Annotated in this window: 57 protein-coding genes and 1 riboswitch (1 of these 58 only partly in view); of the genes, 39 read left to right on the top strand and 18 right to left on the bottom strand. The window is 32.6% G+C overall.

The features are described from left to right. The 5 genes in view from purF to purD are tightly spaced (at most 24 nt apart) and all read left to right on the top strand, a layout consistent with a single transcriptional unit that may run on beyond the window. Positions 1-424 carry the 3' portion of an amidophosphoribosyltransferase gene (purF, locus tag KA893_RS02820; protein WP_115347458.1) on the top strand. It extends 1,064 nt beyond the left edge of the window, so the window shows 424 of its 1,488 coding nt (coding positions 1,065-1,488); its start codon lies off the left edge, out of view; its stop codon occupies positions 422-424. Beyond that, complete coding sequence (gene purM, locus KA893_RS02815; protein ID WP_115353006.1) at positions 417-1,445, top strand: phosphoribosylformylglycinamidine cyclo-ligase; 1,029 nt, start codon at positions 417-419, stop codon at positions 1,443-1,445. The genes purF and purM overlap by 8 nt, the downstream gene beginning before the upstream one ends. 2 nt (positions 1,446-1,447) lie before the next feature. After that, positions 1,448-2,014 (top strand): phosphoribosylglycinamide formyltransferase, encoded by a 567-nt coding sequence (gene purN, locus KA893_RS02810; RefSeq protein ID WP_194375919.1) that lies wholly within the window; start codon positions 1,448-1,450, stop codon positions 2,012-2,014. A 15-nt stretch (positions 2,015-2,029) separates the two neighbouring features. Next, positions 2,030-3,508: a bifunctional phosphoribosylaminoimidazolecarboxamide formyltransferase/IMP cyclohydrolase gene (purH, locus tag KA893_RS02805; protein ID WP_115353005.1), complete on the top strand. Its 1,479-nt coding sequence runs from the start codon at positions 2,030-2,032 to the stop codon at positions 3,506-3,508. A 24-nt stretch (positions 3,509-3,532) separates the two neighbouring features. After that, on the top strand, positions 3,533-4,777 hold the full coding sequence (gene purD / locus KA893_RS02800) for a phosphoribosylamine--glycine ligase (protein WP_115353004.1): 1,245 nt from the start codon (positions 3,533-3,535) through the stop codon (positions 4,775-4,777). 91 nt (positions 4,778-4,868) lie between these two features. Here the strand turns inward: purD and KA893_RS02795 are convergent, their stop codons facing one another. The 4 genes from KA893_RS02795 to graF all read right to left on the bottom strand — a co-directional run bounded on the left by KA893_RS02795 (position 4,869) and on the right by graF (position 8,240). Then, on the bottom strand, positions 4,869-5,675 hold the full coding sequence (locus tag KA893_RS02795; RefSeq protein WP_115347454.1) for an energy-coupling factor transporter transmembrane component T family protein: 807 nt from the start codon (positions 5,673-5,675) through the stop codon (positions 4,869-4,871). Next, a complete protein-coding gene (locus KA893_RS02790) occupies positions 5,668-7,080 on the bottom strand; it encodes an ABC transporter ATP-binding protein (protein ID WP_181876287.1) in 1,413 nt (470 codons plus the stop codon). The genes KA893_RS02795 and KA893_RS02790 overlap by 8 nt, the downstream gene beginning before the upstream one ends. A gap of 12 nt (positions 7,081-7,092) precedes the next feature. Continuing rightward, positions 7,093-7,668, bottom strand: a complete 576-nt coding sequence (locus KA893_RS02785) for an ECF transporter S component (RefSeq protein ID WP_194375920.1) — start codon at positions 7,666-7,668, stop codon at positions 7,093-7,095. Positions 7,669-7,754: 86 nt separating this feature from the next. After that, positions 7,755-7,856: riboswitch (TPP riboswitch) on the bottom strand. A 249-nt stretch (positions 7,857-8,105) separates the two neighbouring features. Next, entirely contained in the window at positions 8,106-8,240 is a 135-nt protein-coding gene (gene graF, locus KA893_RS02780; protein WP_002483692.1) for a glycopeptide resistance-associated protein GraF, read from the bottom strand. A 300-nt stretch (positions 8,241-8,540) separates the two neighbouring features. On the opposite strand from graF, the gene auxA reads away from it, so the two are divergent. The 5 genes from auxA to ptsP all read left to right on the top strand — a co-directional run bounded on the left by auxA (position 8,541) and on the right by ptsP (position 14,107). After that, positions 8,541-9,842 carry a lipoteichoic acid stability factor AuxA gene (auxA, locus tag KA893_RS02775; protein WP_210125575.1) on the top strand — a complete coding sequence of 434 codons (1,302 nt, stop codon included), beginning with the start codon at positions 8,541-8,543 and terminating at the stop codon, positions 9,840-9,842. A 345-nt stretch (positions 9,843-10,187) separates the two neighbouring features. Beyond that, the gene (locus tag KA893_RS02770; protein WP_002483690.1) at positions 10,188-11,357 is read left to right on the top strand and encodes a class I SAM-dependent rRNA methyltransferase; all 1,170 of its coding nucleotides are present in this window, start codon (positions 10,188-10,190) and stop codon (positions 11,355-11,357) included. Between the two features lie 58 nt (positions 11,358-11,415). Further along, positions 11,416-11,958 carry a hypothetical protein gene (locus KA893_RS02765; RefSeq protein WP_002483689.1) on the top strand — a complete coding sequence of 181 codons (543 nt, stop codon included), beginning with the start codon at positions 11,416-11,418 and terminating at the stop codon, positions 11,956-11,958. 164 nt (positions 11,959-12,122) lie between these two features. After that, a complete protein-coding gene (locus KA893_RS02760; RefSeq protein ID WP_002483688.1) occupies positions 12,123-12,389 on the top strand; it encodes a phosphocarrier protein HPr in 267 nt (88 codons plus the stop codon). Between the two features lie 2 nt (positions 12,390-12,391). Next, entirely contained in the window at positions 12,392-14,107 is a 1,716-nt protein-coding gene (gene ptsP, locus KA893_RS02755) for a phosphoenolpyruvate--protein phosphotransferase (protein ID WP_194375922.1), read from the top strand. A gap of 301 nt (positions 14,108-14,408) precedes the next feature. Here ptsP and KA893_RS02750 read toward each other — a convergent pair whose 3' ends face one another. Further along, entirely contained in the window at positions 14,409-14,639 is a 231-nt protein-coding gene (locus KA893_RS02750) for a glutaredoxin family protein (RefSeq protein ID WP_002483686.1), read from the bottom strand. A gap of 199 nt (positions 14,640-14,838) precedes the next feature. On the opposite strand from KA893_RS02750, the gene KA893_RS02745 reads away from it, so the two are divergent. The 3 genes from KA893_RS02745 (at position 14,839) to KA893_RS02735 (ending at position 17,961) form a co-directional block, all read left to right on the top strand. Then, entirely contained in the window at positions 14,839-16,191 is a 1,353-nt protein-coding gene (locus tag KA893_RS02745; protein ID WP_069821864.1) for a cytochrome ubiquinol oxidase subunit I, read from the top strand. Further along, entirely contained in the window at positions 16,191-17,207 is a 1,017-nt protein-coding gene (locus tag KA893_RS02740) for a cytochrome d ubiquinol oxidase subunit II (RefSeq protein WP_069821865.1), read from the top strand. Before KA893_RS02745 ends, KA893_RS02740 begins: the two co-directional genes overlap by 1 nt. 94 nt (positions 17,208-17,301) lie before the next feature. Next, positions 17,302-17,961 carry a potassium channel family protein gene (locus KA893_RS02735; RefSeq protein ID WP_002483683.1) on the top strand — a complete coding sequence of 220 codons (660 nt, stop codon included), beginning with the start codon at positions 17,302-17,304 and terminating at the stop codon, positions 17,959-17,961. A 140-nt stretch (positions 17,962-18,101) separates the two neighbouring features. Here KA893_RS02735 and KA893_RS02730 read toward each other — a convergent pair whose 3' ends face one another. The 3 genes from KA893_RS02730 to KA893_RS02720 form a co-directional block, all read right to left on the bottom strand. Next, a complete protein-coding gene (locus KA893_RS02730; RefSeq protein WP_069821866.1) occupies positions 18,102-18,305 on the bottom strand; it encodes a hypothetical protein in 204 nt (67 codons plus the stop codon). Between the two features lie 374 nt (positions 18,306-18,679). After that, positions 18,680-20,542, bottom strand: coding sequence for a ribonuclease J1 (gene rnjA / locus KA893_RS02725; RefSeq protein ID WP_194375923.1), 1,863 nt, complete (start codon positions 20,540-20,542; stop codon positions 18,680-18,682). Then, positions 20,542-20,757: a DNA-dependent RNA polymerase subunit epsilon gene (locus tag KA893_RS02720; protein ID WP_002483681.1), complete on the bottom strand. Its 216-nt coding sequence runs from the start codon at positions 20,755-20,757 to the stop codon at positions 20,542-20,544. The genes rnjA and KA893_RS02720 overlap by 1 nt, the downstream gene beginning before the upstream one ends. 501 nt (positions 20,758-21,258) lie before the next feature. Here KA893_RS02720 and KA893_RS02715 point away from each other — a divergent pair. Further along, positions 21,259-21,531, top strand: coding sequence for a hypothetical protein (locus tag KA893_RS02715; protein ID WP_011303418.1), 273 nt, complete (start codon positions 21,259-21,261; stop codon positions 21,529-21,531). Between the two features lie 214 nt (positions 21,532-21,745). Here KA893_RS02715 and def read toward each other — a convergent pair whose 3' ends face one another. After that, entirely contained in the window at positions 21,746-22,297 is a 552-nt protein-coding gene (gene def, locus KA893_RS02710; RefSeq protein ID WP_011303417.1) for a peptide deformylase, read from the bottom strand. Positions 22,298-22,421: 124 nt separating this feature from the next. Here def and KA893_RS02705 point away from each other — a divergent pair, with 124 nt between their 5' ends. The 12 genes from KA893_RS02705 (at position 22,422) to auxB (ending at position 34,484) form a co-directional block, all read left to right on the top strand. Further along, positions 22,422-23,048 carry a YkyA family protein gene (locus KA893_RS02705; protein ID WP_041079062.1) on the top strand — a complete coding sequence of 209 codons (627 nt, stop codon included), beginning with the start codon at positions 22,422-22,424 and terminating at the stop codon, positions 23,046-23,048. Positions 23,049-23,314: 266 nt separating this feature from the next. Then, positions 23,315-24,427: a pyruvate dehydrogenase (acetyl-transferring) E1 component subunit alpha gene (gene pdhA, locus KA893_RS02700; RefSeq protein ID WP_002483677.1), complete on the top strand. Its 1,113-nt coding sequence runs from the start codon at positions 23,315-23,317 to the stop codon at positions 24,425-24,427. A gap of 3 nt (positions 24,428-24,430) precedes the next feature. Beyond that, a complete protein-coding gene (locus KA893_RS02695) occupies positions 24,431-25,408 on the top strand; it encodes an alpha-ketoacid dehydrogenase subunit beta (RefSeq protein ID WP_002483676.1) in 978 nt (325 codons plus the stop codon). 144 nt (positions 25,409-25,552) lie between these two features. Further along, positions 25,553-26,854: a dihydrolipoamide acetyltransferase family protein gene (locus KA893_RS02690; RefSeq protein ID WP_041079064.1), complete on the top strand. Its 1,302-nt coding sequence runs from the start codon at positions 25,553-25,555 to the stop codon at positions 26,852-26,854. A gap of 3 nt (positions 26,855-26,857) precedes the next feature. Continuing rightward, on the top strand, positions 26,858-28,264 hold the full coding sequence (gene lpdA, locus KA893_RS02685; RefSeq protein WP_002483674.1) for a dihydrolipoyl dehydrogenase: 1,407 nt from the start codon (positions 26,858-26,860) through the stop codon (positions 28,262-28,264). A 232-nt stretch (positions 28,265-28,496) separates the two neighbouring features. Beyond that, on the top strand, positions 28,497-28,775 hold the full coding sequence (locus KA893_RS02680; RefSeq protein WP_002483673.1) for a UPF0223 family protein: 279 nt from the start codon (positions 28,497-28,499) through the stop codon (positions 28,773-28,775). Between the two features lie 141 nt (positions 28,776-28,916). Further along, positions 28,917-29,456: a helix-turn-helix domain-containing protein gene (locus KA893_RS02675; RefSeq protein ID WP_069821867.1), complete on the top strand. Its 540-nt coding sequence runs from the start codon at positions 28,917-28,919 to the stop codon at positions 29,454-29,456. Between the two features lie 12 nt (positions 29,457-29,468). Continuing rightward, positions 29,469-30,563 carry an ABC transporter ATP-binding protein gene (locus tag KA893_RS02670; protein ID WP_002483671.1) on the top strand — a complete coding sequence of 365 codons (1,095 nt, stop codon included), beginning with the start codon at positions 29,469-29,471 and terminating at the stop codon, positions 30,561-30,563. Then, the gene (locus KA893_RS02665; protein WP_002483670.1) at positions 30,556-31,359 is read left to right on the top strand and encodes an ABC transporter permease; all 804 of its coding nucleotides are present in this window, start codon (positions 30,556-30,558) and stop codon (positions 31,357-31,359) included. The genes KA893_RS02670 and KA893_RS02665 overlap by 8 nt, the downstream gene beginning before the upstream one ends. 5 nt (positions 31,360-31,364) lie before the next feature. After that, positions 31,365-32,177 (top strand): ABC transporter permease, encoded by an 813-nt coding sequence (locus KA893_RS02660; RefSeq protein ID WP_002483669.1) that lies wholly within the window; start codon positions 31,365-31,367, stop codon positions 32,175-32,177. Beyond that, positions 32,174-33,247, top strand: coding sequence for an ABC transporter substrate-binding protein (locus KA893_RS02655; RefSeq protein WP_037538832.1), 1,074 nt, complete (start codon positions 32,174-32,176; stop codon positions 33,245-33,247). The genes KA893_RS02660 and KA893_RS02655 overlap by 4 nt, the downstream gene beginning before the upstream one ends. Positions 33,248-33,320: 73 nt before the next feature. After that, positions 33,321-34,484, top strand: coding sequence for a lipoteichoic acid stability factor AuxB (auxB, locus tag KA893_RS02650; RefSeq protein WP_002483667.1), 1,164 nt, complete (start codon positions 33,321-33,323; stop codon positions 34,482-34,484). Positions 34,485-34,603: 119 nt separating this feature from the next. Here auxB and KA893_RS02645 read toward each other — a convergent pair whose 3' ends face one another. Continuing rightward, positions 34,604-35,959 carry an Nramp family divalent metal transporter gene (locus tag KA893_RS02645; RefSeq protein ID WP_075339806.1) on the bottom strand — a complete coding sequence of 452 codons (1,356 nt, stop codon included), beginning with the start codon at positions 35,957-35,959 and terminating at the stop codon, positions 34,604-34,606. 200 nt (positions 35,960-36,159) lie between these two features. On the opposite strand from KA893_RS02645, the gene KA893_RS02640 reads away from it, so the two are divergent. Beyond that, positions 36,160-36,663 (top strand): DUF4064 domain-containing protein, encoded by a 504-nt coding sequence (locus KA893_RS02640; RefSeq protein ID WP_002483665.1) that lies wholly within the window; start codon positions 36,160-36,162, stop codon positions 36,661-36,663. Between the two features lie 162 nt (positions 36,664-36,825). Here the strand turns inward: KA893_RS02640 and KA893_RS02635 are convergent, their stop codons facing one another. Beyond that, positions 36,826-37,437 (bottom strand): YktB family protein, encoded by a 612-nt coding sequence (locus KA893_RS02635; RefSeq protein WP_002483664.1) that lies wholly within the window; start codon positions 37,435-37,437, stop codon positions 36,826-36,828. A gap of 263 nt (positions 37,438-37,700) precedes the next feature. Between KA893_RS02635 and KA893_RS02630 the strand changes: the two genes are divergently transcribed. Further along, complete coding sequence (locus KA893_RS02630) at positions 37,701-38,525, top strand: inositol monophosphatase family protein (RefSeq protein WP_194375924.1); 825 nt, start codon at positions 37,701-37,703, stop codon at positions 38,523-38,525. 89 nt (positions 38,526-38,614) lie between these two features. Here the strand turns inward: KA893_RS02630 and KA893_RS02625 are convergent, their stop codons facing one another. Then, positions 38,615-38,806, bottom strand: a complete 192-nt coding sequence (locus tag KA893_RS02625) for a DUF5325 family protein (RefSeq protein ID WP_037538825.1) — start codon at positions 38,804-38,806, stop codon at positions 38,615-38,617. Positions 38,807-38,907: 101 nt separating this feature from the next. Between KA893_RS02625 and typA the strand changes: the two genes are divergently transcribed. Then, positions 38,908-40,755, top strand: a complete 1,848-nt coding sequence (typA, locus tag KA893_RS02620; RefSeq protein ID WP_002483661.1) for a translational GTPase TypA — start codon at positions 38,908-38,910, stop codon at positions 40,753-40,755. Positions 40,756-41,112: 357 nt separating this feature from the next. Here typA and KA893_RS02615 read toward each other — a convergent pair whose 3' ends face one another. Then, positions 41,113-41,286 (bottom strand): DUF2197 domain-containing protein, encoded by a 174-nt coding sequence (locus KA893_RS02615; protein ID WP_011303405.1) that lies wholly within the window; start codon positions 41,284-41,286, stop codon positions 41,113-41,115. 2 nt (positions 41,287-41,288) lie between these two features. Beyond that, positions 41,289-41,771: a hypothetical protein gene (locus tag KA893_RS02610; protein WP_002483659.1), complete on the bottom strand. Its 483-nt coding sequence runs from the start codon at positions 41,769-41,771 to the stop codon at positions 41,289-41,291. Between the two features lie 334 nt (positions 41,772-42,105). Between KA893_RS02610 and KA893_RS02605 the strand changes: the two genes are divergently transcribed. From KA893_RS02605 to KA893_RS02595, 3 genes are all read left to right on the top strand, one after another. After that, positions 42,106-42,381, top strand: coding sequence for an Fpa/YlaN family protein (locus tag KA893_RS02605; RefSeq protein ID WP_069821869.1), 276 nt, complete (start codon positions 42,106-42,108; stop codon positions 42,379-42,381). 376 nt (positions 42,382-42,757) lie between these two features. Beyond that, positions 42,758-43,993 carry a cell division peptidoglycan polymerase FtsW gene (gene ftsW / locus KA893_RS02600; protein ID WP_011303404.1) on the top strand — a complete coding sequence of 412 codons (1,236 nt, stop codon included), beginning with the start codon at positions 42,758-42,760 and terminating at the stop codon, positions 43,991-43,993. 400 nt (positions 43,994-44,393) lie between these two features. After that, positions 44,394-47,849, top strand: coding sequence for a pyruvate carboxylase (locus KA893_RS02595; protein ID WP_164972027.1), 3,456 nt, complete (start codon positions 44,394-44,396; stop codon positions 47,847-47,849). Positions 47,850-47,926: 77 nt separating this feature from the next. Here KA893_RS02595 and KA893_RS02590 read toward each other — a convergent pair whose 3' ends face one another. Continuing rightward, the gene (locus KA893_RS02590; protein ID WP_011303402.1) at positions 47,927-48,835 is read right to left on the bottom strand and encodes a COX15/CtaA family protein; all 909 of its coding nucleotides are present in this window, start codon (positions 48,833-48,835) and stop codon (positions 47,927-47,929) included. A 282-nt stretch (positions 48,836-49,117) separates the two neighbouring features. Here KA893_RS02590 and cyoE point away from each other — a divergent pair, with 282 nt between their 5' ends. Together cyoE and KA893_RS02580 are read left to right on the top strand one after the other, a co-directional pair. After that, positions 49,118-50,029: a heme o synthase gene (gene cyoE, locus KA893_RS02585; RefSeq protein WP_002483654.1), complete on the top strand. Its 912-nt coding sequence runs from the start codon at positions 49,118-49,120 to the stop codon at positions 50,027-50,029. Between the two features lie 24 nt (positions 50,030-50,053). Beyond that, positions 50,054-50,515 carry a DUF420 domain-containing protein gene (locus KA893_RS02580; protein WP_011303401.1) on the top strand — a complete coding sequence of 154 codons (462 nt, stop codon included), beginning with the start codon at positions 50,054-50,056 and terminating at the stop codon, positions 50,513-50,515. Positions 50,516-50,610: 95 nt separating this feature from the next. Here the strand turns inward: KA893_RS02580 and KA893_RS02575 are convergent, their stop codons facing one another. After that, a complete protein-coding gene (locus tag KA893_RS02575; protein WP_069821871.1) occupies positions 50,611-52,869 on the bottom strand; it encodes an ATP-binding cassette domain-containing protein in 2,259 nt (752 codons plus the stop codon). A 189-nt stretch (positions 52,870-53,058) separates the two neighbouring features. On the opposite strand from KA893_RS02575, the gene KA893_RS02570 reads away from it, so the two are divergent. Then, positions 53,059-54,108, top strand: coding sequence for a CAP-associated domain-containing protein (locus KA893_RS02570; RefSeq protein WP_037538811.1), 1,050 nt, complete (start codon positions 53,059-53,061; stop codon positions 54,106-54,108). 17 nt (positions 54,109-54,125) lie between these two features. Continuing rightward, positions 54,126-54,560 (top strand): YlbF/YmcA family competence regulator, encoded by a 435-nt coding sequence (locus KA893_RS02565; RefSeq protein WP_002483650.1) that lies wholly within the window; start codon positions 54,126-54,128, stop codon positions 54,558-54,560. A 130-nt stretch (positions 54,561-54,690) separates the two neighbouring features. On the opposite strand, the gene KA893_RS02560 is transcribed toward KA893_RS02565, so the two are convergent. Next, complete coding sequence (locus KA893_RS02560) at positions 54,691-55,614, bottom strand: glycerophosphodiester phosphodiesterase family protein (RefSeq protein ID WP_069825779.1); 924 nt, start codon at positions 55,612-55,614, stop codon at positions 54,691-54,693. A 131-nt stretch (positions 55,615-55,745) separates the two neighbouring features. Here KA893_RS02560 and KA893_RS02555 point away from each other — a divergent pair, with 131 nt between their 5' ends. Further along, positions 55,746-55,997: a YlbG family protein gene (locus KA893_RS02555; protein WP_037538808.1), complete on the top strand. Its 252-nt coding sequence runs from the start codon at positions 55,746-55,748 to the stop codon at positions 55,995-55,997. Between the two features lie 110 nt (positions 55,998-56,107). Here KA893_RS02555 and KA893_RS02550 read toward each other — a convergent pair whose 3' ends face one another. After that, complete coding sequence (locus KA893_RS02550; protein WP_011303395.1) at positions 56,108-56,497, bottom strand: DUF7147 family protein; 390 nt, start codon at positions 56,495-56,497, stop codon at positions 56,108-56,110. 69 nt (positions 56,498-56,566) lie between these two features. Between KA893_RS02550 and rsmD the strand changes: the two genes are divergently transcribed. Beyond that, positions 56,567-57,109, top strand: a complete 543-nt coding sequence (gene rsmD, locus KA893_RS02545; RefSeq protein ID WP_041079088.1) for a 16S rRNA (guanine(966)-N(2))-methyltransferase RsmD — start codon at positions 56,567-56,569, stop codon at positions 57,107-57,109. 1 nt (position 57,110) lies between these two features. Next, entirely contained in the window at positions 57,111-57,596 is a 486-nt protein-coding gene (coaD, locus tag KA893_RS02540) for a pantetheine-phosphate adenylyltransferase (protein WP_002483646.1), read from the top strand. The last annotated feature ends 75 nt before the right edge of the window (positions 57,597-57,671 follow it).

Raw genomic sequence — 57,671 nt, 5'->3', positions numbered from 1 at the left:
AGTAGATGATTCGATTGTCAGAGGTACTACGAGTAAACGTATAGTACAAATGTTGAAAGACGCAGGCGCTAAGGAAGTTCATGTACGCATTGCTTCTCCTGAGTTTATGTTTCCAAGTTTTTATGGCATAGATGTTTCAACAACGGCAGAGCTTATTTCATCAAATAAATCGCCCGAGGAGATTAGTGATTATATTGGAGCAGATTCACTGGCTTATTTAACAGTCGAAGGTCTAATTGATTCTATTGGACTTGATTGCGATGCGCCTTATAGTGGACTTTGTGTTGAAAGTTTCACAGGTGATTATCCTGCAGGTTTATATGATTATGAGCAAGATTATGTAGCGCATTTAAGTGAACGTCAAAAAGCGTACTTAGCAAATCATCAACAATACTTTGATAGAGAGGGTAATTTAAATGTCTAAAGCATATCAACAAGCAGGCGTCGATATTAATGCAGGGTACGAAGCGGTAGAACGAATGACAAGTCATGTCCAAAGAACAATGCGCAAAGAAGTACTTGGTGGATTGGGTGGCTTTGGTGCTATGTTTGATTTGTCACAGTTGAATATGAAAGCACCTTTACTTGTATCAGGTACAGATGGTGTAGGTACAAAATTAAAATTAGCCATCGATAACGATAAACATGACACGATTGGTATAGATGTTGTCGCAATGTGTGTCAATGATATTTTAACTACAGGTGCAGAACCACTTTACTTTTTAGATTATATTGCAACTAATAAAGTCGTTCCTGAAGTCATTGAGCAAATTGTCAAAGGGGTAAGTGATGGCTGTGAAGAGACCAATACAGCTTTAATCGGTGGAGAAACAGCTGAAATGGGAGAAATGTATCACGAGGGTGAATATGATTTAGCAGGCTTCGCAGTAGGTGCAGTAGAAAAGGATGACTATATTGATGGCTCATCTGTTGAACCTGGACAAGCAATTATAGGTCTTGAATCTAGTGGCATACATTCCAATGGTTATAGTTTAGTTAGAAAATTAATACAACAATCAGGTATTAAATTAAGTGAACCATTCAATCAAGAACAGACATTTTTAGATGCTTTTTTGAAACCCACACGTTTATATGTAAAACCCGTGTTAGCTGTTAAATCATCTATTAAGATATATGCCATGACCCATATTACAGGGGGCGGTTTTTATGAAAATATACCTAGAGCCTTACCTGAGGGGATAACAGCCAAGATTGATGTCACGCAATTTCCTACGCCAGCTATATTTGATTGGTTACAGGAACAAGGAAACATCTCAACTGATGAAATGTATAACATTTTTAACATGGGTATTGGCTTTACTTTAGTCGTTGATAAAAACCAAGTTGAATCAACATTAGAAATACTTAAAGGTCAAAATATCAAGGCATATAAAATTGGTGAAACTGTTAAAGGCAACGAACCAATCCAATTAACGGGGGTATAAAATTGACCAAAATAGCTATATTTGCTTCTGGTTCTGGAAGTAATTTTGAAAGTATTATGTCTAAAATCAAACAAGGGGAACTACCAAATATTGAAGTAACCTCACTTTATACAGATCAAGTAAATGCATATTGTATTGAACGCGCGCGCAAATATCATTTAGATGTTCATATTAATGAATTGAAAAATTTTGATTCTAAAACGGATTATGAACGCAAAATTATAGAATGGTTAACGTCTGAAAAAGTAGAGTGGATTGTTCTAGCTGGCTATATGAAATTAATAGGTGAAAATATTTTAAGAGCTTATGATAAACGCATTTTAAATATTCACCCTTCATTATTACCAAAATATAAAGGGAAAGATGCTATAGGACAAGCGCTAGCAAGTGGCGATACAATAACTGGTTCAACAGTACATTATGTTGACAGTGGTATGGATACGGGAGAAATTATTGAACAACGTCAATGTGATATTTATCCGGACGATAATAAATCTGATCTTGAAGAAAGAATTAAAGCAATAGAGCATGAATTATATCCAGAAGTCATATCAAAAATCATTCAATAAGAGGTGCTAATTTAAATGAAGAAAGCAATATTAAGTGTGTCTAATAAAGCAGGTATTGTAACCTTTGGTCAATCATTAATAGAGCAAAATTATGAATTATATTCAACGGGCGGAACAATGCGTGAATTAGCCAATGCCGGGTTACCTGTGAAGTCGATTTCAGAGTTGACAGAGTTTGAAGAAATTATGGATGGCAGAGTTAAAACATTACATCCATCTGTACACGGCGGTATTTTAGCTGATAGAGATAAACCTGAACATTTAGAACAACTGCAAGCACAAGGTATTGATTTAATAGATATGGTAGTTGTCAATTTATATCCATTTAAAGAAACGGTTGCAAACCCTAATGTGACAGAAGAAGATGCAATTGAAAACATTGATATCGGTGGACCAACGATGCTGCGTGCTGCAGCAAAGAACTTCAAACATGTTGTTACCGTTGTACATCCTGCTGATTATAATGAAGTGATTGATAAATTGAAAAATGGCACATTAGATGAAGCTTATCGCAAATCACTTATGATTAAAGTATTTGAACATACAAATGAATATGACGCAGCGATTGTAGACTATTTTAAAGATAATAAGGAAAGTTTACGTTATGGTGAAAATCCACAACAATCAGCTTATTTTGTTAGAACATCTGATGCCAAACATACTTTAGCAGGTGCCAAACAATTACATGGCAAGCAATTAAGCTATAACAATATCAAAGATGCGGATGCAGCGTTATCATTGGTGAAACAATTTGAACAACCTGCTGCTGTTGCTGTTAAGCATATGAATCCATGTGGCGTGGGCGTTGCTGAAACAATTGATGAGGCATATAAACATGCTTTCGATGCAGATAATCAGTCTATTTTTGGTGGTATTGTTGCTTTGAATAGAACTGTAGAAAAATCATTGGCAGAAGTATTGCATGGTATCTTTTTAGAAGTTGTTATTGCACCAAAATTTACACAAGAAGCTCTAGAAGTGTTAGGTAAAAAGAAAAATATTAGGCTTTTAGAGATTGATATGACAATTGATAATAGTGAACAAGAACTTGTCTCTGTATCAGGAGGTTATCTTGTACAAGATAAAGATAATGTCAAATTAAATAGAGAAGACATGACAGTCGTTACAGAAGTTGAGCCAACAAAAGCGCAATGGGATGCTATGCTTCTTGGATGGAAAGTTGTTGCATCAGTTAAAAGTAATGCTGTTATCTTAAGTAATGCAAAACAAACAGTGGGTATTGGTGCAGGTCAAATGAATAGAGTAGGTTCTGCTCAAATTGCAATTGAAAGAGCGATTGAAATAAACGATGACGTTGCTATGGTTTCAGATGGTTTCTTCCCTATGGATGACACGGTAGAATTAGCTGCAAATTCTGGTATTAAAGCAATTATTCAACCAGGTGGTTCTATCAAAGATCAAGAATCTATTGATATGGCAAATAAACATGGTATTGCAATGGTTACAACAGGCGTAAGACATTTTAAACATTAATTAATATTGGAGGAAATGTAGCTTATGAAAGTACTCGTAATTGGTGCAGGTGGTAGAGAGCATGTATTAGCATTTAAATTAAAACAGTCTCCACTTATTAATGAAATTCATGTGATACCAGGCAATGACGCTATGAAAAATATAGCGACAGTACATACAGATATAGATGAAGCGAATCATGAAAAAATTGTAGATTTTGCTAAGACACAGAATGTTTCATGGGTAATTATTGGACCTGAACAGCCATTAACCGAAGGATTAACCGATAAATTGCAAACAGAAAATATAAAAGTATTTGGTCCAAATGAAGCTGCAGCACAAATTGAAGGTTCAAAATTATTTGCAAAACAACTCATGGAAAAGTATGACATTCCAACTGCAGCTTACAAAGAAACAAATAACAAAACAGATGCATTAGCCTATATTGACACATGTGAATTTCCAATTGTACTGAAAAAAGATGGATTAGCCGCAGGTAAAGGTGTTATTATTGCTAATAATATCGATGAAGCACGTGAAGGAATAGAAATTTTATATTCTGAAGAAAATGGCACAGTTGTATTTGAACAATTTCTTGAAGGTGAGGAATTTTCACTTATGACATTTGTTAATCAAGATTATGCTGTGCCATTTGATTGTATTGCGCAAGATCATAAACGTGCGTTTGACAATGATGAAGGTCCTAATACTGGTGGTATGGGAGCATACTGTCCGGTACCTCATATTGATAAGGGTATGATAGAACGTACAAATAAAGAAATTGCTCAGCCAATTGCACAAGCAATGGCGAAAGAGGGCTATTCATTTTTTGGTGTGCTATATATAGGCGCAATTATAACAAAAGAGGGTCCTAAGGTGATTGAGTTTAATGCAAGGTTTGGAGATCCAGAAGCGCAAGTGTTGTTGACTCGAATGGAAAGTGATTTGATGCAACACATTTTAGATTTAGAGGCGAAGCAACCGATTCAATTTAAGTGGAAAAAAGATGCGGTTGTAGGGGTTATGCTTGCGTCTAAAGGCTATCCAGGTACTTATAATAAAGGTGAGGTCGTTTCAGGGTTTACATTAGATGGAAGATACTTTGTAAGTGGTTTAAATAAAGTTGATCAACATTACGTAACTTCAGGAGGTCGTGTTATTCTCGCTTTAGGCGAAGGTAGCGACATTAGTGAAGCTAAAGCTAATGCTTATGAAGCGGTTGACCAAATTCAAAGTAATGCATTATTTTATCGTTCTGACATCAGTGACAAAGCGATAAAACAAAAATAGCAAAAAAGCGATGGAACAAACTGGTTTAGGTTTTGTTCCATCGCTTTTATTTTTTGGATAAAAATGATTTCGAAAAGTTAGTTGAACTTTTTTAATAAATACTTGTTATACGGACATCGTCGATTCCAGTTATTGGGAAATATAGTGATAAGTAATAGGCACTTATTAATATGAGTCCCATAACTATAATTAATAGAATATCTTTATACGAGAAAGGTGCATGATAATAATATGTTCGAGGCCCATCTTTGAAGCCTTTTTTTTCCATTGCTACTGAAAGCTGATGTGCCTTCCTGATGTTTTGACTTAATAACGGAATGATGAGGTGCTTGACTCTTTTTATACCTCGATAATTTTGGGCACTTATTAATTGATAACGTATTTTTAATGATTTTCTTAATTGTAAAAAAGACATAAACATTAATGGCACCATGCGTATTGCCGCCATAAAGGCATATGCTACTTTGGGTTTTACTTTTAAATGTTGCATTAAACTATAAAATACAAGAACGATTTGTGAAGTAAAAGCAATTAAGATTCCAAAAAATGAAACCGTTGTTGTACGCATTGCTAAATGTAAGCCACGATACAAACTTTCAGTTGTTATTTGGATAAACCCAAATTTGAATAGTAAGTGCGTCCCATCACCATAAAAAATCATGAATAATGCGGACACTAAACTGAAAATTATTGTAAAAGTGATAAATACTAAGGTGATTTTAAATTGCAAGCCATTGAATATTAATAATAGGGCAAGCATTAAGCACGTAATATAAAACATATAATCGAATTGATGAACAAATATGACAAAGAAGAATAATATAACAGCAATCCCTAATTTAGTAATGATATTTACATCATCGATAAAGGAATGGTGTTTTTTCCACATATCAAACATACGTATCACCTGTCTTTTCTATTAAATGGTGATGTTCGAGATGTAGTCTTCGAGTTGGGTAACGTGCAATAATTTCTGGGTCATGTGTAACCATGATAATGGTTTGTCCTTGTTTAATTCTCTGTTGAAACAGCTTAATTAGGTTAAATGTATTGTGACTATCAAGTCCAAATGTAGGTTCATCAAGTAAAATTAAATCAGAAGAAGCACTTAAAGCAATGGCAACACTTAAGCGTCGCTTTTGTCCCATAGATAATTCATAAGGGTGTTGCATTTGTACTGATGTTAAGTTAAGCGTTTTTAATAATGATTCAGTTTGCTGTTTAGCTTCATCCGTTGAATTAAATTTGTTTTTGTTTTGTATATGAATTTCGTCGTATACAGAATTTGTTATAAATTGTAATTCGGGATTTTGATACACAAGATACATAGATTTTGCTGCAGATTTAATTTTAGTGTAAATATGATGATTGATGTACATCTGACCTTCATATTTAATTAATTGCATCATTGATTCGAGCAGTGAAGTTTTACCTGAACCATTGGACCCGGTAATGGATATCCATTCTCCCGCATTGACATTTAACTTAGGAATGTTAATGAGTTGCTGCTTTCCACGTTTAATAACTGCATCTTGAATTTGGAAATTAAAATGAGATGAATCAGAATCTGAAAAATTTAGTGCTTTTGGTGCAGAATGCCAAGCTTTTGGATGCCAAACACCATATTTAGTTAATAGCGCTTCATAATCATTTAAAATTTGAGAAGGTGGGGCATCTGCAATGATGGCACCATCATAATTCATTAAAACGACACGATCGACATGTTGCCATATATGTTCGACTTTGTGTTCTACTATAAGTACAGTTTGGTCTCGCCACAATGATTGAATTTTTTGCCATAAATCAGCAGTTGACTCTACATCTAACATCGCGGTAGGTTCATCTAAAAATAGTGTCGTTGCTTGTTGTAAAATTGTCTCAGCAATCGCAAGTTTTTGTTTCATACCGCCACTTAATTCATTAATATATTGATTTTTGTCCACGTTTAATCCAACTGTCATTAGTGCTTTCTCAATACGATGATCCATTTCTTCCCGAGGAACTTGTTGATTTTCTAGTACAAATGCAAGTTCTTCATAAACTTTAGGCATACAAAATTGAGTATCTGGATCTTGGAATATGACACCACTTGAAGGATCGACTTCTAATGCATCATATTTTAACGGCAAATCTATCAAGTTTGGCACAATGCCACTAAGTACGTTTAATAAAGTACTTTTACCTGAGCCAGAAGGACCTAATAATAATACTTTTTCTTTATCTTTTATTTGAATAGACAAATTGTCGAATATTTTTTTTTGACCATTTGGATATTTCAAGCGTAAATTTTTAGTAGCTATCAACATTATTACTCCTTATAGATTGTCATAATCATTCTGGGTTGCTGGTCTGAATAATTTTGTTACACCAGTTTGGTCAAGTGCTTTAACAATATAATAAGATAAGAGACCGGCAACGATAATACCGCTAATTAATCTAAATATGATGTATAAAGCAAGATTCCAACCCGCGACTTCTCCTAGATAACCATAGGCAAAATCTAAAGGTAGTGTTGCAACTGAAGCTAAAAATCCTGCTAGCATCGCAACCATTGCTGAACGTGATTTATATCGAAAAATAGCAAATATAATTTCGCAAGCTAAACCTTGTAATAATGCATAGACCATCGTTGCAATATCAAAACGACCCATTACAATTGTTTCACCAGCACCTGCAGCAAATTCTGCAAGCAGAGCAATACCGGCTTTTGGAATTATGAGATAAGCTACGACTGCTGCCATAAACCAGGCACCATAAGTGAGTTCTTCAAAATGAAGTCCAGTTACCTGTACAGCTTTATAGACAAAATTCCAAACATTATAAATAATGGCGAAAACAACTGCGATAAGCACAGTTACAAGTATTTCGGATAGTTTTAAACCTTTTGACATCATTGTTCCTCCTAATATAAAAAACGCACAACCTTCTAGAAAGTTGCGCGTTTTTATATAGGCATACGGATACCAAAGTTACACAGTGATATCGCAATACACTTTCCTACGCTAGTTTAATCTAGATCAGGTTCAAAGGGTTTGAGGGTATACCTCATCTCAGTCACAAAACACCCCTAGTGCGAATGATTTATTTAAATTTAATTATAATGTATGACTTTTCGTCGTTTATGTCAAGGTTATGCTAGAAATTGTTGGTTAATAGAGTGATTATTTTAAGGACAAACGTTGTTAATTAAGTTTATTACACGCAATCAAATTATAAAACCATTAAAAAATAGGAGTGGACACAAACCTCATTTTGATAAGATTTGATGTCGCACTCCCATATCGGATTTACATTTATATTGAATTACTATTAATACCAAGTATCTATACTAGTCTAAAGTATCTTGAATATTTTGTTTAGTTTCTTCAGTGTTATCTTTTGCAGATTCTTTTTCTTCTTTTAATTTATCCTCTGCTTTTTTAGCTTTTTCAGCTGCTTCTTTATTTAATTCTTCTTTACTCATAATTAAAGCACTCCTTCATAGTTAAGATTATCTATATTTAGTATGTACCACAATTGAATAAAATATAAACACTTCAATATAATTACAATAGTTTGATATGAGATTAATGTTAATTAATGGATAATCTAAATAATGCATCGATAATGTACTTAATAAGTTAAATTTATAAAATTGTTTAAACATGAATTGTAAGTGGAAATTTGACTATAAGTCATTTTATATCATACTATGGACTTATTTATTAGATAATTAAAGACAAGAACTAAATGTTCATATATAATAACTTTTGAGGTGAATGGTATGTCTTTTTTGAAGAAACACGCTGAGATATTATATAGTTATGTTATAGGCATCGTTTCGCTTTTCACAGGTCTTATCATTTTAATTAATTTACCATTAATTAATAAATTAAATGGTAAAGGTAAAATTGATTTGCACATTCATAATGTATGGGATTTTATAAATGCATTTTTTGGTGAAATAATTAGAGTAATGAGTAATTACATAGGTAATTTCCCGATAATTAGTGCCATCATTATTGCTTTATTTGGTATTGGTGTCATTATGATTGGCTTTACTTTATATAGAACGACAAGATATGACTATGATATTTCAGTATTCTTTTTAGTTATTGGTATTCTTTTTTTCATCATAACACTGATATTGATGACTCAAGTTTATAGCTTTTTTGCTATTATTTTCGTAATACCATTTGCAATTCATATTGGTTATATCGTTTATAAGGACGAGTTAAATACAGAACATAGAAAATATCATTATTTATGGATTATTTTCAGTTATGGGATAAGTTACTTAATAACGCAAATTGTTTTATACGGAAGAATTGAAAGCGATGAAATCATTCCTATTGATATTTTGAGTGTTAACACATTCTTTATTATCATGTGGTTACTTGGACAAATGTCTATTTGGAACTTCTTATTTTTAAGAAGATCACTTCCTTTAACAAAACAAGAACTTGGGGAAGAAGAACCAGAATTATCAAGAACTAACAAAGGATCAGTAACAAATCAAACGAAAGAAACATGGAAGACACTACAAGATAAAACAACAGAATTTACACATAAAACGCGCAGAAGTGTTGATATTCAAAAAGCTAGAGATAAAAAAGATAAATTTATTGCTAAATGGAAAGAAATTATCGATATTCAAGAGGATGATATTCCAAATTGGATGAAAAAACCTAAATGGATTAAACCTGCATATGTAGAGTTGTTCTGTGGAGCAATCTTATTATTCTTTACTTTAATTGAATTTAACAATAGGAATTCACTTTTTGTTTCAGGTAATTGGGAAATTTCCCAAACACAATATGTGATAGAATGGATTACGCTATTCTTTTTAATGATTATTATCATTATTTATATATTGACAACATTAACGAATTTCTTAAAAGATAGGTTCTATTATCTGCAAATGTTTATGGTCAGTTTATTATTCTTTAAATTACTGACTGAGTTTATGAACATTATGGTTCACGGATTATTATTATCCATCTTTATCACACCAATTTTAATCATTATGCTATTGGCTATATTTGTAGCATTTGTTATGAAGTTACGTGAACCAACTAAATATTAATTACTTTAATAGAAACAAGGAAGAAGTCTGGGACATGGCATTGTCTCAGGCTTTTTTTATTTGAAAGTAAAGGTGAAACATAACTTCTAAATAGAATTTCTTTCACATTTTATGTGGATTAGTCGCACTTATTCATGAGCATCGGCTGATGTCATTCACTATATTTGATAAGGTGAGGCGACCCAATCTTTATTGAAAAATTAAATTTCTATAAAAATACTTATGAAGTTTCAGATATAATATTTTGGTGAATTGTAGATAATTGATGTTACGATGTTAATGAGATGATAAAATGAATAAGTAAATAATAAATATAAATAAAAGTAGAAAGGCTGACATAAATTTATGAAAATTGCCACGTTAAATAGAGGAAAAGAAACGAAATATTTAAATGAATACCCATTAGTAGATGAAGAAGATATTTATGCACACGATCATTTAAAAGAGGGAGACCTATTTTATTTAATGAACGATAGAGATCAATATATAGCTACTGCTTATGTTGGTAGACAGCATAAAGGCGTTGGCTGGGTATTGAGCTATGACAAAGATGAAGTCATTAACACACAATTTTTTGAAACATTATTTAAAAATGCCAAAGCTGAACGTGAATATTTCTATAATATTGATGGGACGAATGCTTTTCGTGTTTTTAATGGTGAAGGCGATGGTATAGGTGGTTTAACCATAGATAACTATGATGGTCATTTCTTAATCCAATGGTATTCAAAAGGCATTTATAAATTCCGTTATAATGTGTTATCAGCGTTAGAAAATGTATTCGAATATACGTCTATATTTGAAAAAATGAGATTTAAAGACGCAGAAATTCAAGGTGGATTTGTTGATGGTGAAGCACCTGAGTTTCCAATTATTATTGAAGAAAATTTCAAATTCTATAATGTAGATTTAAATGATGGACCTATGACAGGCATATTTTTAGATCAAAAAGAAGTACGAAAAAAATTAAAAGATCATTATGCTGAAGATAAAGAAATATTAAATGTATTTAGTTATACGGGTGCATTTTCTGTTATAGCTGCCGAAAACGCAACAATGACAACAAGCGTAGATTTAGCAAACCGATCACGTGCACTTACAGAAGAAAATTTTGGCTTGAATGGTATTGATCCTAAGTCACAATATATTTATGTAATGGACACTTTTGATTATTTTAATTATGCGCGTCGTCATGACTTGTTTTACGATACGATTGTTATTGATCCACCAAGTTTTGCTAGAAACAAGAAAAAAACTTTTTCGGTATTAAAAGATTACGATAAATTAATTAAAGGTGCACTTGAAATATTAGGGCCTGACGGTACATTACTGTTATGCACAAATAATAGTACGTTTTCTTTGAAATCATTCAAAAATGTAATCAATCAAACATTAACAGAAGAAGAAGTAGATTATGAAATTGTAGATGTAATGGGCTTGCCAAAAGATTTCAAAACACATCCACACTATAAACCTTCTAAATATTTAAAAGCTGTTTTTGTAAAAATAAAGTAAAATTATGAAAAAAGGGTATTCTTTTTAATACGAAGTAATTTACTAAGGAGTGAATAAAATGGGTTTTAAAAATAAAATCACAAATAATGTTACACAAAAAGTTGGTAATAAAGTATTAAAAATTGAAGATATCAAACAAAAAAGTAATATACCTACCACAAATATAGAAATTGAAGAACGACGTAAACGTGCACAGGCACTAGTTAGAAAAAAATCTGTTTTATCATCAAGTATCAGTATTGTGCCAATACCTGGTTTAGATTTTGGTGTCGATATTAAATTGATGAGAGATATTATTGAAGATGTTAATAAAATTTATGGCTTAGATCATAAACAAGTGAATAACATGGGCGACGATATGAAAGAGCGTGTCTTAGCTGCCGCGGCGATTCAGGGTAGTCAATTTATCGGTAAAAAAATATCGAATGCGATATTAAAAGTTGTCGTTAGAGATGTTGCAAAACGTGTAGCTGCGAAACAAACGAAATGGTTCCCGGTTGTGGGGCAGGCTATTTCAGCATCAATTAGTTATTACTTTATGAAAAAAATTGGAGATGAACATATTCAAAAATGTGAAAAAGTTGTGAAAGAACTTGTTTAAAACTATAGCGTTTTCACAAATTAGCTAAAATTCTCTGAATATTGTCATGTCGTGGGTGCAACGAATTGAATTTATAATAATAATTTGGTAATGTTATTATATAAAACTATGCTAGGTTTTATAATAAACTAACGATTCTAACTATACGAAGGAGAAATCATTTTATGGAACAAAAATCATATGTAATTATCGACGAAACAGGTATTCACGCTCGTCCAGCGACAATGCTTGTTCAAACTGCCTCAAAATTTGATTCTGATATTCAATTAGAATATAACGGTAAAAAAGTTAACTTGAAATCAATCATGGGTGTTATGAGTTTAGGTGTAGGTAAAGATGCTGAAATTACAATCTACGCTGATGGTAGCGATGAAAAAGATGCAATTGAAGCAATCACTGACATTTTATCTAAAGAAGGATTAACTAAATAATTATGTCTAATTATATAAATGGTATAGCTGCATCTGACGGTGTAGCTATAGCTAAAGCATACTTATTAGTTGAACCAGATTTATCATTTGATAGCGAAAAAGTGTTAGATGTAGATGCTGAGATTGCAAAGTTCAATAATGCTATTCAAACATCCAAAGTTGAATTAACTAAAATTAGAAATAATGCTGAACAAAATTTAGGTGCTGATAAAGCAGCAATTTTTGATGCGCATTTACTTGTTTTAGATGATCCTGAATTAATTCAACCAATCGAAGAAAAAATTAAGAATGAACAAGTTAACGCACCAACTGCATTATCTGATGTAACTGGACAATTCATTACTATTTTTGAATCAATGGATAATGAATATATGAAAGAACGTGCTGCCGATATCCGCGATGTTTCAAAACGTGTGTTAGCACATGTTTTAGGTGTAGAATTACCAAATCCTAGTATGATTGATGAAAGCGTTGTTATAATCGGTAACGATTTAACACCTTCAGATACTGCTCAATTAAATAAAGAATTTGTACAAGGATTTGTAACTAATATAGGTGGTAGAACTTCACATTCAGCAATTATGAGTCGCTCATTAGAAATTGCTGCAGTTGTAGGTACTAAATCTATTACTCAAGAAGTTAAACAAGGTGACATGATTATTGTTGACGGTTTAACAGGTGAAGTCATCATTGATCCTACTGAAGATGAAGTCATTGCTTATCAAAACAAGCGTGAACGTTTCTTTGAAGACAAGCAAGAATTACAAAAATTACGCGATGAAGAGACAACTACAATTGATGGTAGACACGCTGAACTTGCTGCCAATATCGGTACACCGAATGATTTAAAAGGTGTAATTGAAAATGGTGCAGAGGGCATTGGATTATACCGTACTGAATTTTTATATATGGGTAGAGACGAAATGCCAACTGAAGATGAGCAGTTCGAAGCTTATAAAAAAGTATTAGAAACGATGGAAGATAAACGCGTTGTTGTACGTACTTTAGATATTGGTGGAGATAAAGAACTACCTTATCTGAATTTACCTGAAGAAATGAATCCTTTCTTAGGTTACCGTGCTATCCGTTTATGCTTAGATCAACCTGATATTTTCAGACCGCAGTTGCGTGCATTATTACGTGCATCTGCTTTTGGTAAATTGAATATCATGTTCCCTATGGTAGCTACAATCCAAGAGTTCCGTGATGCTAAAGCATTGTTACTTGAAGAAAAAGATAACTTAACAAATGAAGGCATTGAAGTTTCTGATGATATCGAACTTGGTATTATGGTAGAAATTCCTTCTACTGCTGCTTTAGCAGATGTATTTGCTAAAGAAGTTGATTTCTTCAGTATAGGAACGAATGATTTAATTCAATATACAATGGCTGCTGATAGAATGTCAGAACGTGTTTCTTACTTGTATCAACCATATAATCCTTCAATATTACGTTTAGTAAAACAAGTAATAGAAGCTTCTCATAAAGAAGGTAAATGGACTGGTATGTGTGGAGAAATGGCTGGCGATGAAATTGCAATTCCATTGTTATTAGGCTTAGGATTAGATGAGTTCTCAATGAGTGCTACCTCAGTACTTAAAGCACGTCGTCAAATCAAAGGTTTAAGTCAAAATGAAATGGAAGAATTAGCTCAAAGAGCAATTGATTGTGCTACTTCTGAAGAAGTTCAAGATTTAGTAAATCAATACGCTAAATAAAATGAGTACTTATTAAAAAATAAAGATATGTCTTGGATATAAACATCTGAGATTAACTAAAAACGCCGATTTCTATTGTAATTAAATAGAAATTGGCGTTTTTTATGTTTGGAAAGTGAATTTAAAGGCTGGAGGGTTTGCATAGAGTGTTTAATATTAATAAATTTTATTTAGAAATGGCTAAAGAAACACGAATGATTAATTTTTAATTTTGTAAAAAGTTACAAAATACGTTACTTTATAATTAGTAGTTAATTAACTTTACAACATAATTAAATTGTTAACTTTGAGAATGCATCGCTTATTTAATATTTAATGTGCTATTTATTTTATCCATGTCAATTTGGTGCATTGGTTCACCATTTAATAAAATAAAAGGTGTTGCAAATGCATCATAATCAATCATTTCATTTCTATATTGTGTATTACTGATATTTTTTTCACGATATGCGACATCATTGTCAGCTAAGTAGTTTTTAATGAAAGTACAAGGTGGACAATCATTTTGTGTGTATATGATAATCTCGTTCATAATCGGTTTATCCTTTCTTTATTCAATTTACTATAATATAAGAGACTTTAGAATATATTTCAAGTCTTTTAAATTGTATGAAATTAGACATTAATTTGTCACTTTATTTTGAGAGAAATAAATTTAAAAAATATGTACACCGGTTTATAATGGAAAGACGTTGTGATTTTTGTCACAAATAAATAAAAAAGGTGATATTATGGATTCAGTTGAATTAGCACGGTTTTTAACTGCGATGACACTCGCAGTGCATATAATTTTTGCAACAATTGGTGTGGGGATGCCAGTCATGTTCGCTATTGCCGAATTTATTGGTATTAAGAAAAATAATCCACTATACACAACATTAGCCAAAAGATGGTCCAAAGGTTATACGATAACAGTAGCTGTAGGTGTCGTGACAGGTACAATTATAGGTCTACAGTTGTCATTACTATGGCCAACATTTATGCAAATGGGTGGACATGTTATAGCATTACCATTATTTATGGAAACATTTGCTTTCTTCTTTGAAGCGATATTCTTGAGTATATATCTATATACATGGGATCGTTTTAAAGGAAAATGGACGCATTTTTTAATTAGTATACCAGTTATCCTTGGTGGATCATTCTCGGCGTTCTTTATTACTGCCGTTAACTCATTTATGAATACACCTGCTGGATTTGAAATGAAAAATGGCAAAATGGTTAATGTAGAACCATTAGCAGCAATGTTTAATGATTCGTTTTTAATTAGATCATTCCATGTGGTTGCAACTGCACTTATGACAATGGCGTTTGTATTAGCGGCTATCGCTGCTTTCAAATTACTCAAAAATAAATTTAAAAAAGATACAGAATATCATAAAAAAGCACTAAAACTAACTATGATCTTAGGTGTTGTTTTTACATTAGGATCTATGTTAGCAGGTGACTTATCTGCTAAGTTCTTACATCAAGAGCAACCAGAGAAATTAGCAGCTTATGAATGGCACTTTGATACGGAATCACATGCAGATTTAGTTTTATTTGGTTCCTTAGATGAAAAAACGCAAGAAGTAAATGGCGCAATTAAAATTCCTGGTCTCCTTAGCTTTTTAGCTGATAATAATACTAATACAGAAGTTAAAGGTCTGGATGAATTTCCAAAAGATTTACAACCACCAATGATTGTACATTATTACTTTGATCTCATGGTTTCGATGGGGGTATTTTGTTTAGTCGTTTCCGGTGCATATGTACTTACACTTATATTTAAAAAACTGCGGAAATTTACACATTCAAAACCTATGTTATATGGTGCACTATTGACTGGTCCAGCGGCTATGCTAGCAATCGAGTTTGGTTGGTTCTTAACAGAGCAAGGTCGTCAGCCATGGATTGTTCGTGGTTATCTTAAAGTAGCAGATGCTGCGACACAAGCAGGAGGATTAACCCTAGTTACAATTCTATTCGGCTTGTTATACCTTGTGTTAATAGTTACCTCTGCTTATGTATTAATTCGTATGTTTAAAGAGAAACCAGCTTATAAAGAAGTTGAAGCACTAGCTTCAGAAAGAGGTGATGCATAATGATATTCGCATATATTGGCATTTCCGTACTTTGGATTTTCTTATTCTGTTACATCATTATTGCATCCATAGATTTTGGTGCAGGTTTCTTTACATTACATGCCAAAATTACAAAGCAGGATAAGAAAATAAATCATTTAATAGCACGTTATTTAAACCCAGTTTGGGAAGTGACAAATGTTTTCTTTGTATTCTTCTTTGTTGGTATGGTAGGTTTTTTCCCTGACACTGCAATGTATTTTGGAACAGTGTTACTATTGCCAGCCTCTATCGCTTTAATATTACTGTCTATTAGAGGTGCATTTTATGCCTTTGAAAATTATGGCCCAGATAGTAAATTAGTTTGGTTAGCAATGTATGGTATCGCTGGTTTATTAATACCAGCATCACTTGCTACGACATTAACGATTTCAGAAGGTGGATATATCACTGGAACAGAAAATAATTTGGATTTAAATTGGACAGAGTTATTATTAAGTCCATACTCTTGGTCAGTCGTATTCTTAGCGATTATCTCAGTTCTGTATATATCTTCAGGGTTCTTAACATATTATGCTTCGAAAGCAAAAGATAAACCAGCGTATAACTTATTAAGATATTGGTTCTTAATTTGGGGCCCACCAATGATAGCAATTTCATTATTTGTATTTTTATCATTGCGTTTACAAAATGAAGCACACTTCATCAATGCAGTATCTAATTATTGGTGGATATTCTTGTTAAGCTTTATTTGTTTTATTGGTGCAATGGTCTTAACATTAATTAAAAAAGGACATGGTTACGCATTTATATTAGTCATTTTACAAATGGGATTTGCATTTTTCGGATATGGTGCAAGTAAATTACCATATTTACTTTATCCGTTCATTCGTATAAATGAACACGTAGTAAATAGTAGTATGGCAATTGCGTTAATCATTGCCTTTATTTTAGGTTTACTTTTACTGATTCCATCGTTAATATTAATATTAAGATTATTTGTTTTCGACAAAAAATATGTGGAAGGCAAAAAATAGAAGATTTTCAAATGTGGTTATGATTGTTCTAAATAATACTTATGTGGTGTTGTTTAGAATGGTCATGCCACGATTTTTAAATTGGAGGACACACATGGATAAAGAGTATGTTGTAATTGGTTTAGGCCGATTTGGCGGTAGTATTGTAAGAGAATTAAATGCGCTTGATATGGATGTAATGGCAATTGATATGAATGAAGCACGTGTGAATGAATATAGTGATATTGCAACACATGCTGTAGTTGCTGACACTACAGACGAGGCAGTTATGAAGAGTCTGGGCATGAGAAATTTTGATCATGTGATCGTTGCAATTGGTGAAAATATTCAATCGAGTACCTTAACAACATTAATCTTAAAAGAATTAGGTGTGAAAAAAGTTACAGCCAAGGCTCAAAATGATTATCACGCTAAAATTTTAAATAAAATTGGTGCTGACACGGTAGTACACCCAGAAAGAGATATGGGGAGAAGAATCGCACATAATGTAGCGAGTGCCAGTGTTCTTGATTATTTAGAACTTGCAGATGAGCATTCTATAGTAGAAATTAAAGCGAGTGAAAAAATGGCTGGTCAAACTATAATTCAATTAGATATTCGTGCGCAATTTGGAATAAGTATCATAGCGATTAAAAGAGGTAGAGACATTTTAGTATCTCCAGATCCTAATATTAGTATTGAAATAGGAGATATTTTAATCATGATTGGACACGATAATGATTTAAATCGTTTTGAGAAAAAAGTAGTAAGATAACTTATTTAAAAATGAGGCAGTAATATTAATAATTTTGATTAAAAATAAACGTCAATTTCTATTGAGATAGTATAGAAATTGACGTTTTTTTGCATTTATGAAAGGTGGTAAATTAGCGAGAAACTATCTTATTTTGTTAATCACAATTTGTTGTTAAAGTTATTGTTACTATTGTACTTTTTTACATTAGTAATTAAAACATATAACCCAATGGTTAACATCAGTATTGGAAGAACTATTATTAAATATATAGATAATGCACCAAATAAATTAGTAATCATCGCTAGTATCAGAATGATGAGCATAATTAAGATGACTAAATTCAGACTCAAAGTTTTCGACATGATAATCCTCCTATATACATAAAGTGATTCATATACTCAATTTTATATAATTATGATTATTAAAGGTAGTAGAGAAGAAATAACAACTGATAAATTACATATGGTATGACAATAGATGTTAAAATGGCCCAAATAATTAATACGATAAGTATATAACTTATCTTTGTAAATCAAATACTTCTCTTTAAATTAATGTCACATCACAGCTAATATATCATAGCATAAATGCTGTTCGTATATTATAAGTTGTATTAATGCTTGTTTTTACAGTTGTGTTGAATAATAAAATGAGTAAATATAAAGCAGCCTAATCCTTAATGAGGATTAGGCCGCTTACTGTGACAATGAAGATTTAAGTCCATTCCCGTACTTTTTTAAGATTCTGAATTTTGGTTTTGATTCGATTGATTTGGTTTTTCAACGGATTGATAGGCTTTATTTGAGCCATTTTTATTACTTGATTTTTCTACATTTTGTTGATTTTTTGATGGTGATTTTGTGTTGTTTTTCTTCGGTTTCGTATTTTTGTTACTTGGTTTTTTAGTGGATGTTTGATTATTATCTTCATTCACTTTCATGATAACTGGTAATATCATTGGTTTACGTGCAGTTTTTTCAAATAAATAGGGTTGTAATGTTTCGATAATTGAAGATTTGATTTGGTGCCATTGAATATCTTGATTCTGATTCAACTTACCAATTACATCCGTTTTGATTCTACGTTGTGCATCATAAATCAATTGACCAGATTCACGCATATATACGAAACCTCGTGAAATAATATCTGGTCCTGAAAGAAGTTTATTCGTTTTAAAGTCAATGCTTACTACTACTATGACTAAACCTTCTTCAGATAAAAGCTTTCTATCACGAATAACGACGTTACCAATATCACCAATACCACTACCATCAACTAAAACATTGCCAGAAGGAATTCTGCCGGCTTTTCTAGCTGAATCATGTGTTAATGCTAAAACATCACCAATATCAAAGATAAAGACATTGTCAGGATCAACACCACATTCGATACCTGATTGACCGTGTGCTTTTAGCATACGATACTCACCATGAATTGGTAAGAAAAATTTAGGACGTAGTAGGCGAAGCATTAATTGTTGATCGCCTTTAGAACCATGACCAGAAGTATGAATGTTAGATACTTTATTATGAATAACCTCGGCACCTGCACGGTAAAGGGAATTAATCGTACGATTAATACTCTTTGTATTTCCTGGAATAGGTGAAGAGCTAAATACGACTGTATCTTCTGGAATAATTTTGATTTGTTTATGTGTACCATTGGCAATTCTTGATAAAGCTGCCATTGGCTCACCTTGTGAACCAGTACATAAAATTAATAATTCATGTTTTGGAACAGTGTTTATTTTGTTAGGTTCCACAAATGTTTCTGGTGGTGCTTTGATGTAACCTAATTCCATACCAATTTTAATATTGTTTTCCATTGAACGACCGAATGTAACGATTTTACGATTATGTTTAATTGCAGCTTCAACAGCTTGTTGAACTCTGTAAATGTTTGAAGCAAATGTCGCGAAAATAATACGTCCACTGCAATTGCGGAAGATTTTTTCAACATTTTGTCCAACTTCACGTTCACTTAAAGTGAAATCTGGAACGAGTGAATTTGTTGAATCTGAAAGTAAACAAAGTACGCCTTCTTCACCAAGCTTTGCCATTTTTGCAATGTTTGCTGGTTCTCCAACTGGTGTGAAGTCAAATTTGAAATCTCCAGTATGCACAATATTACCTTCTGGTGTATTTACGATAACACCATAGGCTTCTGGAATACTGTGTGTTGTTAGATAGAAAGATACTTCAAAATGCTTCGATTTAATAACGCTACTTTCATCAATTTCAATTAATTCTGTAGTTCTTAATAAATGATGTTCTTCTAATTTGTTTCTAATCAAACCTAAAGCTAATGGACCGCCATATATAGGTACATTAATTTGCTTTAATAGGTAGGGCACACCACCTATATGGTCTTCATGTCCGTGAGTAATAAACAGACCTACAATTTTATCTTGGTTTTGTTCTAGGTATGTGATATCAGGAATAACATAATCGATACCTAATAAATTATCGTCAGGAAATTTAATACCTGCATCAATAATAACGATTTCATCCTGATACTCAACAGCGTAGGTATTTTTACCGATTTCACCTAAACCACCAAGTGCGTATACCGCAACTTCATTTTTGTGGATTTGTTTCATTATTCAGCTTGCTCCACGTTGAAGTGATCAGATTGTTTTTCATATTCTAAATGTGCGCCCTCTAATTTAGTAATAAATTCAATATTAAAATTACGATCCTTCAAATATCTTCTAACTTGTTCTTCAGTTTGTGCTTCAACATAAATAGTTTGTGTGTGTTCACGTACGATTACTTCTTCTTTATTATGTTGATAAAATACTTTAAATACTGCCATTTTATATATTTCCTCCTAAAAATCATGTGTTGATTTTATAATTATTTTTATTGTAATACCCTAGCACTTTGTATATATGAAAAAGATGAGACTACTTTTATAAAACGAGCTCTGTTTTTCATAAAAAGTGTTATTACTACCATCTATAATTAGAACATACTAGTATTGTCTGGTAAGTTTTTAGGGTGATCTTCAGTTCGTTCGAATAGAAAAACACAAATACTTTAATTTGTATGTTTTCAGTTATTTCTCATTTTACATGATGTAGTGGAATAAATAAAGCAGTTTTATCACAAGAGAAAACTATTTAATAGTACAAGTTACTTCTTATTTAAATTACATATTAAAAATTACTGAAATTAAATACAGAAAATTTTGAAAAAACAACATAAAAACTTGAGTAGTATATAAAAATTAATTAAGATAAAGAAGTATCTTAAAGGGAAAGTTAAGTACAATATATTAAGTATGATACATAAGTAAATATTTGAGGTGGACCATTTGAACAATGTAAAGAGAATAGTAGAAGATGTAAAAAAAGAAAAAGTGCGTACGGATAAAATATTTAAGGATATCACTTTTGAAGTACGTGCTGAGCAAGTTATCATGTTTTTTAATTATAATGAAATTATTGATACAGTGAATGAGGATCAAAATTATGTTAAACATAACCACGATCCAGAGTTTATTGATATTCAGCAATTAACTGAATTAAAGGCTGAGTTTAAAGAGCTAGATATTCCATTTCATGAGCGAAGAGATGATTTCATGTAATTCATAGATATAACAATGAAAGAATATGATATTGTTGATAATTTATTTGTAAAATGTTTGATAACCAAGTTAAATACGATGTTAAGTATACATTGCCAAAGTTAAAAAGTTTAAAAATAAAAAGAGCTAATCCGACTGCGGATTAGCTCTTTTAGTTTGAGCATGGTTATTTATGAACCAAACTCTTGTTTATAATATGTTTTAATCAAATAGATTAAACTTCTACAGCATCATTATGTGGCTGAAGTGGATTATTTGGATCTATATGATCATAGAACATGATGCCGTTGATATGGTCAATTTCATGTTGAACCACAACAGCAGGGTAACCTTTCAAGCGCAATTTAACTTCTTTTCCATCGATATCTGTAGCTTTAACAGTAATTCTATTTTTACGATGAACTAATCCTGGAATGTTTTCATCTACGCTTAGGCAACCTTCACCTGTAGGAAGATACGCTTCTTGAATACTGTGGCTCATGATTTTTGGATTAACTAACATCAAATCATATGACTTGCCATTTCCGTCATCAGGGAGATAAACGGCAATCATTTTTTTTGAAATATTAATTTGTGGCGCGGCAAGACCCACGCCTGAGCGCAAACCATATTTAGTAGCAATTTCATCATCTTGACTATTAATTAAAAATTCACGCATAGCCAATAACGTATTACGATCTTCTTCAGAAAGCGGTAAAGTAACATCTTTTGCTTTTTCACGAAGAGTAGGATGTCCATCACGGATAATATCTTTCATAGTTAACATTTGTTCATACACCTTCCTTAATATAAAATATACCAAAGTTTCATAGATAAAATACAGTAGTTAGATTTGATTTGTTATAAAATATTATATAACATTACAAGCACATAAAGGAGGATTTTTCAAAATGAAATTAAAATATGGCATCGGTGCAGTCATTGCTTCTACAGTATTAGTTGCAGGTTGTACAACAGATAAAGGTGAAATCAAAGATTACAACGAACAAGTTCAAAAAGCTTTTGATGAAGAAAAGCCTGTATCATCTGTAGGGAAGAAATTAAATAGTTTAGAACAAGACAAACAAAAATTAGTGAAAAAAATCAACGGTAAAGACCAACAAGAAGTACAAGAAACTTCTAAAAAAGTTGTAGATAATGTAGAACAAAGAGAAAAAGAATTCGGAAAAGAAGAAAAAGCCATAAATAATTCTGAAGAAAAATTCAAAATAGCGGAAAAACATTTAGATAATATTAGCGACAAAGCGAAGAAAAAAGAAGTTAAACAACTAAATGATGCACTTAAAGAAAAATATAAGGCACATGATGAATATGCAAAAGCCTATAAGAATATCATGAATAAAGAAAAAGATATGTTTGAATATACTGCTGGCGATCAAGTAGAACAATCTCAAATTGATAAAAAATCTGAGGCAGTATCAAAATCATATAAAGATATGAATAAAGCCTTCAAAAAGTATTCAGATACAATGAATAAAGTGAATAAAGAAAAAGAAGATGTAGATAGCCTAGCTTAATTCAAAAAAGCGAGTCATTTGAAATTATAATATGGAAGATATAGTATAAGTATTGGTTGCGCTTACATTCAAATGGAAATGCTCAACGATAGACATACAATGACTGGTAATACAGTTGTAATAATTTCATTAGTACAGTTGCGGAACTGTACCTGTTTTAACTACTACAGAACTTTTTCAAATTGTTTAACAGCGAAACAGTTTTGTGGTACAATGTTTAAGAATAAAATGAATTTCTATTATACGGGAAAGGTTTGGTGAATTGAATGGCTCCGAAATTAAAAGCCCAATTCGATGCAGAGAAAGTATTGAATGATACTCAATCTCAATTTGAAATGATTCAAATTTTGGATGAAGATGGTAACGTCGTTAACGAAGATTTATTACCAGATTTGTCAGACGAGCAGTTAGTTGAATTAATGGAGAGAATGGTTTGGACACGTATCCTTGATCAACGTTCTATTTCATTAAATAGACAAGGTAGATTAGGTTTCTACGCTCCAACAGCAGGACAAGAAGCTTCACAATTAGCTTCTCAATACGCTTTAGAACAAGAAGATTTTATTTTACCAGGTTACCGTGATGTACCACAATTAATCTGGCAAGGATTACCTTTAACTGAAGCTTTCTTATTCTCAAGAGGTCACTTTAAAGGTAACAGAATGCCTGAAGGCGTTAATGCGTTAAGCCCACAAATTATTATTGGCGCACAGTATGTACAAACTGCTGGTGTAGCATTAGGTATTAAAAAACGTGGTAAGCAAGCTGTAGCAATTACTTATACTGGTGATGGTGGTTCTTCACAAGGTGATTTCTACGAAGGTATTAACTTTGCTTCTGCTTATAAAGCACCTGCAATTTTTGTAATCCAAAATAACAACTATGCTATCTCTACACCTCGTAGTAAACAAACAGCGGCAACTACTTTAGCTCAAAAAGCAATTGCTTGTGGTATCCCAGGTTTACAAGTTGATGGTATGGATGCATTAGCTGTATACCAAGCGACAAAAGAAGCGCGTGACCGTGCTGTTAATGGTGATGGTCCAACATTAATTGAAACAATTACTTACCGTTATGGTCCTCATACTATGGCTGGTGACGATCCAACTAAATACAGAACTTCAGATGAAGATTCTGAATGGGAGAAAAAGGATCCATTAGTTCGTTATAGAAAATTCCTTGAAGCTAAAGGTCTATGGACTGAAGAAAAAGAAAACGAAGTAATCGAACGTGCGAAAACTGATATTAAAGCTGCTATCAAAGAAGCAGATAATACAGAAAAACAAACTGTTATTGACTTGATGGAAAATATGTACGAAGAAATGCCTCAAAATTTAGCAGAGCAATATGAAATTTATAAAGAGAAGGAGTCGAAGTAACCGATGGCACAAATGACAATGGTACAAGCGATTAACAACGCGCTTAAAACCGAATTACAAAACGATGAAAATGTTTTACTTTTCGGTGAAGACGTCGGTGTTAACGGTGGTGTTTTCCGTGTAACTGAAGGTTTACAAAAAGAATTCGGTGAAGATCGTGTATTCGATACACCTTTAGCGGAATCTGGTATTGGTGGTTTAGCTTTAGGTTTAACTACTCAAGGATACCGTCCAGTTATGGAAATACAATTCTTAGGATTCGTATTTGAAGTATTCGACTCTGTAGCAGGACAATTAGCGCGTACGCGTTTCCGTTCTGGTAACTCTAAACAAGCACCAGTAACAATTCGTGCTCCATTTGGTGGCGGTGTACATACACCTGAATTACACGCTGATAACTTAGAAGGTATCTTAGCGCAATCACCTGGTCTAAGTGTTGTAATTCCTTCTAATCCTTACGATGCTAAAGGTTTATTAATTTCTGCAATCAGAAGTAACGACCCAGTTGTTTACTTAGAGCATATGAAATTATATCGTTCATTCCGTGACGAAGTACCTGAAGAAGAGTATACAATCGAAATTGGTAAAGCGAACGTTAAACAAGAAGGTAATGATATTACACTAATTGCTTATGGTGCGATGGTACAAGAATCATTAAAAGCAGCAGAAGAATTAGAAAAAGAAGGTTATTCAGTAGAAGTCATTGACTTACGTACTGTACAACCAATCGACATTGAAACACTTGTTGCTTCAGTTGAAAAAACTGGACGTGCTGTAGTAGTTCAAGAAGCGCAACGTCAAGCTGGTGTTGGTGCAGCAGTTGCTTCTGAATTAGCAGAACGTGCAATTCTTTCATTAGATGCTCCAATCGCTCGTGTTGCAGCAGCAGACACGGTTTATCCGTTTACGCAAGCTGAAAATGTTTGGTTACCAAACAAAAACGATATTGTTGAAAAAGCAAAAGCAACATTAGAATTTTAATAATCACTGATAAGAAGTAGCGTATACGATAAGGCGATATACCTACTTCATTCAGGTTTATATATAAACATGAGATTTGAGTTGTTTAGCGCATTCTCAATTTCTAATTTTTGACTTAATATGAATTTTTAGGAGGATAATAACGTGGCATTTGAATTTAAATTACCCGACATTGGTGAAGGTATCCACGAAGGTGAAATTGTAAAGTGGTTTGTTAAAGCTGGAGATACAATTGAAGAAGATGATGTATTAGCTGAAGTTCAAAACGACAAATCAGTTGTTGAAATTCCATCACCTGTTTCAGGTACTATCGAAGAAGTACTAGTAGATGAAGGTACTGTAGCAGTTGTTGGTGATACAATTGTTAAAATTGATGCACCTGATGCAGAAGAGATGCAATTTAAAGGTAGCGAAAGTGACGAGGCTTCAAGCGAGTCAACAGAAGCTCCTGTTGAAGAAAGCACTAAAGAAGAAGCATCAGCACCTGCTCAATCTTCAAATGATGAAGAAGTAGATGAAAGTAAACGTGTTAAAGCAATGCCGTCAGTTCGTAAATACGCACGTGAAAATGGCGTTAACATTAAAGCTGTTTCAGGTTCAGGTAAAAACGGACGTACGACTAAAGAAGACATTGATGCTTACTTAAATGGTGGACAAGCAACAGCTTCAAATGAAAGTGCAGCAGCAACTAGCGAAGAAACTACAAGTTCTGCACAATCAGCAGCAGTTTCTACAGAAGGGGAATACCCAGAAACTACTGAAAAAATACCTGCAATGCGTAAAGCAATTGCTAAAGCAATGGTTAACTCAAAACATACTGCACCTCACGTAACATTGATGGATGAAATTGATGTGCAAGAATTATGGGATCACCGTAAAAAATTCAAAGAAGTTGCAGCTGAACAAGGTACTAAATTAACTTTCTTACCTTACGTTGTCAAAGCACTTGTGTCTGCACTTAAAAAATACCCAGCACTTAATACTTCATTTAATGAAGAAGCTGGTGAAATCGTGCATAAACATTACTGGAATATCGGTATTGCAGCTGACACTGACAGAGGTTTACTCGTACCAGTAGTTAAAAATGCTGATCGCAAATCTATGTTTGCAATTTCAGACGAAATTAATGAACTTGCTGTCAAAGCACGTGATGGTAAATTATCAGCTGATGAAATGAAAGGTGCTACTTGTACAATTAGTAACATCGGTTCAGCAGGTGGACAATGGTTCACACCAGTTATCAATCACCCAGAAGTTGCTATCTTAGGTATTGGTCGTATTGCGCAAAAACCTATCGTAAAAGATGGAGAAATTGTTGCGGCACCAGTATTATCATTATCACTAAGCTTTGACCATAGACAAATTGATGGTGCAACTGGTCAAAACGCTATGAATCATATTAAACGTTTATTAAATAATCCAGAATTATTATTAATGGAGGGGTAAAACATGGTAGTTGGAGATTTCCCAATTGAAACAGATACTATTGTAATCGGAGCAGGACCTGGGGGCTATGTTGCAGCAATACGTGCAGCACAGTTAGGTCAAAAAGTAACAATCGTAGAAAAAGGCGAACTTGGTGGCGTATGTCTTAATGTAGGATGTATTCCTTCAAAAGCGTTATTACACGCTTCGCATCGTTATGATGAAACTAAAAACTCTGAAAATTTAGGTGTTATTGCTGAAAGTGTTTCACTTAAATTTGATAAAGTTCAAGAATTCAAACAATCAGTTGTTAAAAAATTAACTGGTGGTGTTGAAGGACTATTAAAAGGTAATAAAGTTGAAATCGTAAAAGGCGAAGCTTACTTTGTTGATAATAATAGCCTACGTGTTATGGACGAGAAAAGTGCTCAAACTTACAACTTCAAACACGCGATTATTGCAACTGGTTCTAGACCAATTGAAATCCCTAACTTCAAGTTTGGTGACCGTGTAATTGATTCAACTGGCGCTTTAAATTTACAAGATGTACCTGGTAAATTAGTTGTCGTTGGTGGCGGTTATATTGGTTCTGAATTAGGTACTGCATTTGCTAACTTTGGTTCTGAAGTAACTATTTTAGAAGGTGCTAAAGATATCTTAGGCGGTTTCGAAAAACAAATGACGCAACCTGTTAAAAAAGGTATGAAAGAAAAAGGCGTTGAAATTGTTACTGAAGCAATGGCGAAATCAGCTGAAGAAACAGACAATGGTGTTAAAGTGACTTATGAAGTAAAAGGTGAAGAACAAACAATCGACGCTGATTACGTATTAGTTACTGTTGGACGTCGTCCAAACACTGACGAATTAGGCTTAGAAGAATTAGGTCTTAAATTCGCAGATCGCGGTTTATTAGAAGTAGATAAACAAAGCCGTACATCAGTTGAAAACATCTTTGCAATTGGCGATATCGTACCAGGTTTACCACTTGCACATAAAGCAAGTTATGAAGCTAAAGTAGCTGCAGAAGTTATTGCTGGAGAAGCATCAGAAGTAGACTACATTGGTATGCCTGCTGTATGTTTCACTGAACCAGAATTAGCGACAGTTGGTTATACAGAAGCTCAAGCTAAAGAAGAAGGTTTAGCAGTTACTGCTTCTAAATTCCCTTATGCAGCTAATGGTCGTGCGTTATCATTAGATGATACAACTGGATTTGTTAAATTGTTAACACTTAAAGAAGATAATACATTAGTAGGTGCTCAAGTAGTAGGTACTGGGGCTTCTGATATTATTTCTGAATTAGGTTTAGCAATTGAATCAGGTATGAATGCTGAAGATTTAGCATTAACTATTCATGCTCACCCAACATTAGGTGAAATGTCTATGGAAGCTGCTGAAAAAGCATTAGGATTACCTATCCACACTATGTAATTATAAGTAATTTCATATAAATTTAATTGGGACTGGGACATCGATGAATGTCTCAGTCTCATTTGCTTTTATAGATATAGATAACAATATCGAGTAGTTAATAAAATAATAGAATAGTATGATTACAGGTTTATAAAGTAAAATCTTTTACTGTTACATTTTATTTATACATAAAGCATAGCAAACATAAATTGAGGTTTATCATAATTTGAATGAAAGGGTGTTAAAATCTATGGAGTACCAATATCCCATTGATTTAGATTGGTCAAATGATGAAATGATGCAAGTTGTTTCTTTCTTTAATGCAGTAGAATCCTATTATGAATCAAGTGTAGAAGGAGAAAAATTGTTAGATCGCTACAAACAATTTAAAAAAATCGTTCCAGGTAAAGCCGAGGAAAAACAAATTTTTAAAGAATTTGAAAATAGTAGTGGCTATAGCAGTTATCATGCAGTGAAAGCAGTTCAATCATCACCAGATCAAAAATTATTTTCAGCAAAAAGTAAATAAGTATTGTCTTCATCGTTATATTTTGATATTTTTATTAAGCATTAAACAAAATGTTTGATAAATATAAACAGCATATAACGATTTTTTAATTTTACATAATAGCATTAGATTCAATTTTGAAAATTACAAAAAGGTGACAATATGGAAATTGGAAAGAAAATTAAAAATTTAAGAAATATAAAAAAGTTAACGCAAGAAGAATTGGCAGAAAGAACAGATCTTTCAAAAGGTTATATTTCACAAATTGAAAGTCAATATGCATCACCAAGTATGGAAACATTTTTGAATATATTAGAAGTACTTGGCACAAATCCGAGTGATTTTTTCAAAGAACCTAAATCTGAAAAAGTATTATATAAAAAAGCAACACAAATCACATATGATGAATATGATAAAGGTTATATTTTGAACTGGCCAGTCAGCCAATCAAACGAATTTGATATGGAACCATTGATATTAACTTTAAGAGCGAATGCATCATATAAAAATTTTGGACCATCTGAATCTGATACCTTCATATATTGCTTAAAAGGTGAAGTAGTACTCATGTTGGGTAATCAAAATTATTATGCAACAACTGGTGACGCGCTTTATTTTAAAGCGAAACAAATACATAGACTAGAAAATCGAACAGCAGATGAAGTACAAGTAATGATTGTTGTTACAGCTTCATATCTATAGGAGGACACGCGTATGGAACCATTATTATCATTTAAATCTGTAAGTAAGCAGTATGATGATATGCAGATATTAGACAAAATAGATATAGATATTGAATCAGGATATTTTTATACATTATTAGGGCCATCAGGTTGTGGTAAGACAACGATATTAAAATTAATTGCAGGTTTTGAAGAAGCTGATAATGGTGAAATTATTTATCAAGGTAAATCAATTAATCATTTATCAGCGAATAAAAGAAAAGTTAATACTGTGTTCCAAGATTATGCGTTATTCCCTCACTTAAATGTCTATGACAATATCGCTTTTGGGCTAAAATTAAAAAAATTAGCTAAATCAGAAATCAAACGAAAAGTACATGAAGCATTGAAGTTAGTGAAACTGGAAGGTTATGAATCAAGAACGATAGAGGGCATTAGTGGTGGACAAAAACAACGTATTGCAATAGCAAGAGCAATTGTCAATGAGCCTGAAATTTTATTGTTAGATGAATCTCTATCTGCTTTGGATTTAAAATTAAGAACTGAAATGCAGTATGAACTTAGAGAAATACAATCTCGATTAGGCATTACATTTATTTTTGTTACACATGATCAAGAAGAAGCATTAGCGCTTAGTGATTATATATTTGTGATGAAAGATGGTAAAATCCAACAATTTGGTACGCCAATTGATATTTATGATGAACCAGTCAATCGTTTTGTTGCTGATTTTATCGGTGAATCAAATATCGTAGAAGGTAAGATGGTTAAAGATTACTTAGTGAATATCTATGGGCAAGATTTTGAATGTGTAGATATGGGTATACCTGAGCAAAAGAAAGTTGAAATTGTGATTCGTCCTGAAGATATTTCATTGATAGATGCAAAAAATGGACTGTTTGAAGTTACTGTAGATTCTATGTTATTTCGAGGCGTGCATTATGAAATAAATTGTATTGATAGAAAAGGCTATGAATGGATGATTCATTCAACTAAAAAAGCAGAAGTAGGTAGTAAAGTAGGTTTATACTTCGATCCTGAAGCAATTCATATTATGGTTCCTGGTGAGACAGAAGAAGAATTTGATAAACGAATTGAAAGTTACGAGGAACAAGACAATGCGTAAACTGAATCGATTTCTCTTTATCCCATATGTATTATGGATGATATTATTTATTATTGTACCTGTGTTATTACTTGTTTATTTTTCACTATTTGATATTCAGGGTCATTTCAGTTTTGAAAATTATAAACAAATATTTTCGTGGAAATACTTTAGCATGATTTGGGATTCAGTTATTTTTGCAGCTGTCATTACTATCATTACATTGTTCATTAGTTATCCAGCTGCTTATTTTATACGAAATTCAAAATATCAAAATTTATGGTTAATGATACTCATTATTCCAACTTGGATTAATTTACTTCTAAAGACCTATGCATTTATAGGGTTATTGAGTCATGATGGTGTTATCAATCAAATGTTAAATTTATTACATTTACCTAAAATGGATTTATTATTTACTGTACCTGCATTTATACTTGTTGCCAGTTATATTTATATACCATTTATGATTTTACCCATTTTCAATAGTATGAAAGACATCCCTAATAACATTTTACAAGCCTCTAGTGATTTAGGTGCTAGTCCGTTTACGACTTTCCGAAAAATCATCTTACCACTTACAAAACAAGGTGTGTTAACAGGGGTTCAAGTGACATTTATTCCAGCATTATCGTTATTTATGATAACAAGGTTAATTGCTGGAAATAAAGTGATTAACATAGGAACTGCGATAGAGGAACAATTTCTAGTGATTCAAAACTACGGCATGGGTTCCACTATAGCATTATGTTTGATTCTCTTTATGGCGTTAGTGTTAATCATTACGAATACTAAATCTACAAATGGAAAAGGGTGAGTCATATGAAATGGTACGGTAAATTATACCTTGGTATATTAATTGCAATATTGTATATTCCAATTTTATTTTTAATGGTATATTCATTTAATTCTGCTGGGAATATGATTCATTTTGAGCATTTCACTTTGGAACATTATCAATCCTTGTTTAGTAATGATCGTCTAATGTCAGTTATATTTAATACGATTGCTGTTGCCTTGTTAGCGGCGGCTTTTGCTACTGTGATCGGTACAATGGGAGCAATTGGTTTATACCATTTGAGAAATAAAAAATTAAAAGTTTCATTGTTGACGCTCAATAATGTATTAATGGTATCTTCTGATGTAGTGATTGGTGCTTCGTTTTTGATTATGTTTACAGTCATTGGCCATTTTACTGGTTTAGGTTTAGGATTTTTAACGGTGCTCATTTCCCACATTGCATTTTGTATACCAATTGTTGTGATTATTGTATTGCCTAAATTATATGAAATGAATGATCATACATTAAATGCAGCACGTGATCTTGGAGCGACTGAATTGCAAGTATTAAACAAAGTCATGTTACCTCATTTAATGCCCGCAGTTATTGGTGGTTTTTTTATGGCGCTTACCTATTCACTTGATGACTTCACAGTAAGTTTCTTTGTTACTGGTAATGGTTTTAGTGTACTATCTGTAGAAGTATACGCCATGGCAAGAAAAGGAATAAGTATGGAAATTAATGCGATTTCTACTATATTATTCTTAGTTATCATGCTGGGTATATTAGCTTATTATTTAATTCAGAACACGCTAAAACACAAAAAACATAGCAAAAGAGGTGTGCAACAATGAAACGATTTTTACAATTAATTATAATTTCAATTGTTGTTGGCGTGATTTGTTTACTTATAAGTCAAAAGTTCACATCTAAAGACCATTCTGCGAGTGGTGAAAAAATATATGTCTATAACTGGGGAGAGTATATCGATCCTAGTTTGATAAAAAAATTCCAAAAAGAAACGGGTATTGAAGTAGTTTATGAAACATTTGATTCTAATGAAGCAATGGAAGCAAAAATACGGAATGGTGGCACAAATTATGATGTTGCTTTTCCAAGTGAATATACTGTTCAAAAATTAAAAAAAGAGAATTTGTTATTGCCGCTAAATCATGAGAAAATACCAAATATGAAGAATTTAGATTCAGATTATATGAATATGTCATTTGATCAAGGTAATCGATACTCTGTTCCTTATTTCTTTGGCACAGTAGGAATTCTTTATAATAAAAAAGCTTATCCGAATGATCATTTCGATTCTTGGAAGCAACTATATGATAAAAAGTATAACAATGATGTACTCTTGGTTGATGGTGCTAGAGAAGTCATAGGTTTAGCCTTGAATAAATTAGGCTACAGTTTAAATGATACAAATTCACAACATTTAGCAGAAGCTGAAAAAACATTATCACACCTAGGACCCAATGTTAAAGGTGTTGTAGGTGATGAAATAACGATGATGTTAGAGCAACATGAAGCAAATGTTGCGGTTGTATGGAGTGGCGTAGCAGCACCTATGGTACAAGGTAGTGATGAATTTAACTATGTTGTACCGAAAGAAGGATCTAATCTTTGGTTCGATAATATGGTGATGCCTAAGACAGCACAAAATAAAGCGGGCGCCTATAAATTTATGAACTTTCTATTAGACGAAGAAATTAGCAAGCAAAATACTGAATGGGTTGGTTATGCGACACCTAATAAAGCAGCAAGAGAGAAATTACCAGATGAAGTTAAAAATGATAAACGTTTTTATCCTACACAGCAAGACCAAAAAAGACTGGAAGTTTATAAAGATTTAGGTAAAGAAACATTAAGCGAATATAATGAGCGATTTTTAAATTTTAAAATCTCCTTGAAATAAGGCGTAGTTAGTAGTTATTTTGCCATTAATTCGCTATAATAGTTTGACAAGCAATATAAGGAGTTGTAAAAATATGTCAGGAGAGCAATATACTCAAGTTAGACGACCAGTGAGTCGACTAGCAGAAAAAGTATTAGGTTGGTTAAGTTGGGTATTCTTATTACTACTAACCGTAATTACGATGTTTATTGCACTAGTATCTTTTAGTAGTGAAACATCAATACAAAATTTAGAAACAACGCTAAATGGTAATGACTTTGTTCAACAAATTCTAGCAAATAATAGTTTGAATACGACACAATTTGTTATTTGGCTACAAAATGGTGTATGGGCAGTCATTGTATACTTTATCGTATGTTTACTGTTATCATTCTTAGCACTGATATCTATGAATATTAGAATCTTATCAGGGTTCTTATTTTTATTGGCTACGGTTATAACATTACCGCTCGTATTATTATTTGTACCACTTATCATACCAATTCTATTTTTAATCGTTGCAATCATGATGTTTGCTCGAAAAGACAAAGTAGAAACAGTACCTGCATATTATACAGAAGGTTATAGAGGTCATTATTCTGATTATGATCAACCGTCAGAACCAGAACCACAACCACAATCTCAATATTATGAGAAACAACAAACTGCTGATGTTGAACAACCTACTAATGATGATTCGTTAAGAAGAGGGGGCTATTCATCTGAAGTTGCTAATAAAGTAAATGGTAAAAATGATGCGACTGAAGAGGAACCTCAAGTTCTATCAAGACAAGCAAAATACAACTATAAGCAGAAAAAACAAAATGAGACGCAAGCAGATGCGCAAAATGTGGAAGATGATTTTGGTAATGTGAGTGATGTGTATGATGAATCTGGTGAATACGTATCTAAGCATAACCAAGAAGATGAAGCAGCTGCAGCACAACGCAGACAAGAAGAACATGAAGCGGAGCAACGTCGTCAACAAGCTGAGTATGAAGAACAACAACGTCGACAACAAGCTGAGGCCGAAGAAGCGGCGCGATTAAAACAAGAAAAAGCTGAAGAAAAAATGCGTGTTAAGCAAGAGAAGAAAGAACGTAAGAAGCGCGAAAAAGAAAGACGCAAACAACAGCCGAGCGCAGTTAGTCTACGCAGACAAAATTTTGAAGAACGCAAAAAGATGACGTCTCATGAAACTGAAACACCTAATGATTCAGTTCAAGAAACTGAAAAAGATCAACAAGATAAATCGTAATAAGAGACGATGCTTAATAAAAAAGATGAGCGAGGACATAAAGTGTACCTCGCTCATCTTTTTTATGTTTATCTTTTACATAAAATATTCATTTTAGTTATATACAATAATGCTATATATTATAACTCTTGGAATGTTTGAATAATTAGGTAAATATTTAGAATGCTAAGTATAATGATTAAACACCATGATATGATATTGACCCATAATTTATTTTTAAATTGTCCCATCAAACGTTTGTCATTCGTTGATAATTGAAGTGGAATGAGTGAAAATGGTAAAGCTAAACTTAAAAATACTTGTGAAAATACTAATAATTGTTCCATTTTTGCTTCATTACTATTAAAGACGATTAAACAGATAATGATAGGTAATATCGCAATTAAACGTGTAATCAATCTTCGTAACCAATTTGGTATTTTTAAATTTATAAAACCTTCCATGACGATTTGACCTGCCATTGTTCCAGTTATTGTAGAATTTTGACCTGACGCAAGCAGTGCGATTGCAAATAAAGTACTCATAATTGCACCTAACGACGCACCTAATAATGGTTGATTCTGTAATGCATTATATAAATCATAGAATCCACCTAATTGCTCTGTATTTACACCAAAGAAAAGCGCTGCGCCTAATAATAGTAATAAACAATTCACGATGAATGCAATTGATAATTGTATATTTGAGTCCATTGTTGCATATTTGATTGCGTGTGCTTTTGATTGTGTGCTATTGCGATCATACATACGTGATTGAACGATTGATGAATGTAAATATAAGTTGTGCGGCATAATTGTCGCTCCGATAATACCTAATGCAATAAAGAGTGCACCATTATCTGTAATAATTGTTGAACTCGGAACAAAACCATTTAATACTTCAGTAACGTGAGGTGATGCAATAAATACCTCGAAAACAAAAATAACAAGTACTGTGAATATAAGTGTTCCCACAATGGCTTCGATTTTTCTAAAACCAAAGCGCATAATAAATAGTAATAAGAAAACATCAAATACTGTGATTAACGCGCCTACAAGAAGCGGAATACCAAATAATAAATCTAAGGCAATGGCACTACCTATAACTTCTGCTATATCTGTCGCGATAATTGCTAACTCAGCAATGATCCAAAATACAAATGCAACGGGTTTATTTAAATAGTGTTTAGTAGCCTGAGCTAAGTCCATACCTGTTGCTATTCCTAACCTTACTGTCATACTTTGTAATAACATTGCTGACAGACTAGAAAGTAAAATCACGAATAGCAAAATGTATCCAAACTGCGCGCCACCTTGCATAGAAGTAATCCAATTACCTGGGTCCATATAGCCAACAGCGACTAATAAACCTGGCCCTAAAAATGAAAATAATTTTTGGCTAAATTTGCCATGAGTATTGATGGAAACCGTATTATTAATTTCATCTAAACTCTTATTATGGGTTTGAACATGATTTTTCAATACCCCCACCTCCATATTCATTTATTAACACTTTATAGATTACTCCAAAATAATTATTAGGTCAACCTAAAAAATACATAGAGAATAAATTTCTTGGCTACATTAAAATTTGAATAGGGGCTATTGATTAATTAGTTTGATCATTATACGAGATGATTTTTAATTAAATGCAATTTTGATATGATAGAGGAAAGTATAATCTAAGGAGGAAGTCGATGAATAGGAAACCTGAACGTATCATGGCGTGGATTGCAAATGGTCTTAGTATACTGTTTCTATTATTAATGGTTCTAGTCTTTTCATTTATGAATGTACCAGAATTTAAAGAGGCATTTCATCAAATGAATCAGCAACAAGGACTAGAAATGTCGATGGAAACATTTAAAACATCTATTATGTTTCAAGGCGTTTTATTAATTATTTCTACGATACTTGGTATATTGGGAACTTTTATTATCAAAGGAAATCGTGTGTTGGCTGCTTGTGTTTTTATAATTGCAGCAATCACTAGTATATTTTCCGGGAATTTTGTTGCGCTCATTTTGTGGTTTATTGTTGGTATCATGTTATTCGTCAAAAAGGATAAGCGCTTTGATCATCACAAAGGTATTGTTTCAAACGATAACGCTAATGATACGCATAATGCCAATCGAACTGAGGACATGGATCCAGATCGTGAAATGAAACAGAAGAAAGATAATGATCCTTATATTTATTAAGTATCATTAAGCAACATACAAAATATCATGATTTAAATCTGTGTTAATAAATAGCGTGATAACGCAAAAAAACAACTGACCTATACGATTCTAATGTCACCTTCATAAATGAGTTATATAACTCATTTATGAAGGTACGACAATGTATGAGGTCAGTTGTTTTTATTTATAAAATTTTAACAGTTGTTCAAACGTTTCTTCTAAGAAAGATAGGAAAGCTTTATCATTTTTAAGGTGTTCTGAATTTGGTGACAAAGTGCGAGCAACGAAAAATTCACCTTTTTTCACTTCTTTAACGCGCTTAAACGCTTTGAATAAATCTTCGTCAGTCATATTGTGGATATACGTTTTTTCTTGACTCATATGGTCTAAACTCACGCTATAATCTGAAGGTAAATTTCTCAATGCATCGAATTGATCTACAAAAGCTTGTACTTGTTGCGCTTTATCCTTGGCTTCATGCATCACACCATACATAACGAACAATTGATTTTCAAAAAGGCCTATTTGAAAATGTGGTTGCATTTTATAACCACGATTATTTGTTGCAAAAGCGACCCAAGTATCTTTGGGTGGATTGACACTTCTACGTGCATGTTTAGCAACATGTGGATAGAAAATTTCGCCAGTAGCAGTTTCCAAGTATTGTGCGAAGTAGTCACCCAAATGATTTAATTGTGGTCTAACGCGTTCGTTGAGTGCTTCCATTCTTGCATCAAGACCATCAACAGTGAATGCTTTAAAATTCTTAGGTTTAAATGTATATTTAGTCATTTGGTCCTCCTATAATCATTCTATACGTTTGTATTGTAGCATAATATAAACATTGAAACATTTGCTTTGCTCTATACCCTTATGATACTGAATAAGTGATATCTAGTGCGTGTATACAACGAGTAAAAAGGGTAATTATAATAGATAAATCATACTTAGATGAAATTTAATGCTTGATTATTGAAGTATTTAATAAATTGTTGGCTAATATCTTTTTAAGTATTAACTAATGTATAATAAATAGTGAACAAGGAGCTGATACAATGACTGTTTATGAATTTGCAAAAGGCCTTATATTAGAAGCAGGAATCAATGTAAAAAAAATAATGAAACAAGACATTAAGATTGAGACAAAATCAAATCCTAATGATCTAGTGACGAATGTGGATAAAGCTACGGAGAAATATCTTTTTGATAACATCAAGCAAACATACCCGAATCATTTAGTTATAGGTGAAGAAGGACATGGACATGAGCTGAAAGACGAGGCAGGGGTAGTTTGGGTTATCGATCCAATTGATGGTACGTTGAATTTTGTACATCAGCAAGAAAATTTTGCAATTTCAATCGGTATCTATAATGATGGGAAACCATATGCTGGCTTTGTTTATGACGTTATGAACGATGTATTATATCATGCTAAAACGGGTGAAGGCGCATATGAAAACGGTAATTTGTTACCAGCAATTTCTTCCACACAACTAAAAACGAGTATTATTGGTATTAATCCCAATTGGCTAACTAAACCACGCTTAGGTGAAATGTTTAAACCCATCGTAAATGAAGCAAGGAGCGCGCGTGCCTATGGTTCTGCAGCGTTAGAAATCATACACGTGGCAACTGGTAAATTAGGTGCATATATGACACCTAGATTACAACCATGGGATTTTGCAGGTGGTTTGATTATCTTAAATGAAGTGGGGGGCGTCGGCACAGACTTATTAGGAGAACCCTTATCCATATATGAACCGAGTTCGATTATAATGGCAAATAAGGATTTACATTCAGAGTTAATAGATAACCATTTCAAAAAAAATTATGAAATAGTTCAATTATTACAGCAAAAATTAAAAGCTAAAAATGATTAGCTAAATCGATTTTTAAAAATAAAAAAGCGTCTCACTCCTACTTAGAAGAGTGAGACGTATTTATGAATATATGTTAAATCAACATGAAATTATAGCCAATCATTTTCACGATATTTCTTTTTCAACGTGAAACCGTAACCAAATGTTGCAATGAATAATATAAATGTTAAAATCATGAATGGAACATTTGTAGCAGCTAAACTGAAGCTAAATAAAAGTAAAAATACTATAGCAACCACAGCGAGTACCCAAAATATTGCTTTTGATTTTTTTTGTTGCATCCCTACCACACCTTTATAGTTTTCTTTAACCAATTATATGATATAATAAAAAAGTTGCAAAGAAAAGTGGGAATTTACTCGAGAAAGGAAATTGTATAAAAATGACTAAAATAAGAGAAGATGTTCGTAATATAGCTATCATTGCTCACGTTGACCATGGTAAAACGACACTTGTAGACGAATTGTTAAAACAATCAGGAATTTTCCGTGAGAATGAGCACGTAGACGAAAGAGCAATGGATTCAAATGATATTGAAAGAGAACGTGGTATCACTATCCTTGCGAAAAATACAGCAGTAAATTACAAAGATAATCGAATTAATATATTAGATACACCAGGACATGCTGACTTCGGTGGAGAAGTAGAACGTATCATGAAAATGGTTGATGGTGTTGTCTTAGTAGTAGATGCATATGAAGGTACAATGCCTCAAACACGCTTTGTTTTGAAAAAAGCATTAGAACAAAACTTGAAACCAGTTGTAGTTGTAAATAAAATTGACAAACCAGAAGCTAGACCTGAAGGTGTAGTTGATGAAGTTTTAGACTTATTTATTGAATTAGAAGCAAACGATGAACAACTTGATTTCCCAGTTGTATATGCTTCAGCAGTGAATGGTACTGCAAGTTTAGATCCAGAAAAACAAGATGAAAACATGCAATCATTGTATGAAACAATCATTGATTATGTACCAGCTCCTGTAGATAATAGAGATGAGCCACTTCAATTCCAAACAGCACTATTAGACTATAGTGACTATTTAGGACGTATTGGTGTTGGTCGTGTATTTAGAGGAACAATGCGTGTCGGTGACAATGTATCATTGATTAAATTAGACGGATCAATTAAAAACTTCCGTGTAACAAAAATCTTTGGTTTCTTCGGTTTGAAACGTGAAGAAGTTAATGAAGCATATGCCGGGGACCTAATTGCTGTATCAGGAATGGAAGATATTAACGTTGGTGAAACAGTAACGCCAACTGATAACCAAGAGGCATTACCAGTATTAAGAATTGATGAACCAACACTAGAAATGACTTTCAGAGTAAACAATTCTCCATTCGCAGGTCGTGAAGGTGATTACGTGACTTCACGTCAAATTCAAGAACGTTTAGATCAACAATTAGAAACAGACGTTTCTTTAAAAGTTACACAAACTGAATCTCCAGATAAATGGATTGTTGCAGGTCGTGGTGAATTACACTTATCTATATTAATTGAAAATATGAGACGTGAAGGTTTCGAATTACAAGTTTCTAAACCACAAGTTATCTTAAGAGAAATTGATGGCGTACAATGTGAGCCATTTGAACGTGTACAATGTGAAGTACCACAAGAATATACAGGTGCTGTGATTGAATCATTAGGACAACGTAAAGGTGAAATGTTAGACATGGTCACTACAGACAATGGCTTAACACGTATTATCTTTATGGTACCAGCGCGCGGATTAATCGGTTATACTACTGAATTTATGTCTCAAACACGTGGTTATGGTATTATTAACCATACATTTGAAGAATTTAAACCACGTGTTAAAGGCCGTATCGGTGGTAGAAGAAATGGCGCATTAGTATCATTAGATCAAGGTAAAGCAAGTTCATATGCACTTATGGGCTTAGAAGACCGTGGTGTAAACTTTATGGAACCAGGTACTGAAGTTTATGAAGGTATGGTTGTTGGTGAACATAACCGTGAAAATGACTTAACAGTTAATGTAACGAAAGAGAAAAACCAAACTAACGTACGTTCTTCTAATAAAGACCAAACAGTTACAATGAAACGTCCAAGAACGTTAACACTTGAAGAAGCTTTACAATTTATTAATGACGATGAACTTGTAGAAGCTACGCCAGAAAACATCCGTATTAGAAAAACAGTATTAGAGAAAAATGCACGTGAAAAAGAAGCGAAACGTATTAAACAATTAATGCAAGAAGATGAATAATAAAACGTTTTTTTTCTAAAACATTTTAATTTAAATATAAGAGGACTCATTCGTATTAAGGATGAGTCTTCTTTATATTTAAAATATTAATATTTTAACCATCTCAGGCTTGTAAGATAGACGAGCTTATAGTCTCACACGCTTACTATTGCTCTGGGCGTCAGCAAGTTATGTTATGATTCAAAATACGCATATTAATATTCAAAAAATAAAGGCACCTCATTTTAAAATTACCATTAAATAATTTAAAAATGAGGTGCCTTATTAATTAGAGACATTTATGTCACGGATGCTTTATTGGGTTGTTAGTATATTATTATCATATTTTAAGAAACGTTTTATTACATATTTAACTGTTTAACGATGATTATACGTTGTATCTTGATTACGTTGTTTTGGTGTATCAAGTCTACTTTTACATTCATCACACATAAACGTATGCATTGGATCGTTACGTAATCTTTTGGCTTCTAATGTATTTTGATCTATGAACACTTCCGTATCACAAATGATACATTTCACTTTCTTCATAACTAGATCACCTCTATACCAGTAACATATTGAAACTGATAAGAATATCCTTCTTCAGGAATATAAACAAAGCTATCAACAGAATAATCCTCATATAATCTTTTACCATCTTTGGCGAATTGGAAAAAGAGGTAAGGTAACAAGTCGATTGGTATTTCAATTGACTCATTATCATTAAACAAACGTATTGTGGTTGCATTATCATGAGGTTCAGCATTTTTGAAAAATGGTGTCATATTGATAACAAAAGATTTTTCTAATACTGCGCGTCTTTTATATTTAATTTCTGAATTTAGAGTTGGCGGATTCGTTTGACCTTCTAGAATGGCCCTATTCCATTCGCGATTATCGTCAAAATTGATTGGCTTTGTGCCGTCAAAAACGCCTTGTTCTAAATCTTCAATTTGTACTTTTCTGTCATCAAAAATCCAAGTCGTACTATCTAGCGTAATTGGAAATTTAACTTCACCCTTAATTTGAATCATAATCCCACTCCTATTGGCATAAATTACAAATATCTATAATCATTTTATTGAAAAAATTTTAGTGATAAAAATGACTTTTTTGTGAACAAAACACTTATCTATGTTACATTTAATTCAAGTTTAGCAGAGCTAAAAAATAAAAATCATTAAACCGTTTTCAAGTAATGGCCTGTATAAAGGCACATTGATTATAAATAAGAGTAAATTAAATTATCGTTACTATTAATATTATCACAAATTAGACAGTAACGTATATTCTTGAATTCACTTGCTTTTTACTATTTAGTAAGATACACTCTTCTTATAAAGTTACAATTGATAGGGGGAGTATGTCTTGGAAAAAAATCAAAAAATTAACAATGCGGCATATGACCAATTGAATAAAGATGCTGATAGGATTCTCCAACTTATTAAAGTACAAATGGATAATCTTACATTACCTCAATGCCCATTATATGAAGAAGTACTTGATACACAAATGTTTGGATTACAAAAAGAAGTGGATTTTGCTGTACAACTTGGTTTAGTTGACAGAGAAGTGGGCAAAGAATTAATGCTTCGTTTAGAAAAAGAACTTTCTAAATTGCATGATGCATTTACTAATGTTTAATTTGGTTACAGTAGGTAGATTTATTTCTGGAAACATAAGATTCCAAAATTGATATATAAACTTATATAGGAATTTATTATTTAAAACTACATAAGTATTGTGAAAGTGGCTGGGACATCAATCATTTGTTGATCATTTCTTAGCCACTTTTGTCGTGCTTTAAAAAAATAACTCAACAATAAAATAAAATAATGATTATTAGTGTTATATTTGCTCGAGAAATTGTTACAATGTTTGATATAATGTTAAAAGTAAAATTTATTTTTATCAAACGATTACCGTAAAAGGATTACGGATGATTCAAATCACTTTTATTAAATACAGTTATCGAATTAACAAATAGAATATTAAAAATTAGAATTGGATGATATGTCATATGAATAACATAAAACGGTTTTTTCGATATATAAGTAAAAATGCCAAATATATCGATTATCCACTCGTAGTTACATATTTATTATTATGTCTAATTGGTTTGGTTATGGTATATAGTGCAAGTATGGTTGCTGCTACAAAAGGATCGTTGACAGGTGGCATATCCGTACCAGGTACGTACTTTTATACAAGACAATTAATGTACGTGATAATGAGTTTAGTTATAGTATTTTTCATGGCATTCTTCATGAATGTTAAATTATTAGAAACAATTAGATTTCAAAAATGGATGATGATTGGCATCATTATTTTACTTGCTGCAACACTAGTTGTTGGTAGTAATATCAATGGTTCAAAAAGTTGGATTAATTTAGGTTTTATGAATTTACAAGCTTCTGAATTGTTGAAAATTGCAATCATCTTATATATTCCTTATATGATTGAAAAGAAACGACCAAAAGTATTTAAACAGCCAAAATTAATGACTTCACCAATTATTTTAGCAGGATTGTGTATCGCATTAGTGCTGTTACAGCGCGATGTCGGACAAACATTATTGATCATGATTATATTCGTTTCAATACTTTTCTATGCTGGTATTGGTGTCCAAAAATCCATTAAATACGGTCTGTTAATTATAGTAGGTGTCGTTATTATTGGCTCGCTCTTCTTAATTATTGGTTTAGTACCAGATTACTTAACAGCAAGATTTAGTACGTTAACAAATCCATTTAGCCAAGAATCAGGTACGGGGTATCATATTTCTAATTCCCTAATTGCCATCGGAAATGGTGGCTTGCTAGGTAGAGGCCTAGGCAATAGTATCATGAAATTAGGTTATTTGCCTGAACCACATACAGATTTTATTTTTTCTATTATATGTGAAGAATTAGGTTTAGTAGGTGGCCTTGTAGTCATTTGTTTACTATTCTTTATCGTCTATAGAGCCTTTGAGTTAGCTAATAAGACAAATTCTTATTTTTATAAACTCGTATGTGTTGGTGTAGCTAGTTATATAGGAAGTCAAACTTTCGTTAATTTAGGTGGTATTTCAGGTACAATTCCTTTAACAGGGGTGCCATTACCATTTATCAGTTTTGGTGGTTCATCTATGATTAGTTTAAGTATCGCTTTAGGTTTATTACTTATTACCGGTAAACAAATAAGAATAGAAGCTTATAGAAAAAAACAAGCGAATAAGAAAAAGACTCATATTGGAATGACTAGACGGTATTAATAAAAAACTAAATTCAATGTTTAATAATCAGTAAAAGGATTTAAAGGCAAACATTTTAACTTTTAATAGTTGAAATGTTTGTCTATTTTTTTACAATTTAAACCTAATTTTGAAATACTTTTTACAGATAGATATAATGATAATAAAAAGTTATCAATAGTAATAACTTTTTATTAATGTTAATACGTGATATAATTTTCTTCTAAGCTTGTTATAGTAAGGCTTTCGATTTATTCGGAAGAAGTACATTTAAATTATAAAAATTTTAAAATTTAACATCTTATAAATAGTTTCAAGATAAAACTTAATAATTTATTACTGTATACATTGTTCGTATTTTGCTATAATGAAAATCATATCTAACTTTTTAGAAAATTCAAAATTTAAGGGGGACCATGATGTGAAACAAATAAACAAGCTTTTGGTAGCCAATCGTGGTGAAATAGCAATAAGAATTTTTAGGGCAGCGACAGAATTAGATATTAAAACAGTTGCAATTTATTCAAATGAAGATAAAGGATCTTTACATAGATATAAAGCAGATGAATCTTATTTAGTAGGCAAAGATTTAGGACCTGCTGAATCTTATTTAGATATAGAAAGAATCATTGATGTTGCTAAGCGTGCAGATGTAGATGCGATACATCCTGGTTATGGCTTTTTAAGTGAAAATGAAACATTTGCTCGTAGATGTCAAGAAGAAGGAATTAAATTTATTGGTCCACGTGTTGAACATTTAGACATGTTTGGCGATAAAGTTAAGGCAAGAACAACAGCAATTAATGCGGATTTAAGAGTCATTCCAGGTACGGATGGTCCTATTGATAATCAAGAGGATGCGATTGCATTTGCTAATGAAGCAGGTTACCCATTGATGATTAAAGCGACAAGTGGTGGCGGCGGTAAAGGTATGCGTATCGTACAATCGGAAGATGAATTAGAAGACGCATTCCATCGAGCTAAATCTGAAGCGGAAAAATCATTTGGTAATAGTGAAGTATATATTGAAAAATATATAGACAATCCGAAACATATTGAAGTACAAGTTATCGGTGATGAACATGGTAATATCGTACATTTATATGAACGTGATTGTTCTGTACAAAGACGACACCAAAAGGTAGTAGAAGTGGCACCTTCAGTTGCATTGTCAGATGATTTAAGGGAACGTATCTGTGAAGCAGCAATCCAATTAATGGAAAATATTGAATATGTCAATGCGGGTACGGTGGAATTCCTTGTATCGGGCGAAGAATTCTACTTCATTGAAGTTAATCCGCGTGTTCAAGTGGAACATACGATTACTGAGATGATTACAGGTGTTGATATCGTTAAAACACAAATACTTGTTGCTGATGGTGAAAATCTATTTGACGAAGAAATAAGTATGCCAAGTCAAGCAGATATTAAAACATTAGGATATGCGATTCAATGTCGTATTACTACTGAAGATCCAACAAATGATTTTATGCCAGATACTGGACGTATCATAGCTTATCGTTCAAGCGGTGGTTTTGGAGTGAGATTAGATGCTGGTGATGGGTTCCAAGGTGCAGAAATTTCACCTTATTATGATTCGTTATTGGTAAAATTATCTACACACGCTATGTCTTACAAACAAGCAAATGAAAAAATGGATCGTTCATTACAAGAAATGCGAATCCGTGGTGTGAAAACCAATGTTCCGTTTTTAATTAATGTTATGAGAAATGAGCAATTTAAAACAGGTGATTATACTACTAAATTCATTGAGCAGACACCTGAGTTATTTGATATTGAACCGACATTAGATAGAGGTACAAAAACGTTAGAATATATTGGTAATGTTTCGATTAATGGATTTCCAAATGTAGAAAAACGACCTAAACCGATCTATGAAACATCGCCAATTCCACAAATCCCTAGAAAAGAAATAGCAAAATTAGAGGGAACGAAACAAATACTGGATACTAAAGGACCTAAGGCAGTAGCAGAATGGTTAAAAGAGCAAGACGATGTATTAATCACCGACACTACATTTAGAGATGCGCATCAGTCATTATTAGCTACACGTGTGAGAACAAAAGACATGATGAATATTGCTTCTAAAACAGCTCAAGTAATGAAAGACAGCTTTTCATTAGAGATGTGGGGCGGTGCAACTTTTGATGTTGCGTATAATTTCTTGAAAGAAAATCCATGGGAACGCTTAGAAAGATTAAGAAAAGAAATTCCAAATGTTTTATTCCAAATGTTATTACGCGCCTCAAATGCTGTTGGATATAAAAATTATCCAGACAATGTTATAAAAAAATTCGTTAAAGAAAGTTCAGAAGCTGGCATAGACGTGTTCCGTATCTTTGACTCTTTAAATTGGGTTGATCAAATGAAAGTGGCCAATGAAGCTGTACAAGAAGCGGGTAAAATTTCGGAAGGGACGATTTGTTATACAGGAGACATATTAAATCCAAATCGTTCGGATATTTACACTTTACAATACTATGTTGATATGGCGAAAACACTTGAACGTGAAGGATTCCATATATTAGCGATTAAAGATATGGCGGGATTATTGAAACCTAAAGCTGCCAATGAACTAATTGGAGAATTGAAAGCTGCGGTTGATTTACCAATTCACTTACACACACATGACACAAGTGGAAATGGTTTATTAGTGTATAAACAAGCTATAGATGCAGGTGTAGACGTCATTGATACTGCAGTAGCTTCTATGAGTGGTTTAACAAGCCAACCAAGTGGCAACTCTTTATATTATGCATTAAATGGATTTGATAGAAATATGCGTGCAGATGTAGATGGTATGGAAGAGTTATCACACTATTGGGGTACAGTACGTCAATATTACAGTGATTTTGAAAGTGATATTAAATCACCTAATACTGAAATTTATAAACACGAAATGCCTGGTGGTCAATATTCGAACCTAAGCCAACAAGCTAAAAGTTTAGGATTAGGCAATCGATTTAATGAAGTAAAAGAAATGTATAGACGTGTGAACTTCTTATTTGGTGATATTGTTAAAGTAACGCCGTCATCTAAAGTTGTAGGTGACATGGCATTGTACATGGTACAAAATGATTTAGATGAAGATACTATTATAAAAGATGGCTATAAATTGGATTTCCCTGAATCAGTTGTGTCATTCTTTAAAGGTGATATTGGACAGCCAGTTAATGGTTTCAATAAAACGTTACAAAAAGTTATTCTCAAAGGGCAATCTGCCATTACAGATCGACCAGGGGAACATTTAGATCCTGTTGATTTTGAAGCAGTAAGAAAAGAATTAGAAGAAAAACAAGAGAGAGAAGTAACAGAACAAGACATCATAAGTTATGTGCTATATCCTAAAGTTTACGAACAATTTATAGCAACACAAGAACAATTTGGAAATGTGTCTCTTTTAGATACGCCAACATTCTTCTTTGGTATGCGTTCAAATGAAACGGTTGAGATTGAAATTGATACAGGTAAACGTTTAATCATTACACTTAAGACAATTACGGAACCAGATGAAAAAGGTATACGTACAATCTTTTATGATATGAATGGTCAAGCGCGACGTATCTTTATTCAAGATGAAAATGTTAAGGCGAATGAAAGTGTTAAGCCAAAAGCAGATAAATTAAACCCAAATCATATTGGTGCACAAATGCCAGGTTCAGTTACGGAAGTGAAGATTGCTGAAGGAGAATCTGTAACGAGTGGTCAAGCGTTATTGATTACTGAAGCTATGAAGATGGAAACAACGATTCAAGCACCGTTTGATGGCGTTGTTAAAAAAGTTACAGTACAAAGTGGTGAAGCAATTGAAACAGGCGACTTATTGATTGAAATTGAAAAAGAACCTGTTGATTAGTTTAAAAATAAAAAGCAAGCTCAGTTTTCTTAAAAACTGAGCTTGCTTTTTATGTGATTATATACCCAAAACGTTAATTATCCGCCACTTCGAATTGTACGTAACATTAATATGATAAAGTATGCGATTAATCCGAAGAGTAATGTAATAAACAATGCATGTAACAATGCGATGAATAAATTAACTTCAGTAATAATGGATAATGCGCCTGTTGTTACTTGTAAGATAACTAAAATAAATGCCGCTGTATAACCGTAACGAATTGTACGATTTTCTCTATAATTGTTTACGGCGTGGATAAATGTAATTAAAATCCAAATAAAGGCAATGAGTGCCATACCTCTATGTGTTAAATTTACCCAATCCTGAACATTATGTGGCATTAAATCATTAAACGGTAATGGCCATTGACCATACGCTAAACTTGCTTCTTTATGTCTTACTAAAGCACCTGTATATATCGTCATATAAACAATGAGTGCCATAATCCATGTATAAATTCTCAATGGTTTTCTAATAAACAATTCATCAGCTTCATATTTACGGTCAACTTCATATATAATTAAAGTTAATACAAATACAGATGAAAAGGAAATTAAAGAGATACCAAAGTGAAGTGCTAATACATATGCATTTTGTTGCCACATTACTGCTGCCGCACCAACTAAAGCCTGAATTAGTAAGAAACCAACACTAATACAAGATAATGGTTTAACTTCTTTGATATAACCAATATGTTTCCAAGCAACAATAACCAACCATAAAACGACAATTAATGATAAGCCAGATACTGCACGATGACTTAATTCAATTAATGTTTGAATTGGTAAATTTTGAGGTAAGAACGCGCCATGACAAAGTGGCCAGTCAGATCCACAACCATCTGCTGAACCTGTTTTTGTTACTAACGCGCCACCAAGTTGAACAAAAGCCATTATGACTGTTGCTAACACAGATAACCATTTAAGGTTTTTTTTGCTAAACAAGAATAAACCCCCCACTTTAAAAATATAATAATGAAAATATTTAATTACGCCCAGTAGTGCTAAAAGCAACTTAGGTATACATAATGATACATCTCATTCATATATTTTTATATGTTCATAAATCTTAAATTTTATTATAACAATAAATAGCAAATAAAATGTGTCACAAAAATGACTTTTTGCTAATGTCGATAAAGTGTCACAAATATCTTTACATTAATGTAGTCAATCGAACAAAATTAATATATCATTGTATTATATGAAAAAAATAGGAGGGAAATTATGAACAAAGAACAAACTTTGGCGCATAATTCTAGCCGTGTAACTTTTAAAGAGTTACAGCAAATCATCAAAATGGGCTTGGTTCAAGGGAATTTAATTCCTGCATTTGCTGGATCATGGTTAGCGATTGTGTTGGCAAATCATTCCTTCCTCTCGTCAATACCACAAATCTTAATGATGTTAGTGGGCTCTACGTTAATTATGGGGGGCGCATGTGCTTTAAATAATTACTACGATCAAGATATTGACAGTATCATGCCAAGTAAACAACAGAGACCTACAGTTAATGAAAGAATTTCAAATAGAAATTTATTAATTCTCAGCTTTGGAATGATGCTCATAGGGGAAGCATTACTATTTGCACTCAATATACCTTCAGGCGTTATTGGTCTATTGGGCATTGTTGGTTATGTATCATTTTATTCAATTTGGTCTAAAAGACATACGGTTTGGAATACAGTCATAGGCAGTTTTCCAGGAGCAGTTCCACCGCTAATTGGTTGGACAGCGATAGAAGGAAATATAAGCTTAGTAGCCGTTGCACTATTCTTAGTTATCTTCTGTTGGCAACCGATTCATTTTTATGCTTTAGCAATTAAACGTAAGGATGAATATTCATTAGCAAATATACCAATGTTACCATCAGTTAAAGGATTTAATCGTACGAGAGTAAGTATGTTTTTCTGGTTAGTTGTCTTGTTACCACTACCATTCTTATTAAGTAGCTTAGGTGTTACATTTATTGTGTTAGCTACTTTATTAAATTTAGGATGGCTGTACTTAGGATTAACAAGCTTCAAAAAAGATACAGATCAAACAAAATGGGCAACAAAAATGTTTATATATTCACTAAACTATTTAGTCGTTTTCTTCGTACTCGTTGTTGTCATCTCGCTCATTCAAATGTTTTAATAACTTATGATAAGGATGTATTATATGAACTTACCAATTTTACCCACAATCAGTACAAGCTTTATTGTAATTAGTGCAATCCTTATTGCAATAGGTTGGCGTCAAATATGGAAAAGAAAAATTGAAAGTCATAAAAAGGTAATGTTGGCTGCAGCATTTTTTGCACTAGCATTCTTTATCATTTATGCTTCAAGAACAATTTTTATAGGTAATACTGCATTTGGTGGTCCAGATTCTATCAAAATTTATTATACAATTTTCTTGATTTTCCACATTAATTTGGCAACAATCGGGGGCATTTTAGGACTTGTACAAATCATTACCGCCTTTAAAGATAAATTTAAGGTACATAGATTTGTTGGACCTATAGCATCGATTGTCTGGTTCTGTACAGCTATTACAGGTGTAGCTGTATACCTATTGCTTTACGTATTATATCCAGGTGGCGAGACAACATCGCTACTTAAAGCAACGTTTGGATTATAATAATCATAAATAAAGCGTTAGTTTTTTAAAAGGCATATAAGAGGAGTCATCTCAATGAGATGACTCCTCTTTGTTTTGAATAGCTAACAAGACAATTAGCGTTCTGTATATCTTTTTAAGTGCTTGGCTGTAAGCGACGCATTTATTTGAAGTAAACCTTGAGGTTCCCCTTGATAAAGTAATTGGCCTCCTTTTTCACCTGCAAATGGTCCGATATCAATAATCCAATCAGCATAAGTCATCATCGTTAAATTATGTTCTATAATAACAACTGTATTGTGTTCATCGATGAGTCGTTTAAAGCAATCTATTAATATGGGGATATCATCTTCATGTAAACCAGTCGTTGGTTCATCAAAAACAAAGATATGTTGGTGGACAGTCTTTGTTAAGTATTTACTTAATTTGACTCTTTGTACTTCGCCACCAGACAATGTATCAAGTGTTTGTCCCAATGTCATATAGTTTAAACCAGTTGATTTTAAAGCTTGGAGTGGTTGAGCGATATCCTTATTTTTATTGAAAAAGGTGATTGCTTCATCAACCGTTAATGCTAAAATATCAGCAATATTATACCCCTCCACTTTAGCATCTAACACTTCTGGTTTGTATCGTTTACCATGACAAACATCACATGTTTGTGTGAAATCTGGCATAAAGGCTAGCTCTGTTTTGATAATGCCTCTACCGTGGCATTCAGGACAAGCACCTGCAGAATTATAGCTAAACAACGATTTCTTTAAACCGGTTGCTTCACAAAAATATGAGCGCACATCATCAAATATATTTAAATAAGTCAATAAATTGGAGCGACTCGAAGCATGCGCTGGTTTTTGGTCTATAAAAATGGTATCTGCTAGCGCTTCTAAACCTGCATGGATTAACGAACTTTTACCAGAACCCGCAACACCAGTTACGACAGTCATAGCTTGTTCAGGCAGTGTCACAGTCATATTCTTAATATTGTTACGAGAAACATTCTTTAAATTTATGAAATTTGAAGCGCTTAAATTCGGTGATTTTAATTGGTGCGTTCTGCGTAAAGCATCACCAGTATGTGTTGTTGAATTGAGTAACTCATGATAACTACCTGTAAAAGTAATGTCACCACCATATTTGCCAGCTAAAGGACCTAAATCAATAATATGATCGGCTATTTTTATAACATCTGGGTCATGTTCGACTACTAAAACTGTATTCCCTTTATTTTTCAAGGACAGAATAATTTCATTAATACGCTGAATATCTTCTGGATGAAGTCCAATACTCGGCTCATCAATAATATATACTAAATCACTCAACGCACTGTTTAAATGTCTAATGAGTTTAATTCTTTGTGATTCTCCACCTGATAAAGAGGTGGTTTCTCTAGATAAAGTTAAATAATTTAAGCCGATATAACTCAATGATTCTAACTGCTGTTGCAATGGTTCAATAATGACATTTGCTTTTGGTGAATCAATTTTTTTGATGAATTTTAAAGCATCATCAATTGATAAATTTGTAAAATCAGCAATATCTAAGTTATTGATTTTACACTTTAAAACTGAAGTGCTCAGTCTTTTTCCGTGACAAGTAGGGCATTTTTTAGAAGTAACCACTCTATCAATCGCTTCTTTAAATTTATTTTTTTCAAAGTTGTCATTCAATAAAAATGAACGTCTAAATCTATGGATGAGACCTTCAAATTTTGCAGTCTTAGGCCAGTTTTCTGGTGGGTGTTTAATTTTCATTGGCTTAGCGTACAAGAAGGTATCTAGTTCTTCTTTGGTAAAATGTTTTAATTTTTTATCGTTGTCAAACAAACCAGAATATAAATAGCGTTTTCCTCGCCAACTATCTGGTCTGAAAGAAGGGAAACGTATCGCATCTTCATTGAGCGATTTATTAAAATCTAATAATTCATGTAAATCAATGTCCTCAACGTAACCAAGCCCTGAACAAGTTTCACACATACCTTTAGGATTATTAAATGAAAAGATATCTGAGTAACCAACAAACGGTTTGCCAATTCGTGACCAAAGTAATCTCACAGATGCATAGATGTCCGAGATTGTACCGACTGTAGAGCGAGAATTTCCACCTAATCTTTTTTGATTTATAATCATTGCCACTGGTAAATGTTCGATTAAGTCGACCTTTGGTTTTGAAAATTGAGCTAGTTGATGTTGTATGTATGTTGAGTAAGTTTCGTTTAAAAGCCGTTCTGATTCTGCGGCAATTGTATTAAGCACTAAAGAAGATTTTCCTGAACCCGAACGCCCAGTAAAAACAGTTATTTGATGTTTAGGTATATCAACAGAAATATTTTTTAAATTATTTTGCTTTGCGCCATGTATGCGTATCATTGACATGCATTTTCACCTCTTATTTCATAGTATACCCAAAGTTGAGTTGTGTATTACCTTAATTTGTAATAGAGCGTAATATGTTGAAAATCTGTCGTATTTTACAATATACTTCTAATATTACGACGGCATGCCTTGTTTGTGATATATTGAAACATGTACAATAAATGAAAGAGAAGTATAGGTGGGTGAGCGATGAAAAAATTAATAATTAAAATTATTGGTGTACTGTTATTAATATGTTTCTTGATTTACCTTTTTTACTCACCACGTTTAAAGTTTGATGTTTTGGAGAATCCTAATAAAGATTCAACGAAGACTACTCAAAATGAAAATATTAATAAAAATGAGGAATCAGTTGAAAATCCGATGCCAAAAGAAGGTATCGGTACGTGGGTAGGTCAAAACCTAAAAAAACTTACAAATACATATGGGCAAGCTGAACGGGTTTATTCATATAAAGGTGATTTTAAAAATTATATATTTAAAGAGCATAATCAATATTATCTTGTTACAACAAAGCATAATATTATTAAATCTGTGTACGCAACTGGTAAAGATGCAAAAGTTGATCCATTAAAGATTTCCGATAATGCATCACATGTTTTTGAGAAATACAGTATTAATCCTGAACCAACGATTAAAGTTGATGGTAAAGAATATGAACTTGAATTATCTGATTTAGATATGAAGACGCAAACACTTATAAAGTTTAAAAATATTTATGCACAAATTTATATTGACCAACAATCAAATGAAATTGTAGCTGTTAGATATTTAGATAGCGAAGCCTTAGCAGCCTTTAAACCATATCAAATGTTAAGTTCTCAAGAAGATAAAGAAGTTCAAAGTGAGCATGATGATTTGCCCTATGAGCAAAATTCAAATCAATTGATGACATTATATGAAATTACAAATGAAATGAGAAAGTTAAAGGATGCCAAGCCACTTAAAATTAACAATGATATAGCTCATATTGCATCATTTAACTTGTATGAAGCTACGGGGACTGATAGTGTTGAATTTACAGAAGATGCTTTAAAACAACAGTTGAATGAACAAAAAATATCATTTGTCTCCACGAGTCAAAACGTAGGATATGATTTTAATGAAGTACCTACGTTGATTCATAGTTGGTTAAATTCGGATATCCATAGATCAAGGATGTTAAATTCAAAATATAATGAAATGGGTGGCGAAGTAACAAATGGTTATTACACACTTATTTTCGTAGAGGATAAATAGAAAGGAGATGGACGACGATGATTACAGAAGAAACTTTAACAGTGCTAGATGAAATAGAAATGCTCAGTGATAAAATATTACAATCTCGATTATATAAAGCATACAAGACAGCTGAACAGACATTAGCCAATGATGATGAAGCGCATCTACTTTATCAAGCTTTCTTAAAATCTAAAGAAAAATATGATGAAATTATGCGGTTTGGTAAATATCATCCAGATTATCAAAGTGTCATGTTAGAAACACGTAAACGTAAACGTGCATATGAAATGCTTGATGTAGTGATGGATTATAAACAAAAAGAAGTTGCTTTGCAGGAATTGATAGATCAAGTTATTGTGAAAATTGCTTACGCAGTTTCTGAGAATGTGAAGATTGAAGCGGGCAATCCATTTTTCCAAAAAGAATCAGGTGGTTGTGCCACTGGCGGTTCATGTGGTTGTTCATTATAAAAGATAGATTGGAAATTTTAAGAGAATAGTAAAGGAGGCAGAGCGCTAACAGGACTCTGCCTCCTTTTTTGTGAATTTAATCAGATATTGAAATCATTGTAAATAGCACTTGTCGTTTATTTTATAATATTTATTTGGGATACGTATTTTTAAATCTTTCTGCTAAATCAGGTCGATCAGTGACTAAGGTATGTGCACCATAAAAGATTAAATCATTCATCATATCTAAATTGTTAACACCATAGTAGCCTGGAACAATATTTCGTTCGTTTAACCATTGTATAAACTTGGGCGATGTTAGCTTAATCCCGTTAAAAGAAACAGGCATTTGAAACGTATTCGCACGAGGTTGGAAAGTATTGCCAAGACCTGTGAAGAATTTCAATACGCCTTCAGCTACTTCATTTTGACTTGCACCAATCGCCACAGTACCATGGCTAATTATATTAAATCTTTCAATTTGTTGACTGTGAAAACTTGTCACTAAAACGCGTTTTTGTGCATGGTGTGCAACGATGACTTCATAAATGATTTCTGGCGCTAATTCACCTTCTTTGCTTTTGGGCTCATCTTTTAAATCCACATTAATTAATTGATTTGGATAATGTTTTAATAATTCATCAAATGATAATATTTTGGCATCTTCATGTCCACGATAAACTTTAGTACCATTAATATCGGTGAATCGATAACCTGCATCTAGTTGTTTTAATTCTGCTAAAGTATGTTCAGATACTTTACCTGATCCATTTGTAGTACGATCAACAGTAGCATCATGAAATACTACAAGTTTATGGTCTTTCGTAAGTCTGACATCTGTTTCAAAACCATCTATATCATGTGCGACTGCATTATCAAAAGCAAGCTTAGTTTGCTCTGGTCTGACAGCCATACCACCTCGATGTGCAAAAATATATGGTGCAGTTCTAGAAAAGAAAGGTGGTATACTTTGATTATGCGGTTGTGTTTTATATTTATTAATAAAAATTAAACTTCCTACCAAACCGACTGTGCCTAAAAATCCAGCTTTAATTATGTTATTAATTTTTGTCACGAGCCTTCCTCCTCAAATTTGGGTATATAGAGTAATATAGCAAAAGTTCATGCTACATCAAAATAATTATTATTTATAAAATGGAAAAGCCATGATATTATATAATAGCTAATAAATGGAGTGATGAATAAATGAATATTGTACCAAGAACAAGTATAATTATATATCTAAAACATATGAAGCATGAAAGACAAGTACGTAAATTCGGGCATATTGTCAGTACTAATAGACAAGAGAGATTTGTTGTCATGTACATTAATGAAGACGAAGCGGATCAAATTGTTGATAAATTAATGAGATTAAAATACGTGAAGCATGTTGAAGGTTCACCTTATAAATATTTGAAGAAAGTTTATGAGAAAGAACAGCATGAAGTTTTATAATATGAACTTAACGATACTGCTGCATACTGACTGAAGCAGTTGCTATATCAGCGTTAACAATAGGGAAGCCACAATAGTATATGCAATAGCTATAGTGGCTTTTTGTTATATTATTGCAAAGGTGGAATCCATCTTTGTAAGCGCAAGACACTTGTTAAATAATTAAAATATAATTCAGTGTCGTGAAATCGTTCGGCGGGCTGGACGTCAACAGCTTTTATATTGACGTGATATTTTTCAGCCTGGTTATTTATCAGTTCAAATTTTTTATTGGAATCAGGGTAAGGGTATTTCACTGCGTTAAGCATAATATACATTGCTTGGAAATGTTGTTCACTGGTTGGTTGCATGATGATAGCGACAGATGAACGTGCGTGTGCACAATTTGGAGAATGAAAATAAACGATATGTGCTATACGTTGGTGGTTATATTCTATTAATGTATTAAATTCGAATAAATCTGTAAGGCCTTCTCCGAGCTTTATAAATGATTGTTTCAAAATACGATGCCTCCTTATCTGCAGTATGCATTATATAAAATATATTTTGAGAATGGAAGTGTAAATCATATGAGAGTAATTTCTGGAATACATAAGAGTAAGGCGCTTGAGAGTTTAGAAGGACGCAATACTAGACCGACAATGGATAAAGTAAAAGAAGGTATATTTAATAGTTTACACGAAGTTTCTGGCATTGGTCTTGATTTATTTGCTGGTAGTGGAGCACTTGGAATTGAAGCATTATCTCGAGGCATTGACCAAATGATATTTGTTGATCAAAATTTTAAAGCTGTAAAAGTCATTAAAGCAAATTTAAAAAACCTTAATATTGATACACAAGCAGAAGTATATAAAAACAATGCTGATCGTGCTTTAAAGGCCTTAGCCAAACGAGAAATACAATTTGATGTAATATTTTTAGATCCTCCTTATGAAAAAGGGTTAATTGATGAAGCATTGGAAGGTATTGCAAAGTTTAATTTATTAAAAGAAAATGGTATTATCGTTTGTGAGTTTAAACATCATGAAAAAATCAAAACGGAGCCATTCCATGAGATAAAACGTTATCATTATGGTTTGACAGACACTTTGTTATTAAAAAAAGGAGATTAATATGTCTACAACTAAAGCAGTCATTCCAGGAAGTTTCGATCCGATTACATATGGTCATATCGATATTATAGATAGAAGTGCGGATCGCTTTGATGAACTACATATTTGTGTATTGAAAAATAGTGGTAAGTCAGGCACATTTTCAATAGAAGAACGTATCGCGCTGATTGAAGAATCAGTGAAACATTTGAATAACGTAACAGTTCATCATTTCAATGGTTTATTAGTCAATTTTTGTGACAAAATTGGAGCAGAAACGATTATAAGAGGATTAAGAGCTGTGAGTGATTTTGAATATGAATTAAGACTTACATCAATGAATAAAAAATTAAACAGCAATGTAGAGACAATGTATATGATGACGAGTACAAATTATTCATTCATCAGTTCTAGCGTTGTGAAAGAAGTTGCAGCATATAAAGCAAACGTTTCAGACTTTGTACCTGTACATGTTGAAAAAGCGTTAAACGAAAAGTTTAAAAAATGATAAAGAACCACTTACCAACTTGTTGGTTAGTGGTTCTTATGCAATTGCAAGGCAATTGTAAACCAAAGTAGCTTA

Source organism: Staphylococcus sp. GDY8P126P, from assembly GCF_017891965.1.
Classification (GTDB): Bacteria; Bacillota; Bacilli; order Staphylococcales; family Staphylococcaceae; genus Staphylococcus; species Staphylococcus saprophyticus.
This window is presented reverse-complemented; position numbering and strand designations above follow the sequence as displayed.

What these genes read in the sequence shown, in the direction of transcription:
- purM (WP_115353006.1), top strand. Translation starts at nt 417, where the DNA reads ATGTCTAAAGCATATCAACAAGCAGGCGTCGATATTAATGCAGGGTAC.
- purH (WP_115353005.1), top strand. Translation starts at nt 2,030, where the DNA reads ATGAAGAAAGCAATATTAAGTGTGTCTAATAAAGCAGGTATTGTAACC.
- purD (WP_115353004.1), top strand. Translation starts at nt 3,533, where the DNA reads ATGAAAGTACTCGTAATTGGTGCAGGTGGTAGAGAGCATGTATTAGCA.
- KA893_RS02795 (WP_115347454.1), bottom strand. Translation starts at nt 5,675, where the DNA reads ATGTTTGATATGTGGAAAAAACACCATTCCTTTATCGATGATGTAAAT.
- KA893_RS02785 (WP_194375920.1), bottom strand. Translation starts at nt 7,668, where the DNA reads ATGTCAAAAGGTTTAAAACTATCCGAAATACTTGTAACTGTGCTTATC.
- graF (WP_002483692.1), bottom strand. Translation starts at nt 8,240, where the DNA reads ATGAGTAAAGAAGAATTAAATAAAGAAGCAGCTGAAAAAGCTAAAAAA.
- auxA (WP_210125575.1), top strand. Translation starts at nt 8,541, where the DNA reads ATGTCTTTTTTGAAGAAACACGCTGAGATATTATATAGTTATGTTATA.
- KA893_RS02770 (WP_002483690.1), top strand. Translation starts at nt 10,188, where the DNA reads ATGAAAATTGCCACGTTAAATAGAGGAAAAGAAACGAAATATTTAAAT.
- KA893_RS02765 (WP_002483689.1), top strand. Translation starts at nt 11,416, where the DNA reads ATGGGTTTTAAAAATAAAATCACAAATAATGTTACACAAAAAGTTGGT.
- KA893_RS02760 (WP_002483688.1), top strand. Translation starts at nt 12,123, where the DNA reads ATGGAACAAAAATCATATGTAATTATCGACGAAACAGGTATTCACGCT.
- ptsP (WP_194375922.1), top strand. Translation starts at nt 12,392, where the DNA reads ATGTCTAATTATATAAATGGTATAGCTGCATCTGACGGTGTAGCTATA.
- KA893_RS02750 (WP_002483686.1), bottom strand. Translation starts at nt 14,639, where the DNA reads ATGAACGAGATTATCATATACACACAAAATGATTGTCCACCTTGTACT.
- KA893_RS02745 (WP_069821864.1), top strand. Translation starts at nt 14,839, where the DNA reads ATGGATTCAGTTGAATTAGCACGGTTTTTAACTGCGATGACACTCGCA.
- KA893_RS02740 (WP_069821865.1), top strand. Translation starts at nt 16,191, where the DNA reads ATGATATTCGCATATATTGGCATTTCCGTACTTTGGATTTTCTTATTC.
- KA893_RS02735 (WP_002483683.1), top strand. Translation starts at nt 17,302, where the DNA reads ATGGATAAAGAGTATGTTGTAATTGGTTTAGGCCGATTTGGCGGTAGT.
- KA893_RS02730 (WP_069821866.1), bottom strand. Translation starts at nt 18,305, where the DNA reads ATGTCGAAAACTTTGAGTCTGAATTTAGTCATCTTAATTATGCTCATC.
- rnjA (WP_194375923.1), bottom strand. Translation starts at nt 20,542, where the DNA reads ATGAAACAAATCCACAAAAATGAAGTTGCGGTATACGCACTTGGTGGT.
- KA893_RS02720 (WP_002483681.1), bottom strand. Translation starts at nt 20,757, where the DNA reads ATGGCAGTATTTAAAGTATTTTATCAACATAATAAAGAAGAAGTAATC.
- def (WP_011303417.1), bottom strand. Translation starts at nt 22,297, where the DNA reads ATGTTAACTATGAAAGATATTATCCGTGATGGACATCCTACTCTTCGT.
- KA893_RS02705 (WP_041079062.1), top strand. Translation starts at nt 22,422, where the DNA reads ATGAAATTAAAATATGGCATCGGTGCAGTCATTGCTTCTACAGTATTA.
- pdhA (WP_002483677.1), top strand. Translation starts at nt 23,315, where the DNA reads ATGGCTCCGAAATTAAAAGCCCAATTCGATGCAGAGAAAGTATTGAAT.
- KA893_RS02695 (WP_002483676.1), top strand. Translation starts at nt 24,431, where the DNA reads ATGGCACAAATGACAATGGTACAAGCGATTAACAACGCGCTTAAAACC.
- lpdA (WP_002483674.1), top strand. Translation starts at nt 26,858, where the DNA reads ATGGTAGTTGGAGATTTCCCAATTGAAACAGATACTATTGTAATCGGA.
- KA893_RS02680 (WP_002483673.1), top strand. Translation starts at nt 28,497, where the DNA reads ATGGAGTACCAATATCCCATTGATTTAGATTGGTCAAATGATGAAATG.
- KA893_RS02675 (WP_069821867.1), top strand. Translation starts at nt 28,917, where the DNA reads ATGGAAATTGGAAAGAAAATTAAAAATTTAAGAAATATAAAAAAGTTA.
- KA893_RS02670 (WP_002483671.1), top strand. Translation starts at nt 29,469, where the DNA reads ATGGAACCATTATTATCATTTAAATCTGTAAGTAAGCAGTATGATGAT.
- KA893_RS02665 (WP_002483670.1), top strand. Translation starts at nt 30,556, where the DNA reads ATGCGTAAACTGAATCGATTTCTCTTTATCCCATATGTATTATGGATG.
- KA893_RS02660 (WP_002483669.1), top strand. Translation starts at nt 31,365, where the DNA reads ATGAAATGGTACGGTAAATTATACCTTGGTATATTAATTGCAATATTG.
- KA893_RS02655 (WP_037538832.1), top strand. Translation starts at nt 32,174, where the DNA reads ATGAAACGATTTTTACAATTAATTATAATTTCAATTGTTGTTGGCGTG.
- auxB (WP_002483667.1), top strand. Translation starts at nt 33,321, where the DNA reads ATGTCAGGAGAGCAATATACTCAAGTTAGACGACCAGTGAGTCGACTA.
- KA893_RS02645 (WP_075339806.1), bottom strand. Translation starts at nt 35,959, where the DNA reads ATGGAGGTGGGGGTATTGAAAAATCATGTTCAAACCCATAATAAGAGT.
- KA893_RS02640 (WP_002483665.1), top strand. Translation starts at nt 36,160, where the DNA reads ATGAATAGGAAACCTGAACGTATCATGGCGTGGATTGCAAATGGTCTT.
- KA893_RS02635 (WP_002483664.1), bottom strand. Translation starts at nt 37,437, where the DNA reads ATGACTAAATATACATTTAAACCTAAGAATTTTAAAGCATTCACTGTT.
- KA893_RS02630 (WP_194375924.1), top strand. Translation starts at nt 37,701, where the DNA reads ATGACTGTTTATGAATTTGCAAAAGGCCTTATATTAGAAGCAGGAATC.
- KA893_RS02625 (WP_037538825.1), bottom strand. Translation starts at nt 38,806, where the DNA reads ATGCAACAAAAAAAATCAAAAGCAATATTTTGGGTACTCGCTGTGGTT.
- typA (WP_002483661.1), top strand. Translation starts at nt 38,908, where the DNA reads ATGACTAAAATAAGAGAAGATGTTCGTAATATAGCTATCATTGCTCAC.
- KA893_RS02615 (WP_011303405.1), bottom strand. Translation starts at nt 41,286, where the DNA reads ATGAAGAAAGTGAAATGTATCATTTGTGATACGGAAGTGTTCATAGAT.
- KA893_RS02610 (WP_002483659.1), bottom strand. Translation starts at nt 41,771, where the DNA reads ATGATTCAAATTAAGGGTGAAGTTAAATTTCCAATTACGCTAGATAGT.
- ftsW (WP_011303404.1), top strand. Translation starts at nt 42,758, where the DNA reads ATGAATAACATAAAACGGTTTTTTCGATATATAAGTAAAAATGCCAAA.
- cyoE (WP_002483654.1), top strand. Translation starts at nt 49,118, where the DNA reads ATGAACAAAGAACAAACTTTGGCGCATAATTCTAGCCGTGTAACTTTT.
- KA893_RS02580 (WP_011303401.1), top strand. Translation starts at nt 50,054, where the DNA reads ATGAACTTACCAATTTTACCCACAATCAGTACAAGCTTTATTGTAATT.
- KA893_RS02575 (WP_069821871.1), bottom strand. Translation starts at nt 52,869, where the DNA reads ATGTCAATGATACGCATACATGGCGCAAAGCAAAATAATTTAAAAAAT.
- KA893_RS02570 (WP_037538811.1), top strand. Translation starts at nt 53,059, where the DNA reads ATGAAAAAATTAATAATTAAAATTATTGGTGTACTGTTATTAATATGT.
- KA893_RS02565 (WP_002483650.1), top strand. Translation starts at nt 54,126, where the DNA reads ATGATTACAGAAGAAACTTTAACAGTGCTAGATGAAATAGAAATGCTC.
- KA893_RS02555 (WP_037538808.1), top strand. Translation starts at nt 55,746, where the DNA reads ATGAATATTGTACCAAGAACAAGTATAATTATATATCTAAAACATATG.
- rsmD (WP_041079088.1), top strand. Translation starts at nt 56,567, where the DNA reads ATGAGAGTAATTTCTGGAATACATAAGAGTAAGGCGCTTGAGAGTTTA.
- coaD (WP_002483646.1), top strand. Translation starts at nt 57,111, where the DNA reads ATGTCTACAACTAAAGCAGTCATTCCAGGAAGTTTCGATCCGATTACA.